Below are 56,423 nucleotides of genomic sequence, written 5' to 3'. Positions count from 1 at the left end.
TCACCGGGTCGTTGTCGAGGATGCGGCGACGCTCAGATCCGGCGACACGACAATCCGGTTCGCCGGTATCGCGCCAGTCGCCGCCGAGCGGACATGCACCGACGAGGCGGGCCGCGCCTGGCCCTGCGGCCGGGTCGCCACGGCGGCGCTGCGCCGGCTGATCCGCCACCGCGCGATCGACTGCGTGGTCGAGGCGAAGACGGCGGGCGGCATCGTCGCCACTTGTTCGGCCGGCCTGCAGGACATTAACGGCTGGCTGGTCGCGCAGGGCTGGGCCGAGGCGACGCCGGGCGGTGCCTATGCCGAGGACGCGGAAGCGGCCCGCGCCGAGAAGCGCGGCATCTATCTGGCCGAATGGCAGGACCAGACGCCGGGCGACAACGAAGCGGCGTCGCTATCGGCCTTCTCCGCCCCCTCGGTCCAGTCCGATCCGTTCTCAGTCCTCTCGCAGGGAACCGTCGAGGGCGCGGCCGATCAGGGCACGGGTCTCGTCGATGCCATAGAGCGCGACGAATGAGCCGAATCTCGGGCCCTGGCTCTGGCCAATCAGTACTTCATACAGTGCCTTGAACCAGTCGCGCAGGTTGTCGAAGGGATGGGTCTTGCCGATCTCGTAGACGACGTTCTGGATCGTCTCGGCGTCGGCGTCCCGCGGCAGCGCCGCAAGTTTCTCCGACAGCTCGGCCAGCGCGGCGCGCTCGACCTCGGTCGGCTCCCGGTAGCGCTTGGCCGGCAGCACGAAATCGTGGAAGTAGTGGATGGCGTAGCCGACGAGCTGGTCGAGCCGGGGATGCGTCTGCGGGCTCGCGTCCGGCGCATAGCGGCGGATGAAGCCCCACAGCACGTCGCGGTCCTCGGAATTCGAGGCCGAGACCAGGTTCAAGAGCATCGAGAACGAGATCGGCACGCCGGCATCGGGCACGTCGCCGGAATGGATGTGCCAGGCCGGGTTGGCCAACAGGTCCTCCGGCTTGCTCCCCTCTCCTGAAGCCTGCGCCCGGTACTTCTCCAGGAAGGTCAGGTAGTCGTCGACATTGCGCGGGATGACGTCGAAATACAGCCGCTTGGCCTTGCGCGGCGCCTGATACATGAACAGCGCCAGGCTCTCGGGGCTGGCATAGCGCAGCCACTCGTCGATCGTCAGGCCGTTGCCCCTGGACTTGGAGATCTTCTCGCCGTTCTCGTCGAGGAACAGCTCGTAGTTGAAGCCGTCCGGCGGCAGCCCGCCGAGGATCGCGCAGATCCGGCTCGACAGCTTCACCGAGTCGATCAGGTCCTTGCCGGCCATCTCGTAGTCGACGCCGAGCGCATACCAGCGCATCGCCCAGTCGGCCTTCCACTGCAGCTTGCAGGCGCCGCCGGTCACCTTCACCCGGACGAGCTTCTCCGTCTCCGGGTCCTTGTAGACGATGGCGCCGGAGGCGACGTCGCGCTCGATGATCGGAACCTGCAGCACCTTGCCCGTGCGCGGACACACCGGCAGGAACGGCGAATAGGTCGCCTGGCGCTCCTCGCGCAGCGAGGGCAGCATCACCGCCATCACCTCGTCGTAGCGCTCCAGCACCGTCATCAGCGCCCGGTCGAAGCGGCCCGAGGTGTAGCAGTCGGTCGCGCTCATGAACTCGTAGTCGAAGCCGAAGGCATCGAGGAACGAGCGCAGCATGGCGTTGTTGTGCTCGCCGAACGAGCGGAACTTGCCGAACGGATCGGGCACCTGCGTCAGCGGCTTGTCGAGATTGGCGCGCAGCAGGTCCTGGTTCGGCACGTTGTCGGGCACCTTGCGCAGCCCGTCCATGTCGTCGGAAAAGCAGATCAGCCGGGTCGGCACCGTGTCCTCGGTCAGCACCCGGAAGGCATGGCGCACCATGGTGGTGCGCAACACCTCGCCGAAGGTGCCGATATGCGGCAGGCCCGAGGGGCCGTAGCCGGTCTCGAAGATCACCGTCTTGTCCTGGCCGACCTTGTCGCGCCGCGCGATCAGCTTGCGGGCTTCCTCGAACGGCCAGGCGCGGCTGTCGCGCGCCAGCGCCGCCAGTTGAGCCGCAGTCGCGGCATCGCCCAGGGCCGCGGTCGCGGCCGCATCGCCTAGGGCACCGCCCGCGGCGGCTTCGACGGGATCGGTCATCGTCTTGAATCCTGAACTACGGGTGTCCCGGCCCCTCGGGCCGGCCGGCGCGGACCCTATGGAGACGCGCGCCGCGCGTCAATTGGGGGATGGGGGGCGTTGCCACAGGACGACTTGGCGCAGAGCGGGTTGGTCGGTCGCGAGATGAAGGAAGGGCAGTCGTTGGCCGGAAGGGGACTGTCGGCTTGTGGGCACCGTGTCACCAAAGCCGACATTTACACGGAACTGACCTGCGGTAGGTTTCGGCTCACTCCGGTTATTCGTATGACGTACTGCGATTCACAGCGTCCCGTCCGAGAGCCGACACACCCTCAGCCCCTCCGCGATGTTCCCAGTGCGGCGCGCTGATGCCGCCGCCGGTGGCCGCAACAGATGGAAAACCGGCGTTCGGCTTGGATATTGGGCCGCGGCCCGACCGACACTGTTCGAAGCGGTCCTTTTAAGTCCGGTCGGCCTGATCGATCGCGGCCCGCCGCGCCAAGCTGTCCGGCGGCCACAGCGCCTCGGGCTCGTAGTAGACAGGGAACACCGGAACATCATCGCCGAGCAGGACCCACGGCAGCTTCGACTGCGTATAGATGTGGATATCCGGCGGGCAGGCGCCCGGTCTGTCGAGCGTGCCGACCCGAACGAAGGCGACTTTGCGTCTTCGGGTGGAGTAGTGGCTCCAGAGTGCCACGCGACAAACGGGGCAGCGCCATATTTCCTGTCCCTCACCACTTGCCGAGGGCGTCATCACCGGCACGGGGTCGCCTTTGAGCACGCGCACCATCTCCCCTTCGACGAGGGCGTTGAGCACGAAAGCCGAACCGGTCTCTGTCTGGCAGTCGGTGCAATGGCAGCAATGTGTGAACATGGGCGGTACCATGACGGCATAGCGCACCGCACCGCACGCACATCCGCCATCCTGCCAGCTGCTCATATTCACACGCCTTATTGCTCGCGCATCATGTCCCGAAATGTCAGCTTAGCGGAAGCCCGCGCGTCAACAACCGGCCGAAAGGGGACGGTCCGCATTTGGACGTTAAAGCGGACATTCATTTGCGCCATGTACACCGCTCCTTGCGGCCCAAAGCTGCTGTTCGTGTTCGTCGCAGCAAATGGCGGCTTCGAGCCCAACCGAGACCTTCGAGTGATGTCGCAGACGCGAGAATCCCATCAAGATCGAATGCGTAGGTTTGTCCCTGTGCGGACATTTGTTGCGAATTCTACTCGCCCCGCTTGTCAGCTTTCCGGCAATCCCAGTTCAGCCAGTTGTTTGCCAATCCGGTCCAGAACGCTTGACGAGAACACCATTGCATCCTTGTAGCTTTTTACAGTCATCTCGGGATAGGCCTTGAGCAGCGTTTCCCCAGACGCTTTTGCTTCATCAATTCGGCCTGCGCCAAGAAGTGCCGGCGCCAAATTGCGGTGTATCCAAAAGGCATTGGGCCGTTCGTCTAGGGCCCTGAGGAACATGTCTGCCGCGGTACTATCGTCACCGGCCACCTGGCAGGCCGATCCCAAACCCACATAATTGTTGAAATTCATCGGATCGAGCGGGCTCAGTCGCAGAGCCTTCTCGAAGTGTTCGCGCGCTTCCGAAGGGCGGTCCGAGTAGGCCGCCAGCCAGCCAAACCTGCTCCATGCCCAGGCGGAATTGGGGTCCAGCGCCACGGCGCGCTGGAGCAGCACTCTGGCAGTGCCGAAGTTGCGGACGAATGTGTGCACGGTTCCGAGCACTGTGAGGATCAGGGGATCATCAGAAGAAAGGTCCGCTGCCCGCTCGGCAAGCCGCAACGCCTCAGCCTTGCTCGTTCCGATGTCGGACACCCAATTGTAGACCGATCTCTGTGCATGGCACCATGCGGCCAGCGCGAGTGCCAGCGGATAGTCTGGCTCCGATTCGAGCGCCTTGTTGAGAAGACCAAGCGCCTTTTCCGCCTCGTTCTTCTCCAGCATCCATACATGCCTTAATGCGCGCATAGTGTAGTCATAGGCACTGAAATCCTGTGGCCGCTTGCGTCCCACACGTTCGATCTCGGCCAGCCTGATCGACGGCTGCAGCGCACCTGCCACTTGCTCGGTGATTCTGTCCTGGAGATCGAAAATATCGTCGAGCGAGCCGTCGTATTTTTCTGCCCAGATGTGGGCCCCCGTGTCGGTTTCAATCAACTGCACGGTAATCCTGACCCGGCCACCAGCACGCTGCACGCTGCCTTCCAGGATGTAGCCCACGCCGAGTTCCCGGCCAATGTCGCGCACATTGGTTGACTGGCCTTTGTATGTGAATGCAGAATTGCGGGCGATAACAAAGAACGAACGGATGCGGCTCAGCGCAGCGGTGAGTGCTTCCACCACCCCGTCGGCGAAATACTCCTGCTCAGGATCGCCCGACATGTTGTCGAATGGCAGCACGGCGACAGATGGTTTGTCCGGGAGGCTAAGTGGTTCCCGCTGTTTCTGATTGCTTCCTGAATTGGTTGCCGATGGATTTCGCGAGGCTTTCCAGCTCCACACGCGGGCGGGCTTGTCGATGTTCTTAAAAACCCGTTCGCCTAAATCGTCGAACTGGCCATTTACCTTGCCGGCCGTAAAGCGCTGAATGTCGTCCGAAACCAGGATACCGCCGGGTTCCGCCATTTGTTCAAGGCGGGCGGCCAGGTTCACGCCGTCACCGTAAATATCGTCGCCCTCGATTATTACGTCGCCCAGATTTATGCCAATCCTTAGTTGGATAGGGCTTTCCGTCTCGCGCGAGAATCTCTGGATATCCATGGCCGATTGAACGGCATTTACCGCCGAGGGAAACTCTACAAGCGAACCATCGCCCATCAGCTTCACGATGCGTCCGCCATACTTGGCGATAGCGGGGTCAAAAATTTCGAACCGATAGGTTTTCAACGCGGCCAGCGTTCCGGCCTCATCCGTGGCCATCAAGCCTGAATAGCCCACGACATCTGCTGCGAGTATGGCCGAAAGCCTGCGTTCCAAAGGTGATCCTTCTCGTAGATTGGAGCATATCGATCAATCGACAGGCAATCCACCGTTTGCTGCCACGACAATGGCCGCAACTGGCGCAAAGCGACGATGCCTGACGTGTCGCAAGTTGGATATGGCGGCGATCCAAGGTTGATCGGTTTGTCCGCACTGCTGCCGTTAGTTGAGACTGCGGCGAATGTCGGAATCCCGCCCGTCTCAGACCTTCGATCAAGCCGCAGGGAACGGCCGCTTTCGGAAAGCTCAAATTTGACCGCGAATAGCGGAGATGGGGCGCGAAGCGGTCATTACGTGGAGAGCTTTCCAATGTCGGCGTTCAGCCGAGAGCTGACCGCGTTCTTACGGTCCTCAGGAACGTCCCCCCAAAACCCACACGGGGCGCTTGACCAGCGGCGTCCGATCCCGCATCACGGCGCGCGACACCACCGGGCAAAGCATTCCATAGGGCGAAGCGTTTTCATGAAGGCCGCGCGACGAAGGATCTGACGGACGCCCCGGCGCATGGCGCATGGCGCGCCGCGCGGGGGCCCGACGCGCGACGCCGCGCCGGCTGACGCCGGTCCGGCCGAGGCCGGTGCGGCCTGGGCCGCTGCGGCCGTCGCGCCGTTTCCGCCTGCGCGCGCGGTCCCGCCGTGCGCGCCAACGCATTCAGAGAGCGTCTCATGGACACCATCTTCGAAAGCCCGTTCCGGGGCATCCCCCTGGACCGGCAGGTCACGAATCCGAACATCGTCGTCGGCCGCTACAGCTACTATTCGGGCTACTATCACGGCCACGGCTTCGACGACTGCGCCCGCTTCCTGCTTCCCGACGACGGGGTGGACCGGCTGATCATCGGCAGCTTCTGCTCGATCGGCTCGGGCGCGGCCTTCATCATGGCGGGCAACCAGGGCCACCGGGCCGACTGGATCAGCACCTTTCCGTTCCACTGGATGGCCGAGGTGCCGGCCTTCGCCGGGGCGGCCAACGGCTATCGGCCCGCCGGCGACACCGTGATCGGCAACGACGTGTGGATCGGCTCCGAGGCCATCGTCATGCCCGGCGTCACCATCGGCGACGGCGCGGTGATCGGAACGCGGGCGCTGGTGACGCGCGACGTGGCGCCCTACACCATCGTCGGCGGCAACCCGGCAAAGCCGATCCGCACCCGCTTCGACGACGCGACGATCGCGCGCCTTGCGGACATGGCGTGGTGGGACTGGCCCGACGACTGGCTGGGCGAGGCGATGGCGCTGCTGACCAGCGGCGACGTCGACGGCCTGCACCGCTACTGGACGGCGAAGACAGGCGGGGCCTGATAGCAGGCGACGCCTGATCGCCCGCCGGGGACGGAACGCTCCCGGCGGGCATGGCGGCCATTCTAGCCAGCCTGTGAGACTACCCAGCCTGGGGCTTACCCGCCTTGCGGGAACACGCCGCCGTCATCGGCGTCGATATCGATCGTCAGCGAAACATGGCGCGGTCTCGTCATCGCGAAAACGACGGCCTCGACCACATCCCGGCTCGTGCCGCGCGCGCCCTTCGGCCGCCGCGCGGCGTCCTGCCAGTCCGGCTGGTCCGGCCGGGCCTCGTCGAGATAGGGCGGGTTCACCAGCAGGGAGCGGACCTTGGTGCCCGCGAACGCCTGCCGGAAGCCGTCGGCGAGCGCCACCTGCCCACGCTTGGCCGCGTAGAAGGGCACGGATACCGTCTGCAGGGCGGCGTTCGGCAGACCGCTGATCGACCCGATGGTGACGACATCCGGGGCCTCAGAGGCGGTCAGCAGCGGGTGCAGGCCCTGCGTGAACAGGAAGGTTCCGGTCACGGCGGCGTTGACCACGCCCAGCACCTCGGCGTCCGCAAAAGGCTCGGCGCGGGCCTCAAGCCACATGGCGCCGTTGTTGATCACGATATCCACCAGCGACGTGTGCGCCGCGATCTGCGCGCACGCCCGTTTCACGCTGTCGGCGTCGGCGAGGTCCAGCGAGACACACAGGGGGCTTTGCCCTCCGCGTTCGGTGATCAGATTGCCGATCGTCTCGAGGTCCGACATCCGCCGGCCGCACAGGACGAGCCGGCAGCCGGCCTCCGCCAGGGCCAGCGCGAAGGCGGCCCCCAGTCCGCGCCCCGCGCCGGTGACAACGACAACTTTTCCACGTAGCTCGCCCATGCACGATTTCCTTATCTCCGCGCTCACGCCTCACTGCGCTCCCGCCGTTCCTGCCAGGGACCGGACGATCGCGCCATCCAATGGCGGCTATATGGGCTTCGTCACGTCGTTGACCTCCCCTCGAGCCGAATGCCTGCACCGCGCCTGCGGGGCATCCCGGACGGCCATCGCCGCACCGCCCCCATCTTGCACCCCCCGCGCGGCGCGACTACGGTGCGCTCCGCCGCGCCGGCGTTTCGACTCGCGCGGAATTCGCGGATTTTCGCCAACCGGACAGGACGAGCACGCTATGACGAAGTCGGTGAGCCCCCAGGAAGCGCTCATCTATGTGATGGTGACCATGTCGGCCGCCGACCGCACGATGACGGACAACGAACTGCTGCGCATCGGCGGGATCGTGCAGAACCTGCCGGCCTTCCGCGAGTTCGACACGGAACGGCTCGTCACCGTCGCCGAGGATTGCGGCGCGCTCCTGAACGAGGACGACAGCCTGGACAAGGTGCTCGACCTCGTCGCCGAGTCGCTGCCGCCGAAGTTCTACGACACGGCCTACGCGCTGGCCGTGGACGTGGCCGCCGCCGACCTGGACGTGGAGCAGGAGGAACTGCGCCTGCTGCAACTTCTCAGGGACCGCTTCGATCTCGATCCGTTGGTCTGCGCGGCGATCGAACGCGGCGCGCGGGCCCGGTTCCGCACGCTCTAGTGCCCCCGGAAAAGGACGCCGCGATGGCCAATGGCGCGCTCAATCGCTTCTTCGGCGGGCCGCCCGGCTGGGTAATCGTCCGGCTGGCCGTGATCTCGCTGATCGTCGGCCTGATCTTTTCCGCGCTCGGCATCAGCCCGCTGGACATCGTGCGCAATTTCGAGCGCATCCTGCGCGGCATCTGGAACCTCGGCTTCGAGGCACTGGCCGATCTGTTCCGCTACTTCCTGCTCGGCGCCGTGGTCGTCGTCCCGGTCTGGCTGGTCATGCGGCTGACCAAGGTCGGCAAGAACGGCGAATAGGCCGGATCAGACCCAGAAAGATCAGACCCAGGAAGATCAGGCGAAGCGGGCCGCCGTGCGGTGCAGGATCGCGTGGCGGCCGGCCAGCGCGTCGACATCGTCGGAATAACCGCCGCCGATGACGCAGGCGACCGGGATGCCCCGGTCGCGGCAGGCGCCGATGACGCAGGCATCGCGTTGCCGCAGGCCGTCGTCCGACAGCGCCAGCCGGCCAAGCCGGTCGTCGCGGTGGGGATCGACGCCGGCGTTGTAGAACACCAGTTCCGGCGACATCCGGTCGAGCAGCGGCGGCAGCATCTCGCGCAGCGTGCGCAGATAGGCGTCGTCGCCGGTGGCATCCTCCAGGCCGATATCGAGATCGCCCGCCACCTTGCGGACGGGATAGTTGCGCGCCGCGTGCATCGAGACCGTAAAGACTTCCGGCGTCCCGGCCAGGATCTCCGCCGTGCCGTCGCCCTGATGGACGTCGAGATCGACGACCAGCATCCGCCCGACCCCGTCGGCGGCGAGGACGCAGGCCGCCACCGCCACATCGTTGAAGACGCAGAACCCCGCCCCGCCGGCGCGGCGCGCGTGATGGCTGCCGCCGGCCGTCGTGCAGGCGATGCCCTGTTTCAGCGCCAGCCGCGACGCCAGCACCGTGGCGCCGGCCGACAGCCGGGCGCGGCGGGCGATCGTCGCCTCCACCGGAAAGCCGATCTCACGCGCGATCCGCGCCGGCACGCTGGCGCCGAGCACCTGATCGACATAGGCCGGGGCATGGGCGAGCCGGAGCCAGGTTTCCGGCGCCTCCGAGGGGACGACGAACCCGTCGGGCGCGACGATGCCGTCGGCGACCAGGATGTCGGACAGCCTGGCGTACTTGCCCATCGGGAAGCGATGGCCGACCGGCAGGGCGGCGGCGAAGGCGGGATGATGGACGACGGCGAGCGGCATGGGCGCAGGATCGGCCATCCGCGCGCCATTGTGAATACATCCGCCGTGAATTCACCCGTCATGAATGCACCCATCCCACGTATCCCGCCGACAGGACGCGCCGGTTGCCAGCCATGCGCATTCGCCTATAACCATTCCGAGTTCGCGGCGTGACCCGGCGGCATCGAGGCCCGCTTCGTCGCGCGGCCCGTCCCGTTTCCCTTCGCGCAGAACCGAATGTCGACCGTCCGCCCCTTCGAGGTCACCCATCGCGGGGTGCTCGCCATCGCCGTGCCGATGACGATCGCCTATCTGTCGACGCCGATGCTGGGCATCGTCGATACGGCGGTGATCGGCCAGCTCGGCCGCGCCGACCTGCTCGGCGGCATCGCCGTCGGCGCCATCATCTTCGACATCCTGTTCACCACCTTCAACTTCCTGCGCTCGGGCACGACGGGCCTTACCGCCCAGGCGCTGGGCGCCGACGACAGGACCGCCCAGACCGCCGCGCTCTATCGTGCCGCCCTCGTCGGCCTGATCGCCGGCGTCCTGGTGATCGTGCTGCAGGCGCCCGTCCTCGGCGCGTCGCTGCTCCTGATGGGGGCGAGCGGCCCGGTGGAGGCGGCGGTCCGCGAATACTTCGCGATCCGCGTGATCGGCGCGCCGTTCGCGCTATTCAACTACGCCATCCTCGGCTGGTTCCTCGGCCTCGGGCGGGCGCGCACCGGACTGGCGCTCCAGCTCCTGCTCAACGGCCTGAACATGGCGCTCAACGCGCTCTTCGTGCTGTGGTTCGACTGGGGCGTGGCGGGCGTGGCCTGGGGCACGGTGATCGGCGAGACCGTCACCGCGATCGCCGGCGGGCTCGTCGCGGCGCGGGCGCTCGGCGCCGGCGCCTTCATTCCGTGGTCGGCGGTGATGGAGAGGACCGGGCTGATCCGCACCTTCGCGGTCAACCGCGACATCATGATCCGCTCGTTCTCGCTGCTGTTCGCCTTCGCGCTGTTCACCTCGGCGGGGGCACGCCAGGGCGACGTGGTGCTGGCGGCGAATTCGATCCTGATGAACTTCTTCCTGCTCGGCGGCTACTTCCTCGACGGCTTCGCCACCGCCGCGGAGACGCTGGCCGGACGCGCCATCGGCGCCCGCTACAGGCCGGCGTTTGCCCGTGCGGTCAACCTGACGCTCGTCTGGGGCTTCGCGCTGGCCGGGGCGCTGAGCCTGGTCCTGCTCCTGGGCGGGCCCGCGTTCGTCGACCTGATGACGACGAGCCCCGAGGTGCGCGACGCCGCGCGCGTCTTCCTGGTCTGGGCCGCGCTGACGCCGCTGTTCGGCGTCGCCGCCTTCCAGTTCGACGGCGTGTTCATCGGCGCCACCTGGTCGGACGACATGCGCAACATGATGCTGGTGTCGCTGGTCGTCTATGTCGTCGTCTGGCAGCTCGCCACGCCCTGGCTCGGCAATCACGGCCTGTGGCTGGCGCTCGCCGCGTTCCTGCTCGTGCGCGGGGCCACGCTGGCGGCGCGCTATCCGGTGCGGCTGGAACGGACGTTCGCCGACACCTGACCCGGCGACGGCGCGCCGGACCGAAGCCCGCGCCAACCAAAAACTGCGCCGGCGGACAGAATCACTGTACCGTAACGGAACTGGATTCGGACCTCCTGGCCTCGCGTGCTTCGAGTTCGCCCACCCCGAACGACAGGACACGAATGCGCATCGTGACCTCGGCACCCAACATCGCGACATTCCGGCGGCGCCTCGCGAGCGCAGGCGCGCTCGGCCTGGCCCTCCTCCCCACTCTCCTCCTCGGCGGCTGCACCGACGGCAACTGGCCGGTGCTCAATCCCGACGGGCCGATCGCCTTCGCGGAACGCGAGCTCCTGTACACCGCCTTCGGGCTGATGCTGCTCGTCATCATCCCCGTCTACGTGCTCACGGCCTGGGTGCTGCTGCGCTATCGCGCATCCAAGGAAAACCCGGACTACCGGCCCGACTGGCAGTCGAACAAGGTCGACGTGATCGTCTGGATCGGCCCCGCCCTGATCGTCATCGCGATCGGCACCATCGTGTGGGACTACACGCACCGGCTCGATCCCTACAAGCCGATCGCCTCGCCGGAGGCGCCGGTAGAGATCCAGGCCATCGCCCAGGACTGGAAGTGGCTGTTCGTCTACCCGCAGGAGAACATCGCCGCGGTGAACGAACTGGCGATTCCCGCGGGCCGGCCCGTCTCGATCCGCATCACCTCCGACACGGTGATGAATTCCTTCTACATCCCCGGCCTCGCCGGCCAGATCTTCGCCATGGCCGGCATGCAGACGCGGCTCAACCTGCAGGCCGACACCCCGGACACCTATGTCGGCCGCAACACCCAGTACAGCGGCAGCGGCTTCCCGGACCAGCAATTCACGGTCAAGGCCGTCTCGGCGGATGAATACCAGGCCTGGCTCGGGATCGTGCGCGAGTCTTCCGAAACGCTCGACACGCAGACCTACGCGGCGCTCGCCAAGCCGAGCCAGAAGGTTCCCGTGACCTACTATTCCAGCGTCGAGCCCGGCCTGTTCGACAGGATCATCGAGAAATACACGGGCGACAGGAGGCGCCGGATGGCCCAGCTCGACACGTATGCGGGCCAGTTCAATTGCGGGCCGTCCGACAGGCAGGAGGTTCGCTGATGCTCGGGAAACTGTCCTTCGAGGCCCTGCCGTTCTACAGCCCCGTGGCGCTGGGCGGCGCGCTCGGCGAGGTCGGCGCCGCCGTGCTCGTCCTCGCCGTCATCACCTGGCTGGGCGCGTGGAAATACCTGTGGCGCGAGTGGCTGACCAGCGTCGACCACAAGCGCATCGGCATCATGTACATCGTGCTGGCGCTGGTGATGCTGCTGCGCGGCTTCGCCGACGCGATCCTGATGCGGACGCAGCAGGCCATCGCGCTGGGCGACGACGGCTATCTGCCGCCCGACCACTTCGACCAGATCTTCTCCGCGCACGGCACGATCATGATCTTCTTCATGGCGATGCCGTTCCTGACGGGGCTGATCAACTTCGTCGTGCCGCAGCAGATCGGCGCGCGCGACGTCTCCTTCCCGTTCCTGAACTCGGTCAGCCTGTGGCTGACGGCGTCGGGCGCCGGGCTGGTTCTGGTCTCGCTGGTCATCGGCAAGTTCTCGACCGCCGGCTGGACCGCCTATCCGCCCTATTCCGGCATCGAGTACAACCCCGGCGTCGGCGTCGACTACTGGCTATGGGCGGTGATCCTGTCCGGCGTCGGCACCACCATGACCGGCATCAACTTCGTCGTCACCATCTTCAAGCGCCGCGCGCCGGGCATGACGCTGATGCGCATGCCGCTGTTCACCTGGACGGCGCTCGTCACCAGCGTCCTGATCGTCTTCGCCTTCCCCGCCGTCACCGTCGTCGGCGCCCAACTCGCGCTCGACCGCTATCTGGGCATGCACTTCTTCACCAACGGCGACGGCGGCAACATGATGAACTACATCAACCTGATCTGGATCTGGGGCCATCCGGAGGTCTACATCCTGATCCTGCCCGCCTTCGGCATCTTCTCCGAGGTCGTCGCGACGTTCTCGCGCAAGCGCCTGTTCGGCTACGAGTCGCTGGTCTACGCCACCGCGGTGATCGGCCTGCTGTCGTTCACCGTCTGGCTGCACCACTTCTTCACCATGGGCTCGAGCGCCAACGTCAACGCCTTCTTCGGCATCACCACGATGATCATCGCGGTGCCGACCGGAGTGAAGATCTACGACTGGCTTCTGACCATGTATGGCGGCCGCATCACCGTCTCGGTGCCGATGCTGTGGACGCTCGGCTTCATCGTCACCTTCGTCATCGGCGGCATGACCGGCGTCCTGCTCGCCATCCCGCCGGTCGACTACATGATGCACAACTCGACCTTCCTGGTCGCCCACTTCCACAACATGCTTATCCCCGGCGCGCTGTTCGGCTACTTCGCGGGCTATACCTACTGGTTCCCCAAGGCGTTCGGCTTCAGGCTGGACGATACCTGGGGGCGGCGCGCCTTCTGGGCCTGGATCGTCGGCTTCTACCTCGCCTTCATGCCGCTCTACGCGCTCGGCTTCATGGGCATGCCGCGGCGCATGGAGCATTACGACATGGCCGCCTGGCAGCCCTGGCTGGTCGTCGCGGCGGCCGGCGCCTTCCTGATCCTGATCGGCATCGGCTGCCTGATCATGCAGCTCTACGTCAGCATCCGGAACCGGGCGGCGCTGGCCGACACCACCGGCGATCCGTGGGACGGGCGCACGCTGGAATGGGCCACCGCCTCGCCGCCGGCGCCCTACAACTTCGCCAGGATCCCGGTCGTGCACGACCGCGACGAACTGACCTGGCGCAAGGCCAATCCGGCCGAAGCGACCAGGGACGACATCGCCTCGGAAATCGAGATGCCGGACAACACCGGGGCCGGCGTCGTCATCGGCGTGGTCGCCGGCGTGTTCGGATTCGCGATGGTGTGGCACATCTGGTGGCTCGCCGCCGTGTCGGCCCTGCTGATCCTGGCGGTCGTCGTCGCGCGCAGCTTCAACGACGACGGCGAGCACCGTCTGTCGGCCGACGATATCGCCACGGCCGAGACCCGCGGCAGCGGTCCGCTCCTGGGCTATCGCGCATGACCATACCCACCAACCAGACCGGTCCGGATCGCCCATGAGCGCCGAAGCGACAACGATGCGACACGAAAGCGGGAAGGACGCGGCGCTCGCCGACCGCGATTTCGGCTTCTGGGTCTATCTGATGAGCGACGCGATCATCTTCGCGCTGCTGTTTGCGACCTATCTCGTGCTGAAGTCGGGCACCGCCGGCGGACCGACCGGCCAGGACCTGTTCGACATCAACCGGACCTTCGCCGAGACCATGCTGCTGCTGGCCAGCTCGGTCACCTTCGGCATGGCCAGCGTCGCCGTCGCCGAGCGCAACCGCTCGGGCGTCGTCGCCTGGCTCGCCGTCACCTTCGTGCTCGGCGCCGCCTTCCTGGCCCTCGAGTTCGGCGAGTTCGCCGGCATGATCGCCCAGGACGCCGGACCGGGGCGCAGCGGGTTCCTGTCGGCCTTCTTCACGCTGGTCGGCACGCACGGCCTGCATGTCAGCGGCGGCCTCGTCTGGATCGCGGTGATGATCGCGCAGGTGCACCTCAAGGGCCTCACCGCCCCGGTCGTCTCGCGGCTGTTCCGGCTCGGCCTGTTCTGGCACTTCCTGGATATCGTCTGGATCGGGATCTTCTCGGTCGTCTACCTGCCGGGGGTGATGTGAGATGAACGCGACACCGAACCTTTCGGCATCCCCGCAGGCACCGGAGGGGAAATCACCGGACGAGCTGCGGCGAGCCTATCTGATCGGCTTCGGGCTGGCGCTCGTGCTGACCGCCATTGCCTTCGCGATCGTTGCCTTCGGGCTGATGCCGGCCGGCCCGGCGCTCGTGGTCATCGCGATCCTGGCGGTGATCCAGGTGCTGGTGCACCTCTATTTCTTCCTGCATCTGGATCCGCGCACGGCGCCGCGCGAGAACGTTCTGACGCTGGCTTTCGCCGTGGTGCTGATCTTCATCATGATCGGCGGGTCGCTGTGGATCATGTTCGATCTGAACCAGCGGATGATGATGTAGGCCGCGGGCCTTCAGGGGATCGGTCCGGCAAGTTCGGGCCTTCAGAGGATCTCGAGCACGCTTTCCGGCGGGCGTCCGATCGCGGCGCGGTCGCCGGCGATCACCACCGGGCGTTCGATCAGCACCGGCTCGGCGATCATGGCCGCGATGATGTCGTCGTCCGACAGGCCCGGGTCGGCGAGCCCACGTTCCTTGTAGGCGGCCTCGCCGCGGCGCAGCAGATCCCGCGGCTTCAGGCCGAGTTTCTTCAGGGCGGCCTTGATGGCGACGGCATCCGGCGGCGTCTTCAGGTATTCGACGACGGTCGGCTCGACGCCCCTGTCGCGCAGCAATTCCAGCGTCTGGCGCGACTTGGAGCACCGCGGATTGTGCCAGATGGTGACGCTCATTCGATCCTCTCCCGTGCCCAGTCCTCGGTTGCCGTGCCGACCGCGTCGCCGATCGCCGCGAAGCCGTCGCGGTCGAGATGGCGGACGAGGCCGCGCTTGATGTCGCCGACGAGCCCGAGGCCTTCATAGACCAGACCGGTATAGACCTGAACGAGCGCGGCTCCGGCGCGGATCTTCTCATACGCCGTATCGGCGGAATCGATGCCGCCGACGCCGACGATCGGGATCTGCGGCGCCAGGCGCAGGCGCAGACGGGCAAGCACGACCGTCGAGCGGCGGAACAGCGGCCGGCCGGAGAGGCCGCCGGCCTCCGAGACATGCCGGTCGGAAAGCCCGGCCCGGGACAGGCCGGCCCGGGACAAGGTCGTGTTCGAAACGATGACGCCGTCGAAGCGATGGCGCGTCACCGCCCCGGCGATGCCGTCGAGATCGGAGTCCTCGAGGTCCGGGGCGATCTTCAGGAGCAGCGGGACCGGTCGGCCGATCCGGTCCGCCTGCCGGTCACGCGCCGCCGACACGCGGGATAGCAGGTCCTCGAGCGCCTGCTCGTGCTGGAGATCACGCAGGCCCGGCGTGTTCGGCGAGGAGATGTTGACGGTGAAATAGTCGGCGATGTCGGCGAAGCAGTCGACCCCGGCGACATAGTCGGCGGCGCGGTCGGAGGCGTCCTTGTTGGCGCCGATATTGACGCCGAGGATGCCGTGTCCGCGGCGCGCCTCAAGATGCGCCCGGACCGCGTCGTGGCCCTGCGTATTGAAGCCGTAGCGATTGATCACCGCGCGGTCGCCGGCGAGGCGGAAGACGCGCGGCCGCGGATTGCCGGGCTGCGGGCGCGGGGCAACGGTGCCGATCTCGGCAAAGCCGAAGCCGAGCGCCACGAGCGCGTCCGGCACCTCGCCATTCTTGTCGAACCCGGCGGCCATGCCGAGCGGGTTGGGAAAGTCGAGCCCGAACAGGCCGATCGCGAGACGCGGATCGCCGCCGCCCGCGGCGCGCCGGAGCACGCCGGTCGATTGCGCGAGTTTCAGGGACGAGATCGCGAGATCGTGGGCGCGCTCGGGGTCGATCGCGCCGAACACGGGCCGGGCGATCGCCGACAGCGTCCCGATCACGCGCCGGATCCGTCGTCGGGCGCCGCGATCGCCGCGACCTCGGTGACCGCGGCAAGCGGCAGGTGCCCGTAGAGATGCGGAAACAGGGCGCCGCCGCGCGACGGCTCCCATTTGAGGGCGTCGCCCAGCGCGCTCGCGTCGACGCTGACAATCAGCAGGTCGTCGCGGCCGGCGTAATGCCTGGCCAGCGTGCCTGCGATCTGGTCGGCTGCAGACAGATGGATGAAGCCGTCGCGGGCATCGTCCGCATTGCCGGAATAGACGCCGGCGTTCTCCGCCAAACGCCACTCGTCGCGGCCACAGATCTTGAAAACGGTTCCGGTCATGACGGCGCGACCGTATATCCGGTGCTATCGGCCGGCAAGCCGCCAGGCGGGGAATGCACATCCCCGTCCGACGTCACCGCGACATCGGGAAAAAACCGAGCCCGTCGCCTATCGCGACCGGCCTAAAAAGTGTCCCGGCACCGCACGAGGTCCGCCCGAGCCCGCTAGAGGCCAAGCAGGTCCTCGCCGGCGCCGGGACAAGTTCGGCCTGGCGGCACCCTATCCGACCAGGCTCGGTTTTCTCCCGACACTGCGAGAGGCGACTTCGGAGGTCGACGTCACCTGGCCGAACTGCGCGGCGATCTCGGTGACGACGCCATGTACCTGTTCTTCTCCGTATCCCCCCCTTGCCCGGCTGTCGGACGCATCGGCGACGAACGCGGCACGATGATTGCGATGATAAGCATCAACCATCGTCGCCAGGCAACTGCCGTCCGCCGTCAGTCCCGCAAGCAGGAAATTGGGCCGCTCGAGGCTGTTGAGCAAGGTAGCGAAGGACTCGTTCGAATAACAAGACGGCAAGGAGCGCTCGAAAACCATCTCGTGCGGCCGGGGACGGAATTCCTCGATCCAGTCCGCGAACGGCGTGGCCCGATTGAAAAAGGGCTCACGCTTGAGCAACCGGAAATGCGCGACAGGCAAGCCGCATTCGCGGGCATGATCGAGCAGCCGCCGGCAATTGCTCCACCACGGTTCGCGCCGCGACAGCGCGGGCGCTCGGCCTTCCGTGACGTATTCCTGTTGCAGGTCGACGAACACGACGACCGGCTGCGCGAAGTCGCCGTCGTTACGCGGAAATCGGATCACACTCATGTATCGGTCCCCATCAGGCCGCTTCGTTGCCGCGCATGGGCGAGGTCACGGGGCGCGCGACGGAGCCCTCGAGAACGCCCGGCGCATCCCAGTCACCTTCCGGACGGATCAGCTGATAGGGATCGCTGTCGAGCGTCAGGGGCTCCGGGTGCGGATCCACCTCGAGAAGCATCTCGGTGTAGGAATAGTCGGAGAAGACGAGCTTGCGGTTGCCGCCCATCGGCTTGGCGCCGAAGCGGCTCCAGAACTTCACCAGACGATCCTGGGCGTGTCCGTAGATCGTCGTGTAGCCCTTCTTGCGCGCAAGCTCGATGCCCGCCCAGACGATGTCGAAGGACAGCCGGGTGTTGCGGAACTCGTGGCGCACCGCCAGGCGTTCGAGCTTGGCGAAGGAGGCGAAGAACCGGCCCCGCAGGCAGGCCGCCGGCTCGCCGTCGACATAGCCGATCAGGTGCGTGGCGCAGAAGTCGTTGCCGTCGAACTCCTCGCGATAGGGGCAACTCTGCTCGCTCATGAACACGGCGGAGCGGATCGCCACGACCTTCATCATGTCCCCCATCGAGCGGGCGACCTTGATCTCGTATCCGCGCGCGGACCGACCGCTACCATTCCGACCGCGGTCGCGAGCGCATTTCTCGAAATCCACGTGCTTTGCCATCCCCATCTTTCAGTCTCCCCATTTCCGAGTTCAGGCGGCCACCATCGGGCGCCCGACACGGTTGGCGACGCGGACATACCGATGCAGATCGGGAAGACCGGACCGGACCTTGCCGAAACCCAGGCTGGCCATGATACGCTCGCCGCCCATGGTCGTCGGCCGCGCGAACAGGTTGGCGGTCGCATACCGGTCGGCCTGCAGCATGCGGCTTATCGCGCAGATGCCGGCCGAGGCCATGCCGGGCGCGACGACCGCCCATTTGTAGATCGCCGACGGCGCCGCGCCGCTCGCCACCAGGGCGCGCGGATCGGGCTGCGTGGTATCGAGTTCGCCAAGCAGAAGCCGCTCGAAACCGTCTTTCGACAGGTGGAGCATCGCGTAGATGCCGACCGGCGCGGCGCCCCGGCGGAAAACCCAGACGCTGTCGCGATTGCGCTCCGCCACACGCGAAACCGCGTCGCCGGCGGCCGCCAGGGCCGGAATCTCGCTGGCGGCAAACGCCAGAAGCGCCGGTATCTCCCGCGGTTCGACACGTTCGGCCGAAATTCGCGACACGCTCAATCGTGCCAGATCGTCGAAGTCGCGGCGCTGCGAAATCGCATCGCTGTCGCCGACGACGCGCAAATTCGGCCTCAGTTTCGGTTGCATGACTTGCCCCAATAAACCAACGGTACTTATGGTATGCGCTGGGACGCCGCCGGGCTGCCTCAAATCCTGCAATGGGGTGATGCAAAAATGGAACGGGCCGTGACAGAGGGTCAGCTACGCAACGTATCCTGGGACGACATCCGGGTGTTCCTGGCCTGTGTGAAGGCCGGCAGCTTCCGGCGCGCGGCGACGGCGTTGCGGGTCAGCTCGTCCACGGTGGTGCGCCGCATCGACCGGCTGGAGCACGATCTCGGCATCAGCCTCTTCAACCGCGTGCCCGACGGCGTGGTGCCAACCGAGGAAGCCTGCGCGATCGTCGACCACGCCGAGCGCATGGAAATGGCGATCTACGACGTCTTCCGGCGCGTCGACGCGCAGGACACGACCACGCGCGGCGTCGTCCGCGTTTCGGTGACGGAGGGGATCGGCACGTACTGGATCATGCCGCGGCTGGTGGAGTTCCAGCGGCAGTTCCCCTTCCTCATCATCGACATGCGCTGCGCCATGGAGAGCGCCGACGTGCTCAGGATGGAAGCGGACATCGCGATCCAGTTCGAGCGGCCGACGGCGCCGGACCTGATCGTCTCCAAGCTCGGGCGGATGCACATCTATCCGTTCGCGTCGCGGGGCTACGAGAAGATCTACGGCCTGCCCAAGTCGGTCGAGGAAATGTCACGGCACCGCCTCGTCGATCAGGCCGCGCCGCAACTGGACAACGGCGCCTGGGCGCGGCTGCTCGGCCTCACCGACGTCGAGGGCATCGTGTCGCTGCGCACCAACGCCAGTTCGGCGCTGCTCTACGCCATCGAGAAGGGCGCCGGGATCGGCGCGCTTCCGACCTATGCGCCGGCGCTGGGCGCGCCGATCGTTCCCGTCGACATCGGCATCCACCACGCGATGGACATCTGGATGACCTACCACCCCTCGGTCAAACGCAGCCAGCGCGCCATGCTCGTCGCCAACTGGATGAAGCAGATCTTCAATCCCGACCAGTTCCCGTGGTTCCGCGACCCGTTCATTCACCCGTCCGAATTCGTCGGGACGCTGCCGCCCGATTCAACGATCAATATCGGCGAGGGCTTCGCCGCCGTGGTCCCCTCCGCCGACGACGGCGTCGAGGTCCCGCAGAAAAAGCGCGTCCGGCAACGCTAGGCGCGTTCGGAACCGGACGAGAAAACAAGGCCCGGGCCTTCGCCCGAGCGGTTCCTGCTGGCGGGCGGATGTCGTGTCCCTGTCGCAGCCAGAACGACCAATCGCCGGTTTTGAACCGCACGCCGTCGGGCGGCTGCATTAGCGTATGTCACCTCTGCTGGTTTTTCGCGTCGGGAGGAGCGGATGGCCGGTACTCCGGAAGAGGCCAGACCATCGGGGCGGCCACGCACCGGCCGGCGCACCGGACGGCGCGCGGGCCGGCAGCGGATCGGCGTGTCCGCGCCCGCCTACCTGGTCCGTGAAATTCCCCCATACGAGATCCTGTCGGAGGACGGCCTCGCCCGCATCGAGGCGGCAACCGACAGGATCCTGGCCGAGGTCGGGATCGAGATACGCGGCGACGACGAGGCGATCCGGCTGTTCAGGGAATCGGGCGCCAGCGTCGCGGGAGACCGCCTCCGCTTCGAGCCGGGACACCTGCGCGAGATCCTAATGAGCGCGCCGCGCGAGTTCACCCAGGTCGCCCGCAATCCGGCCCGCTCCGTCCAGATCGGCGGACGCAACACGGCGATGGCGCCCGCCTACGGCTCCCCGTTCGTCATCGACATCGACGGGGGGCGCCGCTATGGCACCATCGAGGACTTCCGCAACTTCGTGCGCCTGGCCTATATGGCGCCGTGGCTGCACCATTCCGGCGGCACCGTGTGCGAGCCGGTCGACCTGCCAGTCAACAAGCGGCACCTCGACATGGTCCACGCCCACATGACGCTGTCGGACAAGGCCTATATGGGCTCGGTGACGGCGCCCGAGCGGGCCGAGGACTGCATCGCGATGAGCCGCATCCTGTTCGGCGCGGATTTCCTCGAGCACAACTGCGTCATCCTCGGCAACGTCAACGTCAACTCGCCGCTGGTCTGGGACGGCATGACGACCCAGGTGCTGCGCGCCTATGCGCGGGCCAACCAGGGCACGGTCGTCGTTCCCTTCATCCTCGGCGGCGCGATGGGGCCCGTCACCAACGCCGGAGCGATCGCCCAGTCTATCGGCGAGGCGATGGTCGGCTGCGCGCTGACCCAGCTGGAGCGGCCGGGCGCCCCCTGCGTCCTTGGCAACTTCCTGTCGTCGACGGCGCTGAAGTCCGGTTCGCCAACCTTCGGCACGCCCGAGCCAGCCGTCGGCTCCCTCGTCGTCGGCCAGTTGGTGCGCCGGCTCGGCCTCCCGCTGAGATGCTCGGGCTCGTTCACGACCTCGAAGCGCGCCGACGCGCAGGCGATGTCGGAAAGCGCCATGTCGATGCTGGCGGCGATCCAGTGCGGCGCGAACTTCCTGCTGCATTCGGCCGGCTTTCTCGACGGCCTGTTGTCGATGTCCTACGAGAAATTCGTGCTCGACGTGGATTTCTGCGGCGCGCTGCATGCCTACGCCCGGGGCGTGCCGGTCGACGACAATCAACTTGCCCTCGACGCCTTCGCCGAGGTGGGACCGGGCCATCATTTCTTCGGCTCGGCCCACACGCTGGCGAACTACGAGACCGCCTACTGGGACTCCGACCTCGCCGACACCGATCCGTGGGAGACCTGGCGCGACCGCGGCTCGCTCGACGCGGCGACCCGGGCCAACGCGCGCTGGAAGGCGCTGCTGGCCGCGTACCGGCCGCCGCCGATCGATCCGGCGACCGAGGAGGCGCTATACGCCTTCATCGACCGCCGCAAGGCAGGCATGCCGGACGCCTGGCACTAGACTTCGGGACCGATGAGAGAGACGACCGCCTCGACCGACCCGCTGCTGCAGCCCTACCGGCTCAGGCACCTGACCCTTCGCAACCGGCTGATGTCGACGGCGCACGAGCCGGCCTACTCGGAAGACGGACTGCCGAAGGACCGCTATCGGCTCTACCACGTGGAGAAGGCGAAGGGCGGCATCGCGCTGACCATGACAGCGGGGTCGGCGATCGTCGCGGCGGACTCCCCGCCCGCCTTCGGCAACCTGCATGCCTATCGCGACGAGATCGTGCCGTGGCTGAAGCGGCTCGCCGACGAATGCCATGCGCACGGCGCCGCGGTGATGATCCAGCTCACCCATCTCGGCCGGCGCACGGGCTGGAACACGGCCGACTGGCTGCCGGTGCTGGCGCCCTCGCCGATCCGCGAACCGGCGCATCGCGCCTTTCCCAAGACCGCCGAGGACTGGGACCTCGACCGTATCGTCGCCGACTACGCGGCGGCGGCGCAGCGCATGCAGGCCGCCGGGCTCGATGGCATCGAGCTGGAATGCTACGGGCACCTGCTCGATCAGTTCTGGTCGCCGGCCACCAACACGCGCGACGACGAGTACGGAGGCTCGCTGGACAACAGGCTGCGCTTCACCCACCGCGTGCTCGACGCGATCCGGGCCGCCGTCGGGGGCGATTTCATCATGGGCCTGCGCCTCGTCGCCGACGAGGACTGGGACAAGGGCCTGTCGCGGGAGGACGGCATCGAGATCTGCAAGCGGCTGGTGGCGACCGGCCAGGTCGATTTCCTCAACATCATCCGCGGCCATATCGAGACCGACGCGGCGCTGTCGAAGGTGATCCCGGTTCAGGGCATGCGCGCCGCCCCGCATCTCGACTTCGCCGGCGACGTGCGCGCCGAGACCCGGTTCCCGGTCTTCCATGCCGCCCGGATCAACGACGTGGCGACCGCCCGCCACGCGGTCGCGGAGGGCAAGCTCGACATGGTCGGCATGACGCGGGCGCACATCGCCGACCCGCATATCGGCGCGAAGATCGCGGCGGGCCGCGAACACGAGATCCGGCCCTGCGTCGGCGCGACCTACTGCCTCGACCGGATCTACGAGGGCGGCGAGGCGCTGTGCATCCACAACCCGGCGACCGGCCGGGAAGCGACGATGCCGCATGTGATCCGGTCTACCGAGGGCGCGCGCCGGCGGGTCGTGGTGGTCGGCGCCGGACCTGCTGGCCTGGAGGCGGCGCGGGTTTCGGCGGAGCGCGGCCATTCAGTGGTGCTGTTCGAGGCGGCGGCCGACGCGGGCGGGCAGGTGCGTCTCGCGGCGCGGACGCGACGGCGCAGCGAGCTGATCGGCATCGTCGACTGGCGCGTGGAGCGCTGCGAGGCCGCCGGCGTCGAGATGCGGTTCAACACGCTCGCCGATGCCTCCGAGGTGCGCGCCGCCGAGCCCGATATCGTGGTCGTCGCGACCGGCGGCCTGCCCAACACGGCCATCCTCGAGGAGGGCGGCGATCTCGTCGTGTCGAGCTGGGACATCCTGTCGGGCGATGCCAAACCGGGCGGCGACGTCCTGATCTTCGACGACAACGGCGCCCATCCGGCGATGCAGGCGGCCGAACAGCTTGCCCTGTCCGGCGCCAAGGTCGAGATCGTCACGCCCGAACGGTTCTTCGCGCCGGAGATCGGCGGCCTGAATCACGTGCCCTATGCCGAGATCTTTCAGCGGCACGGCGTTCGCATCACCATCGCCCGAAGGCTCACGAACGTCCGCCGCGCCGGAAACGGCCTGCTGGCAACGATCGGAAGCGACTACGGCGAGGCGATCCGCGAGACGCGTGCGATAGACCAGGTCGTCGTCGAGCATGGCACCCTGCCGCTCGATGACCTCTATTTTGCGCTAAGGGAGGGATCGGAGAACCGGGGCGAGGTCGACTATCGCGCCCTGATCGCCGGACACCCGCAGACGATCGTGCGCAACCCCGAGGGCGACTATCGCCTGTACCGGATCGGCGACGCGGTCGCCTCGCGCAACATCCATGCCGCCATCTACGACGCACTGCGGCTGGCGAAGGACTTCTGAGTGTTGCGACAAAGTTACGCACCTCGACGAATCGTGATGATAAAAATTGCCTGATTCGATGCCAATATTGAGCCAGACAGCAGGGATGACCGGATGACGTTTCAGACCGATACGGATGGTGAAAACAGTTTTCTACTGAGCCGGCGCGGTTTCGTCGTCGGCGGGCTGTCGGCCGCGCTCGCGGGCTGCACAGCCGAAACGATGGACAGTCTGAGCGCCTACGCGCCGGTCGACGGCAGCGTGGCGCCGCAATATCGCCGGAGGCGGGTAAGCTACGCGACGAAAGAGAAGCCGGGCACGATCATCGTCGACACCTCGGAACGCTACCTCTACGTCGTCGAAGAAAACGGCAAGGCGACCCGCTATGGCGTCGGCGTCGGCCGGGCGGGCTTTTCCTGGAGCGGGCGGGCGCGCGTCGGCCGCAAGGCTGAGTGGCCGACCTGGACGCCGCCGCCGCAGATGATCCGCCGCCAGCCGGAGCTGAAGAAATACGCGGGCGGCATGCCCGGCGGCAAGGACAACCCGCTCGGCGCGCGCGCCCTATATCTCTACGACGGCGGCCGCGACACGATGTACCGTCTGCACGGTACCAACCAGCCGTGGTCAATCGGGCGGGCGATGTCGAGCGGCTGCATCCGGATGATGAACGCCGACGTCGTGCATCTCTACGAGCGCACGCCAATCGGAACGCGGGTCGTGGTGAAGGCTTAGATTGTTCTAGACCCTACGATGTCCGGGCGACTCGCCTGAGGTGATTGTCCCAGGCGATGTTGTCGCTGGGGGGCCGGATCTGGTCTGGACCGGCCGCCGGTCCCGCCGCCGGTCCGGCCTCGACGATCTCGCCGTGCCCGTTGGTCAAACGGAAATCGTCGCGCACCCCCGGCGCAACCCCGCACCCATCGCGCAATTCGGTCACGCCAAGCGATCGGCCCGTTTCCGCGTCCCAGTAGGCGACCGTTCCGCCGACCGGGCTCGACGTCGCCACGACCGTGCCGGACGCGTCGACGGCGACCGAGCCGATATAATTCGACAGGCCGCGCAGAACGGCCTGCGGGCCGGTGAACATCTCGATCGCGTGTCCGCGCCGATGACGGCCGACTACCGGCGGGCGATCGGCCTTCGGGCCGTGATACTGTCCGCCGAACCAGACAGCGCCGAACGCATCGACAGCCAGATGATGGAAGGCGAGCTTGTGCAGCTCGCGCGGCAGCTCCGCGGTTTCCAGGAGGTCGCCGGTCGCGATATCGACATAGGCGATGGACGGCACCATCGTATCGAGATTGAGCTCCAGCTTACCGTAGTCGGGATGGGTCAGCACTCCGCCGTTGGCGATGCACAGCGTTCGGCCATCGGGCATCAGCACCACCTCGTGCGGGTCGAGACCGCCGGTGGAGAACTCGCCGATGCGCCGCATGCCGGCGGCGACGTCATAGACGCCGGCGACCCCGCGCTCGCCACCATAGTCGTTCTCGGTCGCGATCAGCAGCCGGTCGGCGTCGGCGAACGTCCCGTGGCCGAAGAAGTGACGGTCCGGCTCGGCGGTGAAGGGCTGCGGCGGCGCGGCGCCATCGACATCGAAGGCCACCGCGAAGCGGCCCGGCTGGCGCGCGAAGGCGACCGCGCGACGGCCCGACCGGTCGATCGCGAAGCTGTGGCCGCGCGCCTCGAGCGGGATGACCAGCCGCTCGCGCCCCGCCTCGTCGATGACGACGACCTCGAAGGCGCGGATGTTCTTGCGGGCGGTGAGAAACAGGGCCTCCTCGGTGGCCTCCTCGGCGCCAGCCGCGAAGCCCGACCGCGGCGCCAGGCCGGCGGCCGCGGCGAGCGCCAGAAAGGTGCGCCGATCAATCGCCGTCGAGCGCATTGAACCCCACGCTCACGCCGAGCGCCTGGGCGACCCGCGTGTCCATCGTCGTGTGCAGGCTCTTGAGCGCGATCACCGTGTAGATCAGGCCCTCCCGTCCCGGTCCCGGCCTGACGGCCTCCTCGATCGGCATGTCCAGCTTGTCGAGCGTATCGAGTATCTTGCGCATCTCCAGCCGCAGCCCGCCGTCGATCCAGCGGTCGGATTCACTCAGGGCTTCGCCGATGCCCGTGGCCGCGTAGAAATCCCGCAACCCCGCCAGGCCGCTGCGAACGGCGCGGATGGTCGCCCCGCTGCGCCACAGCGGGGCCTTCCGGAAATTCGCCTGTTCGGGCGCCTTTCCGAGAAAGGGAACAATGATCGCCTCGGCAAGGAACGCCGTGCCGCCGGCCAGCGCCTTGACGACCTCGGCGGCGACCTCCTTGTCGTCGCGATAGATATCGTTGTCCGGCCCCGGATGCGCGAATTCGCGGACAAACGCGCCGTCCGGGCCCCAGTCGGCGACGATGGCGGTGGCTCGCTCCGACAGCACGACGCTGGCGGAGAGGGCATAGGCGCAGCGAAAGCGGCCCTCGTCGGTCTTTTCGAGCAGGGACGGCGAACCAGTGCCGAACAGCAGGAACTCGAGCGCCGGCAGCCCCTGGACCGCGACGCTCTTGGCGGCGAGCTTCGCCGGATCGATCGCGTCGGCGTCCTTCCCGGCGAGGATCGCGCCGACCTGACGCAGCACGACACCGCGGGGATCGGGCCAGAAGAAGATCTTCTCGAACCGGTTGTCCTCCACCATCGGGCCGAATCGCAGAAAGGAGACGCGGAACCAAGCATCGACAAGAGTATCGAACCGCTGCCGCGCCGTATCGAGGCGCGGCTCGCCGGGCTCTCGGCACAACCGGTCGATATCGCCCGACAGCGCCGCGGCGGTATTGGCGAACTGGGCAACGGACGGCCGGACGAAGGTTTCGGTGACACGCAGGCCGAGATTGTCCGGCATGCCGGCGGACGCGCCCGTTGCCCACAGGCACAGAAACACCGCGCAGAGGATCCGCCGCATCAAAGGGACTCCAGGAACCGGATAAGGTTCGCCCGTTCCTCAGGCGTCATCGCGACGACCCGGTCGCGCGCGGCCTGGGCTTCGCCGCCATGCCAGAGCACTGCCTCGAGTATCGTCCGCGCACGGCCGTCATGCAGGAACGTCGCCTCCTCGTTCACCGTCTTCGTCAGACCGATACCCCAAAGCGGCTGCGTGCGCCATTCGCGACCGTCGGCATCGCCCTCGGGCCGGTTGTCGGCGAGCCCCTCGCCCATGTCGTGCAGCAGCATGTCGCTATAGGGCCAGACAAGCTGGAAGCGAAGGGCTTCGTGCTCGGCATCGCGGCGGGTGACGAATTTCGGCGTGTGGCAGGCGGCGCATCCGGCGGCATAGAACTCGGCCTTGCCGGCGAGCACGGCGGGATCGTCGATATCGCGCCGCGCGGGCACGGCGAGATTGGCCGCGTAGAAGACCACGAGATCGAGCAGATCACCGGGCACTTCGTCGGCGCCCAGCGCGGTCTGGACGCCGGTCGGCTGAGCGCGGCAGTCGGCCTGGGCCTGCGTGCAGTCGCCGTGCGGATCGGGCGCCGGCGGCGACGACAGGCCCATGTCGCCGCTGAAGGCGCTGGCACTCTGGACGCGGATCGACGGCGTGATCGCCTTCCAGCCGAACCGGCCGAGCGCGATCTCGCCCGTCTCGGGATCGCGCACGTAGCTGGGCCTGCCGGAAATGCCGTCGCCGTCGGCGTCGTCGGGATCGGCCCCGGCGAGGATGTCGGCTTCGGCGATCGCCTCGAGCAGGCCGAGACCGATCATCGGCTGGGCGATGCGCATGGATGTCATCGTATCCGGGTGCATCGGCCCGTAGCCGGGATCTGCGATCTCCAGCGTCGGCCTGCGCAGCGTCATCGTCTCGCCGCCGTTCAACGCGACCCGCACGTCCTCGTAGGAAATCGTCACCCGCCCCTCGCTGGCGAGGCCGGGCACGGCGAAATCCTGGAGCTGCGCGCCGTATACCGGCTCGCCGATCACCAGCGCCCGCCGGTCGGCGAGGGCCTGGCGCTCGGCATCGCTGGACGGCGGCACCGACAGACGCACCAGCATCGTCACCGCGTCGTCTGCGGCCGAGGCGGGCGGATGGCCGCGACCGTCCTTCAGGTGGCAGCCCTGGCAGGAGCGGGCGTTGAACAGCGGCCCGAGACCGTCGGAGGCCTGGGTCGAGGACGGCGACGTCACCCAATCCTTGCGGAACAGCCCGTTGCCGACCGCGAACGTCTGGCGCCCCTCGAAGGACAGGTTGGCGGAGGGATGGGAGAAAATGTCGCGATTGACGATCTTCTTCACCGTCGCCGCGCCGCCGGGCATCGCCTCGAACGTCTCGGCCTGATCGAACGTCTCCGCCGGCGCGGTCACCGCCCTGACGCGGGCGAGGTCTTCCGGGCTCAGGTCGTCCCGCCCCGTCGAGGCGGCAACCGCCGCTCCGGCGAGGGTCACGACAGCGAAACCGGCGATCAGGCGCCGCGACGGTGACATGGTTCGTATCCGGTGGCGGGCCGCCCCCCGCGGCCCCGGGTCTTGCGTTTCTACCTTACTGGAACGCCGGTTCTTACTGGAACACCGCGCCCGGCTTGTCGAGGCTGTCCGACCCTTCGATCGAAACGCCCTGCAGGCCGAGCGCGGCGACGATGCGCTCGATCGTGCGGGTCTGGTCGACCAGCCCGTCGATCGCCGCCTGCACCACGGCGTTGCCCTCGGCATTGCCCTCGCCGATCATCTGGTCGTAGGCCTCGCCGGCCTCCGCGCGGGCGCGCAGCGTTTCCATCGCCGCGGTCGTGACATCGAGTCTGGCGCGCATCTCCTCGTCCAGCGCGGCGTCGCTGGCCTTGACCAGATCGGACATGCTCGCGCCCGCGACGGTCGAGCCGTCGATCCGCCTGTAGCGGCCGAGATAGACGTTGGCGATGCCGAGCTGGTCGTAATAATGCGAGTTGTGGGTGTTATCGGAGAAGCAGTCCTGCTCCTCCTCGGGGTCGTTCAGAAGCAGGCCGAGCTTCATGCGCTCGCCGGCAAGCTCGCCGTAGGACAGACTGCCGAGACCGGTCATGATGGCGATCAGCCCGAGCTGCGGGTCGGCGCCAATCAGGTTTCCGCGCGCCTCGCCGTCCTCGTCCCAGTTGGCGACCATCTCCTCGAGATCGTCGACGAGCAGATCGGCGGCGGCGACGAGATATTCGCCGCGCCGATCGCAATTGCCGCCCGTGCAGTTGGCGGTATCGAAGTCGGTATGCGGCCGGTTGCCCGCGCCGACGTCGGTTCCGTTCAGGTCCTGGCCCCAGAGCAGGAACTCGATGGCGTGGTAGCCGGTGGCGACGTTCGCCTCGACGCCGCCGATCTCCTGCAGCGTGCCGGACAGAAGCTCCGGGGTGATCTCACTGGCATCGATCTCCTGACCGCCGATCCGGATCGTCGGGTTGGCGATGATGTTGGCGAGGAAGAAGCCGTTGGTGTCGGACTCGGTGCCGTAGGAGGTGTCGACATAGTCGATCAGGCCTTCGTCCAGCGGCCAGGCATTCACCCGCCCCTCCCAGTCGTCGACGATGGCGTTGCCGAAACGGAAGGTTTCCGTCTGCAGATAGGGAACCCGGGCGGCCAGCCACGCCGCGCGGGCGGCGGCGAGGGTTTCGGTGCTCGGCCCGGCGACCAGCGACCTGACGGCTGCGTTCAGCGACCTGGCGGTTTCCAGCGAATCCTCGTATCCGGCCAGCGCGATATCGGCATAGCTCTCGAGCACGTCCACCGGTTCGGCAGCCGCCGCCGGCAGGGCGGTCATCAGCGCCAGACCGCCGGCTGCAAGGGTCGTCAGTGCGTTGCGCATCATCGCGTCTTCCCCGGGTCTTTATCTCGTTGCCGAACCGCAACGCCGCAGGCGCCGCGGTTCCCTGGAATAATTCCAGACTTTTAAAGTCAGATTTGCGACGGCAACAAAGCGCAGGCTGTTTGCGATGTCAATACGCGCCTCGACGCACCAGTACGGAAGGGACCGGAATCAGCTAGTGTTTCCGCCCCATCGCATCCGATGGCCCCCTTCCAGATTGGTATCGAGATTAAAAAGATGACTGATGAAATCGTCCGCGACAGCAATGGCACTGAATTGAACGACGGCGATTCCGTCACTTTGATCAAAGACCTGAAAGTGAAGGGCACGTCGACGACACTGAAACGCGGCACGCTCGTGAAAAATATTCGCCTCACCGGCAAACCAGCCGAAGTCGAGTGCAACACGAAGCAGGTGAAGGGGCTGGTCCTGAGAACGGAGTTCCTCAAGAAGGCCTGAGGCCTCCCGCTGACGCCGCATCAACGGTGGCGACCCTTTCAGTCCCACCCTAGAGCCTGTCGTCGCTGATGGCGATGAGCGAAGCGTTGCCGCCGGCCGCGGCGGTGTTGATCGAGACGACCTGCTCCTGGGAGAAGCGGGCGAGGTAGTCCGGCCCGCCGGCCTTCGGCCCGGTGCCCGACAGGCCCGAGCCGCCGAACGGCTGGGTGCCGACGACGGCGCCGATCATGTTTCGGTTCACATAGACGTTGCCGACCGGCAGCCGGTCGACGACGCGGCGATGAAAGGCGTCGATGCGGCTGTGCACGCCGAACGTCAGGCCGTAGCCGGAGGCGGCGACATCGTCGAGGGTCCTGCCGAGGTCCTTCGCCTTCCAGCGGGCGACGTGCAGCACCGGCCCGAAGATCTCCTCGGTCAGATCGCGCGGCGACTTCAACTCGATCACGTGCGGGGCGAACCAGGTGCCGGCGCCTAGATCCCGGGCAAGATCGCCGCCGGGGACGGTTCCGGCGAAGCGGACCCGCTGTTCCCGCTCCATGCGGGCGACATGGGCGCGAAGCCTGTCGCGGGCCTCGACATCGATCACTGGGCCGATATCGACCGCCGGATCGCCGGGGTCGCCGAGCCGCAGTTCCTTCGCCGCGCCGACGATCATCTCGATCATCCGGTCGGCGATATCTTCCTGCAACAGCAGCAGCCGCAACGCCGAGCACCGCTGGCCGGCGGAGCGGAAGGCGGACATCACCACGTCGTCGGCTACCTGCTCGGGCAGTGCCGTGGCGTCGACGATCATGGCGTTGATGCCGCCGGTCTCCGCGATCAGCGGCACGATCGGCCCGTCCTTGGCGGCGAGCGTCCGGTTGATCCTCCAGGCCGTCTCGGTGGAGCCGGTGAAGGCGACGCCGGCGACCCGGGGATGCGCGACGAGCCGGGCACCGACCGCGCCGTCGCCGGGAACGAGCTGCAGCGCGGCGCCGGGAACGCCGGCCTCGTGCATCAGGCCGACAGCCAGGGCGGCAACCAGCGGCGTCTGCTCGGCCGGCTTGGCGACGACCGCGTTTCCGGAGACGAGGGCGGCGACGATCTGGCCTGTGAAGATCGCCAGCGGGAAGTTCCACGGGCTGATGCAGACGAAGACGCCACGGCCGCGATGGCGGTAGCGGTTCTCCTCGCCGGTCGGCCCGGGCATGGTTTTGTCGACGAACAGGGTCCGCGCCTGGGCGGCGTAGTAGCGGCAGAAATCGACCGCCTCGCGCACCTCGGCAAGCCCGTCGACCAGGGTGCGACCGCCCTCCGCCGCGATCACCGCCAGCAACGTGTCCTGCCGGGCCTCGTAGAGGTCGGCGATCCGGTCGAGGATGCGGGCGCGGTCCTCGACCGGCGTGCGCGACCAGCTCCCGAACCCCTTCGCGGCGGCCTCGATGGCCCGGTCCGCGGTTTCCGGCGATGCCTCGTGCACGATGCCGACGACGGCCTTGCCATCGACCGGGCTTTTCATGTCACGGGCGATCCCGTCCACCGCCTTGCTGTCGACGAGCGGCCGGGCCTCGGGCGCGGGAAACGCGATCGCGCCGACGCCCTCTGTCAGGTCTTGCAACGCCTCGCGGTGTCCGAATTCCAGGCCCCGCGAGTTGGCGCGGGCGGGCCGATAGAGATCGACCGGCAGCGGGATCGCCGGATGCCGGCTCGGCTGATCGGGACCGAGATAGGCGGCCGGGCGCACCAGCAGCCGCTCGACCGGCACGGAGCGATCGCCGACCACCGAGACGAACGACGAATTGGCGCCGTTTTCCAGGAGCCGGCGGACGAGATAGGCAAGCAGGTCCTTGTGCCCGCCGACGGGGGCGTAGATCCGGCAGGCGGCCTGGGGCACGCGCTGGGCCAGGGTCTCGTAGAGCGCCTCGCCCATGCCGTGCAGGCGCTGGAACTCGAAGCCGTCCATCCCGTTGGCGGCACCGCCGGCCATTTCGAGTATGGTCGCGACGGTGAGCGCGTTGTGCGTGGCGATCTGTGGATAGAGGCGCGGGCGCGCGTCGAGCAGCCGCTGGGCGCAGGCCATGTAGCAGAGGTCGGTCGCCGGCTTGCGGGTGAAGACCGGGAAGCCGGCAAGGCCGCGTTCCTGCGCCCGCTTCACCTCGGTGTCCCAGTAGGCGCCCTTGACGAGGCGCACCATCAGCCGGCGGTCGTGGGCTTCCGCAAGCTCGCGTACCCAGTCGATCACGCGCGGCGCGCGCTTCTGGTACGCCTGCACCGCGAGGCCGAACCCGTCCCAGCCCGACAGCGAAGGGTCGGCCAGCGCGGCAGCAAAGACCTCCAGGGAGAGTTCGAGCCGGTCCGCCTCCTCGGCGTCGACGGTCAGGTTCAGGTCGAAGTCCCTGGCTTTGCGGGCGAGGTCGACCAGCAGCGGCACGAGCTCCATCATCACCCGGTCACGCTTGACCGCTTCATAGCGCGGATGCAGCGCCGACAGCTTTACCGAGATGCCGGGACGGGCCGGCAGCGGCTGGTTGCCGGCAGTCTTGCCGATAGCCTCGATGGCGTTGGCGTAGGAGTCGAAATAGCGCTCGGCATCGGCGGCCGTGCGCGCGCCCTCCCCCAGCATGTCGAAGGAATGGCGCACGCCGCGACTTCCCGCCGACCGGGCGCGGCCGAGGGCGTCGTGGATCGTTTCGCCGAGGACGAACTGGTGGCCGAGAACGCGCATCGCCCGGCGCGTGGCCGTGCGGACGGCCGGCAGGCCGAGCCGCTTGACCAGTCCGGCGATGATGCCCTCCGGCGTCTCGCCGGGATGGACGATCCGGCTGGACAGCCCGAGCGCCCAGGTGGAGGCGGATACGAGCCAGGTGTCGCCCTGGCCCTCATGCGCCGACCAGTCGGCGGCGCCGAGCTTGTCCTCGATCAGCCGGTCGGCCGTCTCCGCGTCCGGCACGCGCAGGAGCGCTTCGGCGAGAACCATCAGCGCCAGGCCCTCGCGGGTCGACAGGCCGTATTCGCGCAGGAAATCCTCGACGCCGCCGATGCCGCCGGTCCTGGCGCGGATGCCCTCGATCAGCGCGCGCGCGGTGTCGTCGACGCGGTCCTCGGCGTCGGGCGCCAGTCGGGTATCGGCGAGCAGGCGGGCGATCAGCGGGCCGTCGGCGGCGGCATAGGGCGCGGAAAACGGGGCCAGACCGGCCTCCGGCGAAGTGTCCACTGGCAATTCAGCCTCCCATATTGGATTATTCACATGGTATCAGGTATCAGATAGAGAATATCACGGAATTCGAGGCACCTATTGGCGACTTCGGCACGAAAGCGGACACCGGACCGGGACATCCCCGACCTGGACCGGATCGACCGGCGCATCCTCGCCGCCCTGCAATCCGAGGGGCGCATCACCAACCTGGAGCTCGCCGAGCGCATCGGCCTGTCGCCGACGGCGACGGCTGAACGGGTGAAGCGGCTCACCCGCGACGGCTTCATCCTCGGCTACTCGGCCCGTCTCGATCCGGCCAAGATCGCGCTCGGCCTGCTGGTCTTCGTCGAGGTGAAGCTCGACCGCACCACGCCCGATGTGTTTGACGACTTCGCCGCCGCGGTACGGCGGGCGCCGGAAGTGATCGAGTGCCACATGGTCGCCGGCGGCTTCGACTATCTCGTGAAGGCGCGCGTCGCCGACATGGCCGCCTACCGCCGCTTTCTGTCCGACGTGCTATTGTCGATGCCGGGCGTGCGCGAGACCCACACCTACGCGGTGATGGAGGAGGTGAAGGGCGACCCGATGCTGCCGATCTGAGGCAGACGGCACGATTCGATGCGTCCTCCGGACGCAGGTCATTTCCGGCGGCGAATACCTACATGAGACTGAGGTAATTTCTCTCGGTTTTCGATCGGAGGCGGTCACTATGACGAACAATGTCGAATTGTCGGAACAGTCGAAGGCAGAATGCGCCACGGCTTTGAAAAAGGTGCTGGCGGATACGTTCGTCCTCTATCTGAAAACCCACAACTTTCACTGGAACGTCGAAGGCCCGCGTTTTCTGGGGCTCCACGCAAAGTTCGAGGAGCAGTACCAGAACCTCTGGACCGTGACTGACGAGATCGCCGAACGAATCCGTGCGCTCGGACACAAGGCGCCGGGCACCTTCGCGGCTTTCACGGACCTGGCCGATGTCAAGGAAACGGAGTCGCCCCCGTCCGAGAACGAGATGCTGGCGCAACTGATCGCGGACAACGAGACCGTCGCCCGCACGATCCGCGGCGCGCTTCCAACGGTACAATCAGCCGGAGACGAGGCAAGCGCGGGCCTGCTCGCCGATCGCCTGACCTACCATGAAAAGGAAGTGTGGATGATGAAGAGCATCACTGCCTGACGCTGGGCGCAGCCGTATCAGGCGCACCTGTTCGACTCCAGAACAAAGGATCGTTCCATGACCAAAGCGCCCGACAAGTCGAAACCGAAGGACGACCGCAAGGCAAAGCTGCAGGAGGAGAAGAAGCACCTCAACGACGTGCTGGACGAGGCGCTCGAGGAGACCTTCCCGGCCAGCGACGCGCCAGCGGTGGTTCGGCCCGGACACGGGATTCCGACAGACAGATCCAAGGCCGGCGACGACTGAGACGAGCGGCGACCGAGGCCGCCGCCCGAGACGGGCCGGCACGGAACAGGCATCCCGCGAACCGGGCGGTGGCGCGCCGCCCGGCGGGGATGCCGGCGGCGGTCAGCCGCGCCCGCCGTTCTGACTGACGAGGGTCAGATACATCAGCACGAGATAGACGACCGGAATAAGGATCAGTACGCCGAGCTCGATCCCCATCGGCGCCGGGCACTCCACCGCCACCATCCGGTAGCCGATGTAGAAAACGGCCGCCAGGACGATGACGATGCCGACATACCAGGGCATCAGGCGGTTGCGTGGTGCGGTCTTGTTCATCTCGGCTCTCCTTCGCTTTTCTCGCAGCCGCTTTTCTCGCAGCCACAGTCGATAACCGGTCCGCGATATGGCGGCCCGTTCTGGGCGGCCCGTTCTGGGCGGCACCGTTCAGGGCGTGCCGTCCGGGCCACACCGCTCAGACGACCACCCCGGTCGCCTTCCTCACCTTGCGTCCGTCGCCCAGGACCCGAAGGGGCATTCCGCCAGGTTCGCGTTGTAGAAGCGCCGGTCCCGGGTGATCTCGTCCCCGATCCAGTCGGGCAAGGCGGGAACGACATCCTCCGACGCCAGCTCGATCTCGGCCATCACCAGCCCGGCGTTCGCGCCCGAGAACACGTCGACGGTCAGATCGCCATCGTCGCACGGGATCGCGTAGCGGACCTTCTCGATGATCTCGCCGACGCGCATGGCCAGCATCGCCTCGGCGTCGGCGACCGGAATCTCGTATTCGAACTCGTCGCGACTCATGCCGGGCGTCGCCGACTTGATCGTCAGGAACGCGACGGCGTCGTCGGCGATGCGCACGCGGATCGCGGCGGCGCCGGTGGCCGCGAGATAGGCCTGGCGCAGACGCTTGCCCGAACGCGCCTGCGCGCGCCAGCCGTCGTTTGCGACCAGGAACTTCCGTTCGATCTCCTTGGACATGTGAGGCCTTCCCGATTGCGTCAGGTCTTGCCCGTCAGGGCCGCCAGACCATTGCGGTTCATGACACGCGGCAGTCGATCGGCGCACCGGGGCGTCTCAGTCGCCGCGATCGGCCAGGAACGCCGGCGCCGGCAGCACGATCTTCGGATCGGGCGGACCGACGGTCTTGACGTGCTTGTCCTTGTAGGGACACCGCGACAGCACCACGCGCAAGGCGTTCAGACGGGTGCGCATCTTGTCGTTGGCGCGGATCACCGTCCAGGGCGCGTGTTCGGTATGGGTGCGCGACAGCAGCTCGTCCCGGGCCAGGGTATAGGAATCGAACTTCTCGATCGCCTGCAGGTCGATGGGCGACAGCTTCCACTGCTTGAGCGGATCGTGGCGGCGCTTGTGGAACCGCTTCATCTGCATCTCGCGGCCGATGTTCAGCCAGATCTTGATGAGGGTCACACCGTCGTCGACCAGCATGCGCTCGAGCTTCGGCACCTCGCGCAGGAAGTGCTCGGTCTGCTCCGGCGTGCAGAAGTCCATGACGCGCTCGACGCCGGCGCGGTTGTACCAGGAGCGGTCGAACAGGGCGATATCGCCCTGGGTCGGCAGGCGGCGGATATAGCGCTGGAAATACCATTCCCCGGCTTCCGTCGCGGTCGGCTTGGCCAGCGCGACCACATGGGCGTGGCGGGGATTGAGGTGCTGGGTGAAGCGGGAGATGGTGCCGCCCTTGCCCGCGGCGTCGCGGCCCTCGAAGAGCACCACGAGACGCGTGTCGGTATCGCGGATATGGGCCTGCAGCTTCAGGAGCTCGATCTGCAGGAGCCGAAGCTGGTCCTTGTAGTCGCCCCGATCCATCCGCTCTTCGTACGGGAACCCGCCCGAGGCGAGCGCGCCGTCGTCGATCCACTCCGGCAGATCGGGATCGTCGAGATCGAATCGCCGCTCGGCGGATTTGCGCCGCGATTGCCCGTTCGCGTCCTTCTTGCCCATTCGCCGTCCCACTCCCGTTTCGATCGATGCCGCTCTGTCTCGATACCACTGCGGCTGCGACGCAGACTATCACCGCCGCCGCAGGAGTCGACCAAACCGGGTAATCGCAAAGAAGCCAACGGTTGGCGTTCGGCCGCGCAAGCGATATGGGGATGACAGCCGGCTTCAGTGAGGCGACGGCGGTGATTGCGCCGCACATCCGATCGGGTGACGAAAGTTTGTCCGTACGCGATATATCAGTTCCGAAGACGATGCTGCTCGCCCTCGCCCGGCGGGCCGATGCCGCGCGCGTCGCTCTTGTCGTCGCGGCCCTCGTCGTCGCGGGATTCTGGATCGTGGCGGACGTTGCTCCGGCGACGGCCGGTCTCGGCCTGGCGGCAATCTGGGTGGCGATCCTGGCCAGCCCGCTGGCCAGCGCTCCGCCGGCGGCGTCGCCGCTGCGGCGCGTCGCGGGCGTCGGCGGCGATCCGCTGTCGGTCTACGCGGCGGTCACGGACGGCCTGCCCGACCCTTGTTTCCTGATCGACGCCAAGGGCCTGGTCCGCTTCAAGAACAAGGCCGCCGACGCGCTGCTCGGCGGGATCGAGGTCGGCCGCCCCATCAGCTTCCTGTTGCGGGCGCCGGAAATCGGCGAGGCGATCCAGCGGGCGCAGAAGACCGGCAGCCCGGCGAAGGTCACCGTCTTCGAGCGCGTCCCCGCGGACCGCTGGTTCGAGGCGCGCGTCAGCCCGCTCGGCGAACTCGGCGAGCGGCGGCCGGACAAGGCCCCCGTTTTCCTCGTTCTCCTGCGCGATCTGACGGAAGCGCAGCGCGTCGAACGCATGCGCGTCGACTTCGTCGCCAATGCCAGCCACGAACTGCGCACGCCGCTGGCCTCGCTGATCGGCTTTATCGAAACCCTGCAGGGCCCCGCCCGCAACGACGCGCAGGCGCGTGACCGGTTTCTGGACATCATGGCCGAACAGGCCCGGCGCATGTCGCGGCTGATCGACGACCTGATGTCGCTCAGCCGGATCGAACTGAAGGCGCATGTTCGACCGGAAACGGTCATCGACGTCGCGCCGATTCTCGAGCACGTCGCCGACGCCATGCAGCCGCTCGCCATCGATAGCGGCGTGGCGGTGACGCTGGACATCAAGGACCGGCCGCTGATGGCGGTCGGCGACCGCGACGAACTGGCCCAGGTTTTCCAGAACCTGGTCCACAACGCCATCAAGTACGGGCAAACGGGCGGGCGGGTCGCGGTCACGGCCACGCTCGGTCCCGGCCAGCCGGGGCGGGCGCGGCGGATCGCCGTGAGCGTGCGCGACTGGGGTGCGGGAATCGCGCCGGAACACCTGCCGCGCCTGACGGAACGGTTCTACCGGGTCGATACCGCGTCCAGTCGCGAGAAGGGCGGCACCGGGCTGGGACTGGCGATCGTCAAGCACATCCTCAATCGCCACCGGGCGCAGCTCAACATCGACAGCAAGCCCGGTGAGGGCGCCGTCTTCACCGTCACGCTGGACAGTGCGGAAACCGTCGCAAAAGCCGGAAGCCCACAGCCCGGCATTTCGAATACCTGATATTTCCCAGTTACTTATTGCGTCATTGAGACGTCATCCGGCTGTCGTAGAAGGATCGCAACGGACTCCTAGAGTGCACGCGGGATGCGGTCGCCAAACGGCTGCGGACCGCTCCATCCGCGGGCTCACCCGCGACACAATTCCGATCCTGACAGGGAGTGTCATCGTGAAAACCACCTCTTTCGCCAGTCTCGCCGCTGCAGCGGCGATGGCGGCCATCGCCGCCACGCCCGCTTCGGCGCGCGATCAGATCCGCATCGTCGGCTCGTCGACGGTGTTCCCCTTCACCCAGGCGGTCGCCGAGCAGTTCGCGAACATGACCGGCAAGCCGGCTCCGGTCGTCGAATCCACCGGCACCGGCGGCGGCATGAAGATCTTCTGCTCCGGCGTCGGCCCGGACAATCCGGACATCACCGGTGCCTCGCGTGCCATGAAGGAATCCGAGTACAAGGCCTGCAAGGACGCCGGCGTCGACAGCGTCACCGAGGTCCTGCTCGGCTATGACGGCATCGCGTTCGCCAATTCGCGCGACGGCGCCTCCATCGACGTCACCCGCGCGCAGCTGTTCCAGGCGCTGGCTGCCGAGGTCGAGGTCGACGGCAAGATCGTCGCCAACCCCTACAAGAAGTGGTCCGAGATCGACGCGTCGCTGCCGGACATCGGGATCACGGTATTCGGCCCGCCGCCCACCTCGGGCACGCGCGACGCGTGGGTCGAGCTCGTGATGGAAGAGGGCTGCGAGGCCTTCCCGGCCATCGAGGCGCTGGAGAAGGACAAGAAGAAGGAAGTCTGCGCGCGCATGCGTCAGGACGGTCCCTTCGTCGAGGCCGGTGAGAACGACAACCTCATCGTCCAGCGCCTGAACGCCGACGCCAACGCCTTCGGCATCTTCGGCTTCTCGTTCCTGTACGAGAACCAGGACACGCTGAAGGGCGAGAAGATCAATGGCGTCGCGCCGGCGATCGAAACCATCGCCGACGGCTCCTACCCCGTCTCGCGTCCGCTGTTCTTCTACATCAAGAACGCGCATCGCGGCGTCATCGACGGCCTCGACGAGTTCATCACCGAGTACGTCTCCGAGGCCGCCATGGGCGACGGCGGCTACCTCACCGAGCGCGGCCTGATCCCGCTCTCCGAGGAGAAGCGCGAGGATGTCCGCTCGAAGGCCGAGAACGGCACGCCGATGGACCGCTTCGGCAGCTGATAGCCGAACCATCCGTCCCGCGCCGTCCAATGGCGGCGCGGGACACTACCTGCCCGAAAATCCCGGCAGAAGACCGGGTCTGACGGAGAGAGCGTCGTGGCTGGTTATGCATTCCTCCTGATCCTCCTGCTGTCGATCGTCGGCTACTATGTCGGCCGGGCGGCGGGAAACCGGTTCGTCACCGCCGAAGGGCGCGATGTCCATTCCCTGCCCGGCTATCACGGCGCCTTTGTCGCCGTCTGGATCGGCGTTCCCGCGTTCATCCTGGTCCTGCTCTGGCTGCTGCTGCAGGGACCGCTGATCGACGCGATGCTGCTATCGAGCCTGCCGGCCGGCTATGTCGACACCGACACGGGCTCGAAGGCGACGCTCGTCCTCTCCGAGATCAAGAACGTCGCCGCCGGCCGCCTCTTCGGCGAGCCGAGCGACGTGGTGCGGGATGCCGCGGCCCTCTACAATCGCTGGGAAGCGATCGCGCGCTGGGCGATGCTGGTGTCGGCGCTTGCCGCCATGATCGCGGCGATGACGATCGCCCGCGCGAAGCTGGCGCCCCGGTTCCGCGCCCGCAACAATTTCGAGTTCGTCGTTTCCGCCCTGATGATCTTCTGCTCGCTGGTCGCGATCGCCACGACCGTCGGCATCATCGCCTCGCTCGTGTTCGAGGCATGGGCGTTCTTCAAGCATGTCCCCGTCAACGAATTCCTGTTCGGGCTGCGCTGGGAACCTCAGATCGCCCTGCGCGCCGACCAGGTCGCCGGCAAGGGCGCCTTCGGGGCGATCCCGGTGTTCGCCGGCACGCTGCTGATCGCCACCATCGCCATGCTGGTGGCAACCCCGATCGGCATCTTCACCGCGATCTACCTGGTCGAGTACGCCAGCGACCGGGTGCGCACCACGGTGAAGCCGATCATGGAGATCCTGGCCGGCATCCCGACCGTCGTCTACGGCTTCTTCGCCGTGCTGATCGTGGCACCGGCCATCCGCGACACCGGGTCGATGCTGGGGATCGCGGTCTCGCCCAACAGTGCGCTGGCCGCCGGTGGGGTCATGGGCATCATGATCATTCCGTTCATCTCGTCGCTGGCCGACGACGCGCTGAAGGCGGTGCCGCGGACGATGAGCGACGGCTCGCTGGCGCTCGGCGCGACCCGCGCGGAAACGATGACCAAGGTGATGCTTCCGGCCGCCATCCCCGGGATCATGGGCGGCGTCCTGCTCGCCATGAGCCGCGCCATCGGCGAAACCATGATCGTGGTGATGGCCGCCGGCCTGATCGCCTCGCTGACCCTCAATCCGATCGACTCGGTGACCACTGTCACCGTTCAGATCGTCACCCTGCTCGTCGGCGATACCGAATTCGACAGTCCGAAGACACTCGCCGCGTTCGCGCTCGGCCTCGTCCTGTTCGTCGTCACGCTCTGCCTCAACATCATCGCCCTTCGGATCGTCCAGAAATACCGGGAGCAGTACGAATGAGCACCGCCGACATGACCCTGCCCGCGAAATTCGACTGGTCCAGCGAAGCCGCCACGGCGCGGCGCAAGCGGCGCCACCGGGCCGACCGCCGGCTGCGCCGGCTGGGCATCGGCGCGATCGTGATCGCCATCGGCCTGCTGAGCATCCTCATCACCTCGCTGGCGGCGACCGGCTACCGCGCCTTCGTGCAGACGATGGTGACCGTGCCGGTCTATATCGATCCGCAATACGTGAAGGAGGACGATCCGGCGAAGGGCAACTATCGCGCGATCGTCAAGGACACGCTGACCAACCTGTTCCCGGATGTCACCAATCCGGGCGAGCAGCGCGCGCTCGGCCAGCTGCTGACCAACAACACGCAGTTCTTCATCCGCGACCGGGTCGTCGCCGATCCCTCGATCATCGGCAAGACGATCGAGATGACGGTGCCCGTCTCCGATCCGTTCGATCAGCTCGAGAAGGGCGTGCTGTCGCGCTCGCTGCCGGAGAACCAGCGCAAGATCAACGACATGCAGATCGGCTGGTTCGACGCCCTGGCGGCGGAAGGCCGGATTACAATGCCGTTCAACTGGGGGCTGTTCTTCAATTCCGACAGCCGCTTCCCGGAACTCGCCGGCCTCGCCGGCGCGATCGTCGGATCGTTCTATGCCCTGATGGTCTGCTTCCTGATCTCCTTCCCGGTCGGCATCGCCGCGGCGGTCTATCTGGAGGAATTCGCGCCGAAGAACAAATGGACGGACCTGATCGAGGTGAACATCAACAACCTCGCGGCCGTGCCCTCCATCGTGTTCGGCCTGCTTGGCCTGGCGGTGTTCCTCAACTTCTTCGGACTGCCCCGCTCGGCGCCGCTGGTCGGCGGCATGGTGCTGTCGCTGATGACGCTGCCGACGATCATCATCGTCACGCGCGCCTCGCTCAAGGCGGTGCCGCCGTCGATCCGCGAGGGCGCGCTCGGCATGGGCGCCTCGCGCCACCAGGTGATCGCCCATCACGTCCTGCCACTCGCCCTGCCCGGCATCCTGACCGGCACGATCATCGGGCTCGCGCAGGCACTCGGCGAAACGGCGCCGCTACTGCTGATCGGCATGAACGCCTTCATCACCTCGCCTCCGGGCGGGCTCATGGACGCCTCCACCGCCCTGCCGACGCAGATCTTCATCTGGGCCGACAGTCCGGAACGCGGCTTCGTCGACCGCACGTCGGCAGCGATCCTGGTGCTGCTGGGCTTCCTCATCCTCATGAACATAACAGCCATCTTCCTGCGTCAGCGCCTCGAGCGGACGTGGTAGGGCAAGGAGCACGAGCATGACCGACGCTGCGACCGCAGAGACGCCGACGCCTGCCGGGACGATCGTCGTAGACGACCCGAACATGAACCCGATCCGCGTATCGGCGAACAACACCTGCGTGTTCTACGGCGCGAAACAGGCCCTGTTCGACGTCTCCATCGACATCGCCGAGCGCTCTGTGACCGCGCTGATCGGCCCGTCCGGCTGCGGCAAGTCGACCTTCCTGCGCTGCCTCAACCGGATGAACGACACCATCGAGAGCTGCCGTGTCACCGGCGAGATCACGCTTGACGGCCGCGACATCTACGACCCCTCGCTTGACGTAGTGGAGCTGCGCGCGCGCGTCGGCATGGTCTTCCAGAAGCCCAACCCGTTCCCCAAGTCGATCTACGAGAACATCGCCTACGGCCCGCGCATCCACGGCCTTGCCCGCGGCAAGACGGAAATGGACGCGATCGTGGAGACCAGCCTGCGCAAGGCCGGACTCTGGGAGGAGGTCAGGGACCGGCTCAACGAGCCGGGCACCGGTCTGTCCGGCGGCCAGCAGCAGCGCCTGTGCATCGCCCGCGCCATCGCCGTCAGCCCCGAAGTGATCCTGATGGACGAACCGTGCTCTGCGCTCGACCCGATCGCCACGGCCAAGGTCGAGGAGCTGATCGACGAGCTGAAGGAGAACTACTGCATCGTCATCGTGACGCACTCGATGCAGCAGGCCGCCCGCGTGTCGCAGCGCACCGCCTTCTTTCACCTCGGCATCCTCGTGGAGGTCGGCCCGACCGAGCACATCTTCACGAACCCGAGAGACCAGCGCACCCACGACTACATCACCGGCCGCTTCGGCTGATCCCACGGATGGCCACGGACGACAGGCCGAGGAGAATGAGATGACGGAACATATCGTTTCCTCCTACGACGAAGAGCTGAAGAACCTCGCCGTCAAACTGACGCAGATGGGCGGCCTCGCCGAGAAGCTGCTGACCGACTCGATCGTCGCGCTGCACACCAGCGACCAGGAATTGGCGCTGCGGACCATCGAGGCGGACGAACAGATCGACGAACTCGAGCACGAGGTCGAGGAGGCCGCGATCCTGATGATCGCCAAGCGCCAGCCGATGGCCGTCGACCTGCGCGAGATCATCGCCGCGATCAAGATATCGTCCGAGCTCGAGCGCATCGGCGACATGGCCAAGAACATCGCCAAGCGGGCGGTAGCGATCCAGTCGGAGATCATCGCGCAGCGGGCGATCCTCGGCATCGATCACATGAGCCGGATCGCCTCGGAACAGCTCAAGGATGTGCTCGACAGCTTCGCCCAGCGCGACGTCGACAAGGCGATGGCGGTGTGGCACCGCGATTCCGAGATCGACGCGATGTACACTTCGATCTTCCGGGAGCTCCTCACCTATATGATGGAGGACCCGCGCTCGATCACCTATTCGACGCACCTTTTGTTCGCGGCCAAGAACATCGAGCGGATCGGCGACCACGCGACCAATATCGCCGAGATGGTGTTCTACCTGGTGAAGGGCGAGCCGCTGCGCGAGCAGCGCCCGAAGGGGGACACGTCGAGCTACACGCCGGCGGACTATCCGCAGAGCGACGACTGAGGAACCGAAGGGCCGGACGATGAACGCCAAAGTTCTGATCGTCGAAGACGAAGAACCGTTGACGCTACTGATCCGCTACAACCTCGAATCCGAAGGATACGAGGTGGAGGCGGTTGCCCGGGGCGACGAGGCGGAGACGCGCATCCGCGAGGGCGCGCCCGACCTGGTGCTGCTCGACTGGATGCTGCCCGGGATCTCCGGCATCGAACTGTGCCGGCGCATCCGCTCGCGCCCGGAGACGACGGCGCTGCCGGTAATCATGCTGACGGCGCGCGGCGAGGAGACCGAGCGCATCCGCGGCCTGGCCACCGGCGCCGACGACTACGTGGTCAAGCCGTTCTCGATCCCCGAGCTGATGGCGCGGGTGAAGGCGCTCCTGCGCCGCGCCAAGCCGGAGCTGATCGCCACCGTGCTGCATGCAGGCGACATCGAGCTCAACCGCGATACCCACCGGGTGCGCCGGGCGGGCCGCGAGATCCATCTGGGGCCGACCGAGTTCAGGCTGCTCGAGTTCCTGATGCAGAGCCCGGGACGGGTGTTCACCCGCGAGCAGCTGCTGGACGGCGTGTGGGGCCGCGACGTCTATGTCGACGAGCGCACCGTGGACGTCCATGTCGGCCGGCTGCGCAAGGCGATCAACCGGGGCCGCAAGGCCGACCCGATCCGCACCGTGCGCGGCGCCGGCTACGCCTTCAACGAGCAGTTCGCCACCGCCAACTGACTTGTGCGCCCGCCCCGATCGCGGTTCCCTGTCCGGGTAACGCCGGAAAGGGAGCGGGGCCATGCGCGCGAGCAAGGTCGTTCACGTCGTCAGCTGCCATGCCGAGGGCGAGGTCGGCGACGTCATCGTCGGCGGCGTGGCGCCGCCGCCGGGCGATACCCTGTGGCAACAGTCGCGGTGGATCGCCCGCGACCAGGGGCTGCGCCGCTTCCTGCTCAACGAGCCGCGCGGCGGGGTGTTCCGTCATGTGAACCTGCTGGTGCCGGCAAAGGACGCGCGCGCGGCGATGGGCTTCATCATCATGGAGCCCGAGGACACGCCGCCCATGTCCGGTTCCAATGCCATCTGCGTGGCGACCGTGCTGCTCGAAACCGGCATCGTCGCCATGCGCGAGCCGACCACGACGATGACGCTGGAGGCGCCCGGCGGGCTCATCGAGATCACCGCCGACTGCAGGAACGGCAAGGCGGAGCGGATCGTCGTCCGCAACGTGCCCGCGTTCGCCGAGCGGCTGTCGACGCCGCTAGAGGTCGAGGGGCTGGGAACGCTGAACGTCGACACGGCCTATGGCGGCGACAGCTTCGTCGTCGTCGACGCCGACGCGCTCGGATTCACGATCGAGGCATCGGAAGCGCGCGACCTGGCCGCCGCCGGCATCGCCATCACCGATGCCGCCAACCAGCAGCTCGGCTTCCGTCATCCGGAAAACCCGGACTGGGCGCATCTCTCGTTCTGCCTGATCGCGGGATCGCTGCGCACCGAGGGAGGCGCCACCGTCTCGCGGCACGCCGTCGCGATCCAGCCCGGCAAGATCGACCGCTCGCCGACCGGCACCGCGGTTTCGGCGCGCATGGCGCTGCTGCGCGCGCGCGGCCTCATGGCGGCGGGCGACACCTTGATCGCGGAATCGATCATCGACTCCCGCTTCATCGGCAGGATCGTCGCCGACACCACGGTAGGCGAACATCCGGCGATCGTTCCTGAGATTTCGGGACGGGCGTGGATCACCGGGACGCATCAGCACATGCTGGACCCGGGAGACCCCTGGCCGAACGGCTATCGCCTCAGCGACACCTGGCCGGCCAGGACGGTGTAGACGTGAAAGCCCCTAGCCCGCCGACTTCGTCCGGCGCCTGTCGTTGGCCGGCTGATAGGCGACGCGGCAGTGATGCTCGCAATAGGGCACGCCGCTGCCCGAACGCCGGCCGCAGAAGTAGAAGTCCTCCTGGCCCGGATCGCCGATCGGCCATTTGCAGGTGTGCTCGTTCAGCTGCAGGATCGTGGCCCGTTCCTCGGGCGGAATGAACAATTCCTCGACCGGCGCGAGCACGCGCATCGGCACCACTTCGGCGTCGAGCTGCTGCTCTTCGACCACGTTCAGCTTCAAGGCAGTGTTGCCGATGACCCGTGTGGTGGGGCGCGGCGGCATCGACGGGCGACGCACCTTGCGCACCCGCGGCGCCGAAGGCCGCGAGGTCTTGGTGCGGCCGGACAGTCCCAGCCGGTGCACCTTGCCGATCACCGCATTGCGTGTCACTCCACCGAGCTCGGCCGCGATCTGACTGGCACTCAGTCCATCGGTCCAGAGCTTCTTCAGGAGCTCGACACGTTCATCAGTCCAAGACATCCGCCGCTCCATGCTTGGGTTGCGGACAGACTCCGAGTCCTCACCGGAATCGCCTACTTGCGATCCGACTTTCCCACTAAATCTGGGTGACTAGACTGGTCCGCCGCACGAAATGTCGTACTCAATGAGTGCAAGCTACAATACCGGCGGACTCGCCGTAAACCCCGCATAAACCTTTCCTCAACGATTTCCCCAGGAAGGCGCGCAAGTGAGTCGCGAATGCAACACCTGAGCCGACTATCCGTGGATCGCGCGCCATTGCGCCGGCGTCGGGATCCGGGAGAAAATGGCATATGTTGTTCGTGAAAATCGCCGCCTGGCTCGCCGTCGGCTACGCCGCGCTCGTCGCGGTCACCTATTTTGCGCAGACGTCCCTCCTGTTCCCGACAAGCCTCGCCGGCGGCGCGCCCGACGTGCTGCCGGACGGCGGCGAGATGACGACGACGCGAATGGCGGACGGCATCGACGTCGCCGTCGTGCGGATCGCGGCGCGCAAGCCCGACGGTCCGCGTCCGCTTGTCCTCGGCTTCGGCGGCAATGCCTGGAACGCCGCGGCGGTCGCGCAGACGCTGCACTGGCTGTATCCGGCCAACGAGGTGATGGCCGTCTATTATCGCGGCTATCCGCCGAGCGGCGGACGCCCGAGCGCGAAGAAACTGCTGAGCGACGCCGTCGCGGTGTTCGACGGACTGAAGGAGCCGACGGGCGTCGTCGCGGTCGGCTTCTCGATCGGCGCCGGGGTCGCCGCCCATCTCGCCGCCGAGCGCCCGCTGCGCGGCCTCATCCTGGTGACCCCCTTCGACAGCCTGACGGCGCTCGCGAGCCATCACTACCCGTGGGCGCCGGTCAGGCTGCTGCTGCGCAACCGCATCGACACGGCCACCTATCTTCGCGATATCGATATTCCAACCGCCATCATCACCGCCGAGACCGACACCGTGGTGCCGGCCGAACGATCCGCGCCATTGCGCACGGCGGCCAAACGGCTGGTCTTTGACGCGACCATATCCGGGGCCGGCCACAACGATCTCTACGATCAGCCGGCCTTCGTCGACGCCATGCGGGAGGCGATGAGAGCCGTCGAGGCAGGGGCTGACCCGGTCCTAGGCCGCAATTGACATCGCTGGCGCGGGCCCTAAAATCGTGACAGTGCCGCCTGCGCAGGCGGCATCTTTCGTTTCTGGACAGGATTTCTAGCCGTGACGTCTGCGCTGTACCCCACCTTCGCGCGGGCCGACCTCGCTTTCGAGCGGGGCGAAGGCATTCGGCTGTATACCGCGGACGGCGAGGAATATCTCGACTTCGCCAGCGGTATCGCCGTCAATTCGGTCGGCCACAGTCACCCGCATCTCGTCGAAACCCTCGCCGAGCAGGCCAAGCGCCTGTGGCACGTTTCGAACCTGTACCGCATCCCGGAACAGGACCGACTGGGGGAACGCCTGGCGGAGGCGACCTTCGCGGACGTGAGCTTCTTCACCAATTCCGGCGCCGAGGCGCTGGAGACGGCGATCAAGACAGCGCGGCGCTATCACTATGCCAACGGCGCGCCGGAGCGCTATCGGCTGATCACCTTCGAGGGTGCCTTCCACGGCCGCACGCTGGCGACGATCGCCGCCGGCGGCCAGGAGAAGTACCTCGAGGGCTTCGGTCCGAAGGTCGACGGCTTCGACCAGGTGCCCTTCGGCGACCTCGACGCGGTCAAGGCCGCGATCGGACCGCAGACGGCCGGCATCCTGATCGAGCCGGTGCAGGGCGAGGGCGGCATCCGCGTCGCCCCGAACGCCTTCCTGCGGGGCCTGCGCGAGCTGTGCGACGAAAACGGCCTGCTGCTGATCTACGACGAGGTGCAGTCGGGCGTCGGGCGCACCGGCAAGCTGTTCGCCTATGAATGGTCGGGCGTCGCGCCCGATATCATGGGGATCGCCAAGGGGATCGGCGGCGGCTTCCCGATGGGCGCGTGCCTGGCCACCAACGAGGCGGTCAAGGGCATGGTGCACGGCGTGCACGGCACGACCTTCGGCGGCAATCCGCTCGCCATGGCCGTCGGCAACGCGGTGCTCGATATCGTCCTGGCGCCAGGCTTCCTCCAGCATGTCCGCGACGCCGGCCTGCGCTTCCGGCAAGGTCTCGCCCGCATCCAGGACACCTGTCCGGGTGTGATCGAGGAGATCCGCGGCGAAGGCCTGATGCTCGGCATCAAGTGCAAGGCCCCGAACAGCGCCGTTCTGTCGGCGCTGCGCGACCAGCATGTGCTCAGCGTCGGCGCCGGCGACAACGTCGCGCGGCTCGTGCCGCCGCTGACCATCGAGAACGTCGATATCGATCTTGCCCTCGACCGGATCGAGGCGGCATGTCGTGCGGTGTCGGACAACCTCGAAACCGTGGAGGCCGGACAATGAACGCCGTGCCCGGATCCGCAACGCCCAGACATTTCGTCGACCTGACCGAGGTTTCCGCGCCGGACCTGCGCCGGATCATCGATCACAGCCGCCAGATGAAGGCCGACAACGACGGCCGTCAGCCCATGCTCACGGGCAAGACCCTGGCGATGATCTTCGACAAGCCGTCGACACGCACTCGCGTGTCGTTCGACGTCGCCATGCGCCAGCTCGGCGGCGAGACGCTGTTCCTGACGGGAAGCGAGATGCAGCTCGGCCGGGGCGAGACAATCGCCGACACCGCCCGGGTGCTGTCGCGCTTCGTCGACGCCATCATGATCCGCATCCTCGATCACAAGGCGATGCTGGAACTGGCCGAGAACGCGTCGATACCCGTCATCAACGGGCTGACACGGCTGACCCATCCCTGCCAGGTGATGGCGGACGTGCTCACCTTCGAGGAGCACCGCGGGCCGATCGCCGGACGCACCGTCGCCTGGACGGGCGACTCCAACAACGTCACCGCCTCGTGGATTCACGCCGCCGCGCGCTTCGATTTCTCGCTGAAGATCGCAAGCCCAGACGGGCTCAAGCCGAAGGCCGAGCTGCTCGACTGGAGCCGCCGCAACGACGCCGCCGTCTCCGTCTTCGACGATCCGTTCGAGGCCGTCGACGGCGCCGATTGCGTGGTCACCGACACCTGGGTGTCGATGGGCGACAGCGAGCGCGAACGCCGCCACAACCTGCTCAAGCCCTATCAGGTCAACGACGCCCTGATGGCGGCGGCCGCGCCGGAGGCGATCTTCATGCACTGCCTGCCGGCCCATCGCGGCGAGGAAGTGACGGATTCCGTCATGGACGGACCCCAGTCCGTCGTCTTCGACGAGGCGGAAAACCGACTGCATGCCCAGAAGGGCATCCTGGCGTGGTGCTTCGGAGCGTGATGTCCACTGCCGCACCGGCCGAGGCCGTTCTCGATACCGCGGCCGACGATTTCGTCGTTCCGTTCGCCGTCGAGGGCCTCGACGTGCGCGGACGGGTGGTGCGGCTCGGCCCGGCGATCGACACGATCCTGGCCCGGCACGCCTATCCCGAACCGGTCTCCGCGCTGCTCGCCGAGGCGATCGCGCTGACGGTGCTGCTCGGCTCCTCGCTGAAGGTCGAGGGGCGCTTCATCCTGCAGACGCAGACGGACGGCCCGGTCGGCCTGATGGTCGTGGACTTCGAGATGCCGGACAAGATCCGCGCCTGTGCGACCTTCGACGCGGAGCGGGTCGCGGCGACCTCGAAAAACGAAGCCACCGACGGCGAGACGATCGGCGCGCTGCTGGGCAGCGGCCACCTGGCCATGACCATCGACGCCGGCCCGCACACCAACCGCTATCAGGGCGTGGTGCCGCTCGAAGGCGGCTCGCTGGAAGAGGCCGCCCACATCTACTTCCGCCAGTCCGAGCAGATCCCGACCACGGTGCGGCTCGCCGCGGCGCGGGCGTTTCGCGGCGGCACGGACCGGGCCTACCACTGGCGCGTCGGCGGCATCATCGTCCAGCACCTGCCCGCCGCCGGACCGCGGCGCGCGCCGGACCTGCCCCCGGGCGACCCCCCCGAAGGCGCGGACCTTCCCGACCTCGAGGAAGCCGACGAGTGGACCGAGGCGCGGCTGATCCTGGAAACGGTCGAGGACCACGAGCTGATCGACCCGTCGATCTCGGCCGGCAAGCTGCTGGTCCGGCTCTACCACGAGCGCGGCGTGCGGGTGTTCGATCCCACCGACATCCTGGAACGCTGCCGCTGCTCGCAAAGCCGCATCACCGAGATGCTGAAGGGTTTTCCGCCGGAAGACCGGGCGGACATGGTCGAGGACGGCGAGATCGTCGTGACCTGCGAGTTCTGCTCCTCGCGCTACCACGTCGATCCGGCGACCCTGGACGACTGACCACGCGCCGGGCAAACCGCGCCCGACTATCAGAGCCGGGTATCTAGATTCCAGTGCGGGCCGCCTCCGCCAGACGCTGCATGAAGCCGACGCAGTCCTCGACCTGCGAGATCTCGATATACTCGTCGGGCTGGTGTGCCTGGGCGATGTCGCCGGGGCCGCAGACGATGCTCGGGACCCCGTGTTCCTGGAACAGCCCGGCCTCGGTCGCGTAGGAGACGGTCTGCGTCTTGTTGCTGCCGGCGAGCCGCATCGCCAGCGTCTCGGCGGGAGAGCCGGGATCCGGCGCGAGGCCGATCACGTCGACCGTCTTCGTCGTCTCGATACCGGTGGTCGGCGCGATCGCGCGTAGCTTCGGCAGAACGTGCTGCTCGCCGAATGTCTGCAGGCGGCGCTTCAGCGTATCCGGATCGAAGTCCGGCAGCGAACGCACCTCCCACTCGAAACGGCACTTCAGCGGCACGATGTTGTGCGCCGTGCCGCCGCTGATCAGGCCGGTGTGGACCGTCGTGTAGGCCGGGGTGAAGCGGCCGGTCGGATCGCCCATGGCGATCATGTCGTCGCGCATGCGGGCAAGTTCGCAGAGCAGTTCGCCGGCGGCGAGGATCGCGTTGGCGCCCTTGTCGATCAGCGACGAATGCGCCTCGTGGCCGGTGACGACGGTGACGTAGTCGGTGATCGTCTTGTGGGCGTCGACAACGCCCATGCGGGTCGGCTCGCCGACGATGCAGGCGCGCGGCATCGGCAGGCGCTCGCCGAGCTCCGCGATCATCGGCCTGACGCCGGTGCAGGCGGTCTCCTCGTCGTAGGACAGGGCGAGATGGATCGGGGTCCTGAGCGGCTTTTCCAGGAACGCCGGCACCATCGCCAGCGCGATCGCCACGAACCCCTTCATGTCGCAGGTTCCGCGCCCGTAGAGGCGGCCGTTCTTCTCGACCACGGCGAACGGATCGGTGGACCACGGCTGGCCGGTCACCGGGACGCAGTCGGTATGGCCGGACAGGGCCACGCCGGCGGCATCCTTCGGGCCGATGGTGGCGAACAGGCTTGCCTTGTCGCCCTCCTCGCTGGGCACCAGCGTCGACTCGACGCCATGGCCGGCGAGATAGTCGCGAACGAAGGTGATGAGCTCCAGATTGGAGTTCTCACTCGTCGTATCGAAGGCGACGAGACGCGAAATCATCTCCTGCGGAGCGTAGATCTGACCTGTCAATTGCTTGTCCCGTCCCAATCGGTGTGTAACGAAACTGGGATAATTAGCGACAAAGATATCCTCGTCAAACCGCTTGATCTTCCGGTATATGACGGGTGGGCCTGCCTATTGGAAGGCGTTGCGTCGGTTTCGCGGGGGCGGCGACCGACTCTGCACGGTCCGAAGACCCGCAGGTCCGGGGGAACCGCACGGTCCGGAGACCCAAACGGTCCGGAGATACGAACGTTGAAGCCGCCTGATCGACACCTGGGACTGAAACCCGCCTGGACGCTCGGCCGCGTCGCCGGCCTCGCCGTCAAGGCCGCCGTGCCGCTCGCCCTGCTGGCGGCCGCGTTCGCGGGCTTCGAGTACCTGACGTCGTCCCGGCCGGAGGTGCCGCAGCGTCCGGCGGCGGAACGGGCCTGGACCGTCGAGACGCTGGCCGCCGAACCCACCGCTCATCGGCCACGCATCACCGCCTACGGCACCATCGTCGCCGGCCGCCAGGTGGCGCTGCGCGCGCTGGTCGCCGGCGAGGTCGTCTCGGTGGGCGACGGCCTGCGCGAGGGCGGCTCGGTCCATGCCGGCGACCCGCTGGTGGAGATCGACTCGTTCAATTATCGCGGCGCCGTCGTCGAGGCGACCGCCAATCTCGACGAGGCCCGCGCCAAGCTCGACGAGGCCCAGGCGCGCCTCGGCCTGGAGACGATGGCGCTCGGGCGGGCCCGGGAACAGCTCGAGATCGCCGAGCGCGACCTGGAACGCGCGCAGACCCTTTCGCAAAAGGGGTCGATGTCGCAGCAGGCTCTCGACAGCCGGAGGATGACGGTTCTGCAGAACCGCGGGGTGGTGGAGTCCGGCCAGGCGACGCTCGAAATCCAGAAGGCGCAGATTCAGCAGCTCAAGGCCCAGATCGAACGGCTCGAATGGAAGCTGCGGCAGTCCGAGCGCAATCTCGCCGACGTCACGCTGAAGGCGCCGTTCGACGCCTATGTCGGCACCGTCGCCGCCGAGGTCGGCAAGCTGCTCAACGTCAACGACGTCGTCGCCGTCCTCTACGACCGCAACCGCTTCGACGTGCGCTTCGCCCTCACCGACTCCCAGTACGGACGCCTCCTGGAAGAAGGCCTGCTCGACCGGGCCGTCGAGGTGCGCTGGTACGTCGGCGGCGCGCCGCAGCTCTACAAGGCGCGGATCGTGCGGGTCGCCCCCGAGATCGCCGCCCAGCGCGGCGGTGTCGACGTCTATGCCAGGATCGAGCCTGCTCAGGGCCAGGCGCCGCTGCGGCCGGGCGCCTTCGTCGAGATCCTGCTCGACGACCGGGTCTACGAAAACGTCGTCAGCGTGCCGGCGACCGCCGTCTACGGCACCGACCGGGTCTATGTCATAGAGAACGGCCGGCTGGCCGGGCGCACCGTCGAGATCGTCGGCTACGACGATGCCGACGTGCTGATCCGCGGCGCGATCGCCGGCGGCGACAAGATCGTCGTCACCCGCATCACCGAAGCCGGCGACGGCCTGAAGGTGAACGAACGCGGCGCCGGCGCGCCACCCGCCCCGAAGGCGGACGCGTCGACGAAGCCGTCCGCCAGGAACGCGCAGACGACGGGCTCGAGCGATGGCTGAGCGCGAGGCGTCCGCGCCGATCCGGTTCTTCGTCCGGCACCGAAACGCCTCGAACCTGCTGATGGCGATGATGGTGCTGTTCGGCGTCATCGGCATTTTCCAGCTCAACACGCAGCTGTTCCCGTCCACCGATATTCCGCGCATCTCGGTGTCGATCGCCTGGCCGGGAGCGAGCGCGGAGGATGTCGAGAAGAACATCCTGCACGCGGTGGAGCCGGAGCTGCGCTATCTCGACGATATCGAGAAGGTCACCTCCTACGCCCGCGAGGGCGCGGCCTCGATCACGCTCGAGTTTTCCGTAGGCGCCGACATGCAGAAGGCGCTGTCCGAGGTCGAGTCGGCGGTGTCCGGCGTCACCAACCTGCCGGAGGATTCCGAGACGCCGAGCGTACGCCGGGCGATCTGGTACGAAGGCGTCGCCAACATGTCCCTGTCGGGGCCCTTCAGCGAAACGGCGCTGAAGGCCTACGCCAAGGAGATCCGCGACGGATTGCTGGCGGCCGGCATCGACAAGGTCGACCTGATCGGCTTCCGCAAGCCGGAAGTCTGGATCGACGTGCCCGAACGCGAACTGCGCCGGCTCGGCGTGACGCTGTCCGACATCGCCACCCGCGTCTCCACCGCGACCCAGGACCGGCCCTCCGGCACGCTCGAAGGGGCGGTGGAAAAGCAACTGCGTTCGCTCGGCGACGGCACCAGCGCGGAAGAGATCGGGGCGATAGAGACGGTCTCGCGCGAGACCGGCGAAAAGGTCCTGCTGCGCGAGATCGCGACGGTCCACGACGCCTTCGAACAGGACCAGACGGCAGGCTATAGCGGCGGCAATCGCGCGATCGAGTTGCAGGTCGAGCGGTCCACCACGGCCGACACGCTGGAGACGGCGGCGATCCTGGAGCGCTATCTCGACGAGATCCGCCCCACCCTTCCGCCGACGCTCAAGCTCGAGGTCTACGACGTTCGCGCCTCGAGCCTTGTCGACCGCATCAACCTCCTGGTGAAGAACGGCCTGTCCGGCCTGGTGCTGGTCGTCATCATCCTGTTCGTGTTCCTGAACGCGCGCATCGCCTTCTGGGTCGCCATCGGCGTGCCGACGGCGATGATGGCGACCCTGGGCTTCATGTGGGTCACGGGCCAGTCGATCAACATGATGTCGCTGTTCGCCCTGATCATGTGCCTCGGCATCGTGGTCGACGACGCCATCGTGGTCGGCGAGCATACCGCCACACGCTACGCCATGGGCGACGATCCGGTGTTGGCCGCCGAACGGGGCACGGGCCAGATGATGTGGCCGGTGATCGCCTCGGTGCTGACCACCCAGGTCGCCTTCTTCCCGCTCACCATGATCCGCGACATCGTCGGACAGATCATGGGCGCGCTGCCGATGGTGGTGATCGTCGTGCTGCTGGCAAGCCTGGTCGAGTGCCTGCTCATCCTGCCGGGCCATCTGCGCCACAGTCTGACGTCGATGCGCGCGGAGCCCGGGCGGTTCCGGCGCGCCTTCGATTCCGGCTTCGCGCGCCTGCGCGACGGGCCGTTCCGCAGGCTGGTCGCACTGTCATTCCGCTGGCGCTACACCACCGTCGCCCTGTCGCTGGCAAGCCTGATCCTGGCGGTCGGCCTCATCGCCGGCGGCCGCGTCGGCTTCCAGTTCTTCCCGACCGCGGAGCCTGAAAACATCACCGCCCGCCTCACCTTCGCGGCCGGCACGCCCGAGGACCAGGTGATCGCCGGGGTCGCCCAGGTCGAGGCGGCCCTGCGCGCCGCCGAACAGACGCTCGCTCCCGACGACGAGCCACTCGTGGTCGCGACCTTCGCCACCGTCGGCCGGTCCGGTTTCTCGCGCGGCATGAACTTCGCCGAAGTCGACGCCCAGCTCACGGTCTCGGAAAAGCGCACGGTGCGCACGAGCGACATCACGACGGCCTGGCGGCAGGCGATGCCCAGCATTCCGGGCCTGGAGACGGCGACCATCTCGGGACGGCGCGGCGGACCGCCCGGCCGCGACATCGACATCCGGCTCACCGGCGCGCCGACCGAGGTCCTGAAACAGGCGGCGCTGGAAATCCGCGAGGTGGTCAGCGGCTTCCCGGGAGTCTCCGCCGTCGACGACGACTTGCCCTACGGCAAGCCGGAAATCGTCATGGCGCTGACGCCGCGCGGCGCTGCGCTCGGGTTCACCGCCGAAAGCGTCGGCCGGCAGGTGCGCAACGCCTTCGAGGGCGCCATCGCCCGGCGCGTGCCCGCCGGCGACGAGGAGGTGACGATCCGGGTGCGCCGGGTGCAGGCGGTGCCCGGCCTGGCCGCGCTCGGCAACCTGTCGCTGCGCGCGCCGTCCGGCGAGTTCGTGCTGCTGTCGGAGATCGTCGAGCTCACCGAAAAGCAGGGCTACGCGATCATCCAGCGCATCGACGGGGCGACGGCGGTCTCGGTGACCGCCGATGTCGACCAGGACGTCACGACGAATGTCGAACTCGTCGGCGCGCTCGACGCCGGCCCGCTGTCGGCGGTCACCTCCAAGTACGGCATCAGCTACCAGTTCTCGGGCCGCGAGGAGGAACGGGCGCGATCCTTCGAGGACCTGCGGTTCGGCGCGATCATCTCGCTCGGCGCCATCTACCTGATCCTGGCCTGGGTGTTCGCCAGCTACGGCCGTCCGCTGGCGGTGATGATCATCATCCCCTTCGGCCTGACCGGCGCGGTGATCGGGCACATGGTGATGGGCGCGCCGCTGACCATCCTGTCGATGATGGGCCTGCTCGGCCTCTCCGGCATCCTGGTCAACGATTCGATCATCCTGGTCTCGCGCCTCGACGAACGCCTGTCGACGGGCGAGCCGCTTTCCGACGCCGCCGTCGGCGCCGCCTGCGACCGCCTGCGCGCGGTGCTGCTGACATCGCTGACGACGATCGGCGGCCTGACGCCGCTCCTGTTCGAAACGAGCCTGCAGGCCCAGTTCCTGATCCCGATGGCGGTGACGCTGGTGTTCGGACTGGCTATCGCGACCTGCTTCGTGCTGTTCCTGGTGCCGGCGATCATCGGTATCGGCGACGACATCGCCCGCGTCGGCGGCGCCTACATGCGTCTGGGACGCCGCCCGACCGCCACGCCGGCGGAGTGACGCGTTTCCCGGTCCTGGTTCGAGGCGTGCTCCGCACCATGAGGGTTTTCTGGGTGCCGGGCGCTCGGCCCTCATCCTGACGAGGCCGCAACGCGGCCGTCTCGATGAATCGCGGCAATCACCGCCGCCAGAAGGCGGGAATGAACAGCACCAGCACGGTGAAGACCTCCAGGCGGCCGATCAGCATGGCG

The 56,423-nt window shown here is 67.3% G+C and carries 53 protein-coding genes (2 of these 53 running past the window's edge); 31 read left to right on the top strand and 22 right to left on the bottom strand.

Annotation, left to right across the window (positions count from 1 at the left end):
- Window positions 1-517 carry the 3' portion of a thermonuclease family protein gene (locus ACSF9G_RS13515; protein WP_436642453.1) on the top strand. Its footprint begins 503 nt before the window's first position, so only the last 517 of its 1,020 coding nucleotides appear in the window; its start codon lies beyond the left edge, outside the window; its stop codon occupies window positions 515-517.
- Here the strand turns inward: ACSF9G_RS13515 and ACSF9G_RS13510 are convergent.
- From ACSF9G_RS13510 to ACSF9G_RS13500, 3 genes are all read right to left on the bottom strand, one after another.
- Window positions 437-2,125, bottom strand: a complete 1,689-nt coding sequence (locus ACSF9G_RS13510; RefSeq protein WP_436642451.1) for a lysine--tRNA ligase — start codon at window positions 2,123-2,125, stop codon at window positions 437-439. The genes ACSF9G_RS13515 and ACSF9G_RS13510 overlap by 81 nt on opposite strands.
- A 439-nt stretch (window positions 2,126-2,564) precedes the next feature.
- Window positions 2,565-3,047 (bottom strand): GFA family protein, encoded by a 483-nt coding sequence (locus ACSF9G_RS13505; protein WP_436642449.1) that lies wholly within the window; start codon window positions 3,045-3,047, stop codon window positions 2,565-2,567.
- A gap of 302 nt (window positions 3,048-3,349) precedes the next feature.
- Window positions 3,350-5,098, bottom strand: a complete 1,749-nt coding sequence (locus ACSF9G_RS13500) for an adenylate/guanylate cyclase domain-containing protein (RefSeq protein WP_436642447.1) — start codon at window positions 5,096-5,098, stop codon at window positions 3,350-3,352.
- 668 nt (window positions 5,099-5,766) lie between these two features.
- Here ACSF9G_RS13500 and catB point away from each other — a divergent pair.
- Entirely contained in the window at window positions 5,767-6,402 is a 636-nt protein-coding gene (gene catB, locus ACSF9G_RS13495) for a type B chloramphenicol O-acetyltransferase (RefSeq protein WP_436642445.1), read from the top strand.
- A 95-nt stretch (window positions 6,403-6,497) separates the two neighbouring features.
- Here catB and ACSF9G_RS13490 read toward each other — a convergent pair whose 3' ends face one another.
- Complete coding sequence (locus ACSF9G_RS13490) at window positions 6,498-7,253, bottom strand: SDR family oxidoreductase (protein ID WP_436642443.1); 756 nt, start codon at window positions 7,251-7,253, stop codon at window positions 6,498-6,500.
- 289 nt (window positions 7,254-7,542) lie between these two features.
- Here ACSF9G_RS13490 and ACSF9G_RS13485 point away from each other — a divergent pair, with 289 nt between their 5' ends.
- Window positions 7,543-7,956: a tellurite resistance TerB family protein gene (locus ACSF9G_RS13485; protein WP_436642441.1), complete on the top strand. Its 414-nt coding sequence runs from the start codon at window positions 7,543-7,545 to the stop codon at window positions 7,954-7,956.
- A gap of 23 nt (window positions 7,957-7,979) precedes the next feature.
- Entirely contained in the window at window positions 7,980-8,258 is a 279-nt protein-coding gene (locus ACSF9G_RS13480; RefSeq protein WP_436642439.1) for a DUF6460 domain-containing protein, read from the top strand.
- Window positions 8,259-8,294: 36 nt separating this feature from the next.
- Here the strand turns inward: ACSF9G_RS13480 and ACSF9G_RS13475 are convergent, their stop codons facing one another.
- Window positions 8,295-9,194 (bottom strand): histone deacetylase family protein, encoded by a 900-nt coding sequence (locus tag ACSF9G_RS13475; protein ID WP_436643254.1) that lies wholly within the window; start codon window positions 9,192-9,194, stop codon window positions 8,295-8,297.
- Between the two features lie 216 nt (window positions 9,195-9,410).
- Between ACSF9G_RS13475 and ACSF9G_RS13470 the strand changes: the two genes are divergently transcribed.
- From ACSF9G_RS13470 to cyoD, 5 genes are all read left to right on the top strand, one after another.
- On the top strand, window positions 9,411-10,739 hold the full coding sequence (locus ACSF9G_RS13470) for an MATE family efflux transporter (protein WP_436642437.1): 1,329 nt from the start codon (window positions 9,411-9,413) through the stop codon (window positions 10,737-10,739).
- Window positions 10,740-10,882: 143 nt separating this feature from the next.
- Complete coding sequence (gene cyoA / locus ACSF9G_RS13465; protein ID WP_436642435.1) at window positions 10,883-11,848, top strand: ubiquinol oxidase subunit II; 966 nt, start codon at window positions 10,883-10,885, stop codon at window positions 11,846-11,848.
- Window positions 11,848-13,824, top strand: a complete 1,977-nt coding sequence (gene cyoB / locus ACSF9G_RS13460) for a cytochrome o ubiquinol oxidase subunit I (protein ID WP_436642433.1) — start codon at window positions 11,848-11,850, stop codon at window positions 13,822-13,824. Before cyoA ends, cyoB begins: the two co-directional genes overlap by 1 nt.
- A gap of 34 nt (window positions 13,825-13,858) precedes the next feature.
- Entirely contained in the window at window positions 13,859-14,461 is a 603-nt protein-coding gene (gene cyoC / locus ACSF9G_RS13455; protein ID WP_436642431.1) for a cytochrome o ubiquinol oxidase subunit III, read from the top strand.
- Window position 14,462: 1 nt separating this feature from the next.
- Complete coding sequence (gene cyoD, locus ACSF9G_RS13450; protein WP_436642429.1) at window positions 14,463-14,813, top strand: cytochrome o ubiquinol oxidase subunit IV; 351 nt, start codon at window positions 14,463-14,465, stop codon at window positions 14,811-14,813.
- Between the two features lie 41 nt (window positions 14,814-14,854).
- On the opposite strand, the gene arsC is transcribed toward cyoD, so the two are convergent.
- The 6 genes from arsC to ACSF9G_RS13420 all read right to left on the bottom strand — a co-directional run bounded on the left by arsC (window position 14,855) and on the right by ACSF9G_RS13420 (window position 18,759).
- The gene (gene arsC / locus ACSF9G_RS13445; protein ID WP_436642426.1) at window positions 14,855-15,202 is read right to left on the bottom strand and encodes an arsenate reductase (glutaredoxin); all 348 of its coding nucleotides are present in this window, start codon (window positions 15,200-15,202) and stop codon (window positions 14,855-14,857) included.
- Window positions 15,199-16,314 (bottom strand): quinone-dependent dihydroorotate dehydrogenase, encoded by a 1,116-nt coding sequence (locus ACSF9G_RS13440; protein ID WP_436642424.1) that lies wholly within the window; start codon window positions 16,312-16,314, stop codon window positions 15,199-15,201. The genes arsC and ACSF9G_RS13440 overlap by 4 nt, the downstream gene beginning before the upstream one ends.
- Complete coding sequence (locus ACSF9G_RS13435; RefSeq protein ID WP_436642422.1) at window positions 16,311-16,640, bottom strand: DUF952 domain-containing protein; 330 nt, start codon at window positions 16,638-16,640, stop codon at window positions 16,311-16,313. Before ACSF9G_RS13435 ends, ACSF9G_RS13440 begins: the two co-directional genes overlap by 4 nt.
- 219 nt (window positions 16,641-16,859) lie before the next feature.
- Window positions 16,860-17,453 (bottom strand): cysteine hydrolase family protein, encoded by a 594-nt coding sequence (locus tag ACSF9G_RS13430; protein WP_436642420.1) that lies wholly within the window; start codon window positions 17,451-17,453, stop codon window positions 16,860-16,862.
- Between the two features lie 13 nt (window positions 17,454-17,466).
- On the bottom strand, window positions 17,467-18,117 hold the full coding sequence (locus ACSF9G_RS13425; protein WP_436642418.1) for a GNAT family N-acetyltransferase: 651 nt from the start codon (window positions 18,115-18,117) through the stop codon (window positions 17,467-17,469).
- A 24-nt stretch (window positions 18,118-18,141) separates the two neighbouring features.
- Window positions 18,142-18,759, bottom strand: coding sequence for a hypothetical protein (locus ACSF9G_RS13420; RefSeq protein ID WP_436642416.1), 618 nt, complete (start codon window positions 18,757-18,759; stop codon window positions 18,142-18,144).
- A gap of 99 nt (window positions 18,760-18,858) precedes the next feature.
- Here ACSF9G_RS13420 and ACSF9G_RS13415 point away from each other — a divergent pair, with 99 nt between their 5' ends.
- From ACSF9G_RS13415 to ACSF9G_RS13400, 4 genes are all read left to right on the top strand, one after another.
- Entirely contained in the window at window positions 18,859-19,911 is a 1,053-nt protein-coding gene (locus ACSF9G_RS13415; protein WP_436642414.1) for a LysR family transcriptional regulator, read from the top strand.
- 183 nt (window positions 19,912-20,094) lie between these two features.
- Window positions 20,095-21,651, top strand: a complete 1,557-nt coding sequence (locus ACSF9G_RS13410) for a trimethylamine methyltransferase family protein (RefSeq protein WP_436642412.1) — start codon at window positions 20,095-20,097, stop codon at window positions 21,649-21,651.
- 12 nt (window positions 21,652-21,663) lie between these two features.
- Window positions 21,664-23,721 (top strand): oxidoreductase, encoded by a 2,058-nt coding sequence (locus ACSF9G_RS13405; protein ID WP_436642410.1) that lies wholly within the window; start codon window positions 21,664-21,666, stop codon window positions 23,719-23,721.
- 93 nt (window positions 23,722-23,814) lie between these two features.
- Entirely contained in the window at window positions 23,815-24,432 is a 618-nt protein-coding gene (locus ACSF9G_RS13400; protein ID WP_436642408.1) for a L,D-transpeptidase, read from the top strand.
- Window positions 24,433-24,445: 13 nt separating this feature from the next.
- Here the strand turns inward: ACSF9G_RS13400 and ACSF9G_RS13395 are convergent, their stop codons facing one another.
- From ACSF9G_RS13395 to ACSF9G_RS13380, 4 genes are all read right to left on the bottom strand, one after another.
- Window positions 24,446-25,585: a DUF1513 domain-containing protein gene (locus ACSF9G_RS13395; RefSeq protein WP_436642406.1), complete on the bottom strand. Its 1,140-nt coding sequence runs from the start codon at window positions 25,583-25,585 to the stop codon at window positions 24,446-24,448.
- On the bottom strand, window positions 25,566-26,636 hold the full coding sequence (locus ACSF9G_RS13390; protein WP_436642404.1) for an imelysin family protein: 1,071 nt from the start codon (window positions 26,634-26,636) through the stop codon (window positions 25,566-25,568). The genes ACSF9G_RS13395 and ACSF9G_RS13390 overlap by 20 nt, the downstream gene beginning before the upstream one ends.
- Window positions 26,636-28,150 carry a di-heme oxidoreductase family protein gene (locus ACSF9G_RS13385; RefSeq protein ID WP_436642402.1) on the bottom strand — a complete coding sequence of 505 codons (1,515 nt, stop codon included), beginning with the start codon at window positions 28,148-28,150 and terminating at the stop codon, window positions 26,636-26,638. The genes ACSF9G_RS13390 and ACSF9G_RS13385 overlap by 1 nt, the downstream gene beginning before the upstream one ends.
- Before the next feature lie 73 nt (window positions 28,151-28,223).
- Complete coding sequence (locus ACSF9G_RS13380) at window positions 28,224-29,495, bottom strand: imelysin family protein (RefSeq protein ID WP_436642400.1); 1,272 nt, start codon at window positions 29,493-29,495, stop codon at window positions 28,224-28,226.
- Window positions 29,496-29,729: 234 nt separating this feature from the next.
- Between ACSF9G_RS13380 and ACSF9G_RS13375 the strand changes: the two genes are divergently transcribed.
- Window positions 29,730-29,951, top strand: coding sequence for an alkylphosphonate utilization protein (locus ACSF9G_RS13375; RefSeq protein WP_261614301.1), 222 nt, complete (start codon window positions 29,730-29,732; stop codon window positions 29,949-29,951).
- A 49-nt stretch (window positions 29,952-30,000) separates the two neighbouring features.
- Here the strand turns inward: ACSF9G_RS13375 and putA are convergent, their stop codons facing one another.
- Window positions 30,001-33,144: a bifunctional proline dehydrogenase/L-glutamate gamma-semialdehyde dehydrogenase PutA gene (gene putA / locus ACSF9G_RS13370; protein WP_436642397.1), complete on the bottom strand. Its 3,144-nt coding sequence runs from the start codon at window positions 33,142-33,144 to the stop codon at window positions 30,001-30,003.
- A gap of 120 nt (window positions 33,145-33,264) precedes the next feature.
- On the opposite strand from putA, the gene ACSF9G_RS13365 reads away from it, so the two are divergent.
- The 3 genes from ACSF9G_RS13365 (at window position 33,265) to ACSF9G_RS13355 (ending at window position 34,549) form a co-directional block, all read left to right on the top strand.
- Window positions 33,265-33,726, top strand: a complete 462-nt coding sequence (locus ACSF9G_RS13365; RefSeq protein WP_436643253.1) for an Lrp/AsnC ligand binding domain-containing protein — start codon at window positions 33,265-33,267, stop codon at window positions 33,724-33,726.
- A gap of 109 nt (window positions 33,727-33,835) precedes the next feature.
- Window positions 33,836-34,303, top strand: coding sequence for a Dps family protein (locus tag ACSF9G_RS13360; protein ID WP_436642395.1), 468 nt, complete (start codon window positions 33,836-33,838; stop codon window positions 34,301-34,303).
- Between the two features lie 57 nt (window positions 34,304-34,360).
- On the top strand, window positions 34,361-34,549 hold the full coding sequence (locus tag ACSF9G_RS13355; protein ID WP_436642393.1) for a hypothetical protein: 189 nt from the start codon (window positions 34,361-34,363) through the stop codon (window positions 34,547-34,549).
- A 102-nt stretch (window positions 34,550-34,651) separates the two neighbouring features.
- Here the strand turns inward: ACSF9G_RS13355 and ACSF9G_RS13350 are convergent, their stop codons facing one another.
- From ACSF9G_RS13350 to ppk2, 3 genes are all read right to left on the bottom strand, one after another.
- Window positions 34,652-34,864, bottom strand: coding sequence for a hypothetical protein (locus ACSF9G_RS13350; RefSeq protein WP_436642391.1), 213 nt, complete (start codon window positions 34,862-34,864; stop codon window positions 34,652-34,654).
- Between the two features lie 162 nt (window positions 34,865-35,026).
- Entirely contained in the window at window positions 35,027-35,509 is a 483-nt protein-coding gene (locus ACSF9G_RS13345) for a CYTH domain-containing protein (RefSeq protein WP_436642389.1), read from the bottom strand.
- Between the two features lie 96 nt (window positions 35,510-35,605).
- Window positions 35,606-36,493 (bottom strand): polyphosphate kinase 2, encoded by an 888-nt coding sequence (ppk2, locus tag ACSF9G_RS13340; RefSeq protein ID WP_436642387.1) that lies wholly within the window; start codon window positions 36,491-36,493, stop codon window positions 35,606-35,608.
- Between the two features lie 251 nt (window positions 36,494-36,744).
- Between ppk2 and ACSF9G_RS13335 the strand changes: the two genes are divergently transcribed.
- The 8 genes from ACSF9G_RS13335 (at window position 36,745) to ACSF9G_RS13300 (ending at window position 45,451) form a co-directional block, all read left to right on the top strand.
- Window positions 36,745-38,058, top strand: a complete 1,314-nt coding sequence (locus ACSF9G_RS13335) for an ATP-binding protein (protein ID WP_436642385.1) — start codon at window positions 36,745-36,747, stop codon at window positions 38,056-38,058.
- 166 nt (window positions 38,059-38,224) lie between these two features.
- Window positions 38,225-39,262 (top strand): substrate-binding domain-containing protein, encoded by a 1,038-nt coding sequence (locus ACSF9G_RS13330; protein WP_436642383.1) that lies wholly within the window; start codon window positions 38,225-38,227, stop codon window positions 39,260-39,262.
- Window positions 39,263-39,358: 96 nt separating this feature from the next.
- Entirely contained in the window at window positions 39,359-40,738 is a 1,380-nt protein-coding gene (pstC, locus tag ACSF9G_RS13325) for a phosphate ABC transporter permease subunit PstC (protein ID WP_436642381.1), read from the top strand.
- Complete coding sequence (gene pstA / locus ACSF9G_RS13320; RefSeq protein WP_436642379.1) at window positions 40,735-42,027, top strand: phosphate ABC transporter permease PstA; 1,293 nt, start codon at window positions 40,735-40,737, stop codon at window positions 42,025-42,027. Before pstC ends, pstA begins: the two co-directional genes overlap by 4 nt.
- Before the next feature lie 82 nt (window positions 42,028-42,109).
- Entirely contained in the window at window positions 42,110-42,871 is a 762-nt protein-coding gene (gene pstB, locus ACSF9G_RS13315; RefSeq protein ID WP_436643252.1) for a phosphate ABC transporter ATP-binding protein PstB, read from the top strand.
- Between the two features lie 40 nt (window positions 42,872-42,911).
- A complete protein-coding gene (gene phoU, locus ACSF9G_RS13310) occupies window positions 42,912-43,634 on the top strand; it encodes a phosphate signaling complex protein PhoU (RefSeq protein WP_436642377.1) in 723 nt (240 codons plus the stop codon).
- A gap of 19 nt (window positions 43,635-43,653) precedes the next feature.
- Window positions 43,654-44,355: a phosphate regulon transcriptional regulator PhoB gene (gene phoB / locus ACSF9G_RS13305; RefSeq protein ID WP_436642375.1), complete on the top strand. Its 702-nt coding sequence runs from the start codon at window positions 43,654-43,656 to the stop codon at window positions 44,353-44,355.
- A gap of 61 nt (window positions 44,356-44,416) precedes the next feature.
- Window positions 44,417-45,451 (top strand): trans-3-hydroxy-L-proline dehydratase, encoded by a 1,035-nt coding sequence (locus ACSF9G_RS13300; protein ID WP_436642373.1) that lies wholly within the window; start codon window positions 44,417-44,419, stop codon window positions 45,449-45,451.
- A gap of 12 nt (window positions 45,452-45,463) precedes the next feature.
- On the opposite strand, the gene ACSF9G_RS13295 is transcribed toward ACSF9G_RS13300, so the two are convergent.
- Window positions 45,464-45,982, bottom strand: coding sequence for a GcrA family cell cycle regulator (locus ACSF9G_RS13295; RefSeq protein ID WP_436642371.1), 519 nt, complete (start codon window positions 45,980-45,982; stop codon window positions 45,464-45,466).
- A 293-nt stretch (window positions 45,983-46,275) separates the two neighbouring features.
- On the opposite strand from ACSF9G_RS13295, the gene ACSF9G_RS13290 reads away from it, so the two are divergent.
- From ACSF9G_RS13290 to ACSF9G_RS13275, 4 genes are all read left to right on the top strand, one after another.
- Window positions 46,276-47,100, top strand: a complete 825-nt coding sequence (locus ACSF9G_RS13290; RefSeq protein ID WP_436642369.1) for an alpha/beta hydrolase — start codon at window positions 46,276-46,278, stop codon at window positions 47,098-47,100.
- Window positions 47,101-47,181: 81 nt separating this feature from the next.
- The gene (locus ACSF9G_RS13285; protein ID WP_436642367.1) at window positions 47,182-48,381 is read left to right on the top strand and encodes an aspartate aminotransferase family protein; all 1,200 of its coding nucleotides are present in this window, start codon (window positions 47,182-47,184) and stop codon (window positions 48,379-48,381) included.
- On the top strand, window positions 48,378-49,304 hold the full coding sequence (gene argF / locus ACSF9G_RS13280; RefSeq protein WP_436642365.1) for an ornithine carbamoyltransferase: 927 nt from the start codon (window positions 48,378-48,380) through the stop codon (window positions 49,302-49,304). The genes ACSF9G_RS13285 and argF overlap by 4 nt, the downstream gene beginning before the upstream one ends.
- The gene (locus ACSF9G_RS13275) at window positions 49,301-50,296 is read left to right on the top strand and encodes an Hsp33 family molecular chaperone (protein ID WP_436642363.1); all 996 of its coding nucleotides are present in this window, start codon (window positions 49,301-49,303) and stop codon (window positions 50,294-50,296) included. Before argF ends, ACSF9G_RS13275 begins: the two co-directional genes overlap by 4 nt.
- Before the next feature lie 43 nt (window positions 50,297-50,339).
- Here ACSF9G_RS13275 and argE read toward each other — a convergent pair whose 3' ends face one another.
- Window positions 50,340-51,479: an acetylornithine deacetylase gene (argE, locus tag ACSF9G_RS13270; RefSeq protein ID WP_436643251.1), complete on the bottom strand. Its 1,140-nt coding sequence runs from the start codon at window positions 51,477-51,479 to the stop codon at window positions 50,340-50,342.
- A gap of 255 nt (window positions 51,480-51,734) precedes the next feature.
- Between argE and ACSF9G_RS13265 the strand changes: the two genes are divergently transcribed.
- Complete coding sequence (locus tag ACSF9G_RS13265) at window positions 51,735-53,114, top strand: efflux RND transporter periplasmic adaptor subunit (RefSeq protein ID WP_436642361.1); 1,380 nt, start codon at window positions 51,735-51,737, stop codon at window positions 53,112-53,114.
- Window positions 53,107-56,232 (top strand): efflux RND transporter permease subunit, encoded by a 3,126-nt coding sequence (locus tag ACSF9G_RS13260; RefSeq protein WP_436642359.1) that lies wholly within the window; start codon window positions 53,107-53,109, stop codon window positions 56,230-56,232. Before ACSF9G_RS13265 ends, ACSF9G_RS13260 begins: the two co-directional genes overlap by 8 nt.
- Window positions 56,233-56,350: 118 nt before the next feature.
- Here the strand turns inward: ACSF9G_RS13260 and ACSF9G_RS13255 are convergent, their stop codons facing one another.
- Window positions 56,351-56,423, bottom strand: the end of a protein-coding gene (locus ACSF9G_RS13255; RefSeq protein WP_436642357.1) for a TrkH family potassium uptake protein. The gene runs 1,376 nt beyond the window's last position; 73 of the gene's 1,449 nt are visible here — the last part of the coding sequence; its start codon lies beyond the right edge, outside the window; the stop codon is at window positions 56,351-56,353.

The sequence above is a fragment of the Microbaculum mangrovi genome (assembly GCF_051390635.1).
Classification (GTDB): domain Bacteria; phylum Pseudomonadota; class Alphaproteobacteria; order Rhizobiales; family Tepidamorphaceae; genus Microbaculum.
Note: the sequence above shows the minus strand (reverse complement) of the source record. Positions and strands in the feature narration are given on the sequence as shown.

Bases quoted from the DNA above. Each gene is read 5' to 3' on its own strand.
- ACSF9G_RS13470 (WP_436642437.1), top strand. From the start codon at position 9,411: ATGTCGACCGTCCGCCCCTTCGAGGTCACCCATCGCGGGGTGCTCGCC.
- ACSF9G_RS13420 (WP_436642416.1), bottom strand. From the start codon at position 18,759: ATGCAACCGAAACTGAGGCCGAATTTGCGCGTCGTCGGCGACAGCGAT.
- ACSF9G_RS13290 (WP_436642369.1), top strand. From the start codon at position 46,276: ATGTTGTTCGTGAAAATCGCCGCCTGGCTCGCCGTCGGCTACGCCGCG.
- ACSF9G_RS13410 (WP_436642412.1), top strand. From the start codon at position 20,095: ATGGCCGGTACTCCGGAAGAGGCCAGACCATCGGGGCGGCCACGCACC.
- ACSF9G_RS13475 (WP_436643254.1), bottom strand. From the start codon at position 9,194: ATGCCGCTCGCCGTCGTCCATCATCCCGCCTTCGCCGCCGCCCTGCCG.
- phoU (WP_436642377.1), top strand. From the start codon at position 42,912: ATGACGGAACATATCGTTTCCTCCTACGACGAAGAGCTGAAGAACCTC.
- cyoD (WP_436642429.1), top strand. From the start codon at position 14,463: ATGAACGCGACACCGAACCTTTCGGCATCCCCGCAGGCACCGGAGGGG.
- ACSF9G_RS13405 (WP_436642410.1), top strand. From the start codon at position 21,664: ATGAGAGAGACGACCGCCTCGACCGACCCGCTGCTGCAGCCCTACCGG.
- ACSF9G_RS13505 (WP_436642449.1), bottom strand. From the start codon at position 3,047: ATGAGCAGCTGGCAGGATGGCGGATGTGCGTGCGGTGCGGTGCGCTAT.
- ACSF9G_RS13490 (WP_436642443.1), bottom strand. From the start codon at position 7,253: ATGGGCGAGCTACGTGGAAAAGTTGTCGTTGTCACCGGCGCGGGGCGC.
- ACSF9G_RS13295 (WP_436642371.1), bottom strand. From the start codon at position 45,982: ATGTCTTGGACTGATGAACGTGTCGAGCTCCTGAAGAAGCTCTGGACC.
- ACSF9G_RS13485 (WP_436642441.1), top strand. From the start codon at position 7,543: ATGACGAAGTCGGTGAGCCCCCAGGAAGCGCTCATCTATGTGATGGTG.
- ACSF9G_RS13355 (WP_436642393.1), top strand. From the start codon at position 34,361: ATGACCAAAGCGCCCGACAAGTCGAAACCGAAGGACGACCGCAAGGCA.
- ACSF9G_RS13400 (WP_436642408.1), top strand. From the start codon at position 23,815: ATGACGTTTCAGACCGATACGGATGGTGAAAACAGTTTTCTACTGAGC.
- ACSF9G_RS13360 (WP_436642395.1), top strand. From the start codon at position 33,836: ATGACGAACAATGTCGAATTGTCGGAACAGTCGAAGGCAGAATGCGCC.
- ACSF9G_RS13375 (WP_261614301.1), top strand. From the start codon at position 29,730: ATGACTGATGAAATCGTCCGCGACAGCAATGGCACTGAATTGAACGAC.
- ACSF9G_RS13435 (WP_436642422.1), bottom strand. From the start codon at position 16,640: ATGACCGGAACCGTTTTCAAGATCTGTGGCCGCGACGAGTGGCGTTTG.
- ACSF9G_RS13510 (WP_436642451.1), bottom strand. From the start codon at position 2,125: ATGACCGATCCCGTCGAAGCCGCCGCGGGCGGTGCCCTAGGCGATGCG.
- ACSF9G_RS13345 (WP_436642389.1), bottom strand. From the start codon at position 35,509: ATGTCCAAGGAGATCGAACGGAAGTTCCTGGTCGCAAACGACGGCTGG.
- pstA (WP_436642379.1), top strand. From the start codon at position 40,735: ATGAGCACCGCCGACATGACCCTGCCCGCGAAATTCGACTGGTCCAGC.
- ppk2 (WP_436642387.1), bottom strand. From the start codon at position 36,493: ATGGGCAAGAAGGACGCGAACGGGCAATCGCGGCGCAAATCCGCCGAG.
- ACSF9G_RS13430 (WP_436642420.1), bottom strand. From the start codon at position 17,453: ATGAGTGTGATCCGATTTCCGCGTAACGACGGCGACTTCGCGCAGCCG.
- ACSF9G_RS13335 (WP_436642385.1), top strand. From the start codon at position 36,745: ATGCTGCTCGCCCTCGCCCGGCGGGCCGATGCCGCGCGCGTCGCTCTT.
- ACSF9G_RS13395 (WP_436642406.1), bottom strand. From the start codon at position 25,585: ATGCGCTCGACGGCGATTGATCGGCGCACCTTTCTGGCGCTCGCCGCG.
- cyoA (WP_436642435.1), top strand. From the start codon at position 10,883: ATGCGCATCGTGACCTCGGCACCCAACATCGCGACATTCCGGCGGCGC.
- cyoB (WP_436642433.1), top strand. From the start codon at position 11,848: ATGCTCGGGAAACTGTCCTTCGAGGCCCTGCCGTTCTACAGCCCCGTG.
- catB (WP_436642445.1), top strand. From the start codon at position 5,767: ATGGACACCATCTTCGAAAGCCCGTTCCGGGGCATCCCCCTGGACCGG.
- cyoC (WP_436642431.1), top strand. From the start codon at position 13,859: ATGAGCGCCGAAGCGACAACGATGCGACACGAAAGCGGGAAGGACGCG.
- arsC (WP_436642426.1), bottom strand. From the start codon at position 15,202: ATGAGCGTCACCATCTGGCACAATCCGCGGTGCTCCAAGTCGCGCCAG.
- ACSF9G_RS13300 (WP_436642373.1), top strand. From the start codon at position 44,417: ATGCGCGCGAGCAAGGTCGTTCACGTCGTCAGCTGCCATGCCGAGGGC.
- ACSF9G_RS13380 (WP_436642400.1), bottom strand. From the start codon at position 29,495: ATGATGCGCAACGCACTGACGACCCTTGCAGCCGGCGGTCTGGCGCTG.
- ACSF9G_RS13385 (WP_436642402.1), bottom strand. From the start codon at position 28,150: ATGTCACCGTCGCGGCGCCTGATCGCCGGTTTCGCTGTCGTGACCCTC.
- phoB (WP_436642375.1), top strand. From the start codon at position 43,654: ATGAACGCCAAAGTTCTGATCGTCGAAGACGAAGAACCGTTGACGCTA.
- argE (WP_436643251.1), bottom strand. From the start codon at position 51,479: ATGATTTCGCGTCTCGTCGCCTTCGATACGACGAGTGAGAACTCCAAT.
- ACSF9G_RS13260 (WP_436642359.1), top strand. From the start codon at position 53,107: ATGGCTGAGCGCGAGGCGTCCGCGCCGATCCGGTTCTTCGTCCGGCAC.
- ACSF9G_RS13390 (WP_436642404.1), bottom strand. From the start codon at position 26,636: ATGCGGCGGATCCTCTGCGCGGTGTTTCTGTGCCTGTGGGCAACGGGC.
- ACSF9G_RS13425 (WP_436642418.1), bottom strand. From the start codon at position 18,117: ATGGGGATGGCAAAGCACGTGGATTTCGAGAAATGCGCTCGCGACCGC.
- ACSF9G_RS13480 (WP_436642439.1), top strand. From the start codon at position 7,980: ATGGCCAATGGCGCGCTCAATCGCTTCTTCGGCGGGCCGCCCGGCTGG.
- argF (WP_436642365.1), top strand. From the start codon at position 48,378: ATGAACGCCGTGCCCGGATCCGCAACGCCCAGACATTTCGTCGACCTG.
- pstB (WP_436643252.1), top strand. From the start codon at position 42,110: ATGAACCCGATCCGCGTATCGGCGAACAACACCTGCGTGTTCTACGGC.
- ACSF9G_RS13350 (WP_436642391.1), bottom strand. From the start codon at position 34,864: ATGAACAAGACCGCACCACGCAACCGCCTGATGCCCTGGTATGTCGGC.